Origin of the sequence: Nonomuraea sp. NPDC049504, from assembly GCF_040676845.1 — a bacterium.
In the GTDB taxonomy this organism is placed as follows: domain Bacteria; phylum Actinomycetota; class Actinomycetes; order Streptosporangiales; family Streptosporangiaceae; genus Nonomuraea; species Nonomuraea salmonea.
Genome location: NZ_JBFAPT010000013.1, coordinates 218,973 through 265,616, shown reverse-complemented (window position 1 = coordinate 265,616; position 46,644 = coordinate 218,973). Strand labels below are relative to the sequence as shown.

Sequence of the window (46,644 nt, the reverse complement as noted above, 5' to 3'; positions counted from 1 at the left end):
GGACGCCACGGTGCCCAACCTGGTGCCCAAGGCGCAGCTCGAGTCGGCCAACCGGCTCAACCTGCTGGTCACCTACGGCACCGCGCCGGTCGCCGATGCTCGACGGGGCCGCCGACATCTCGCCCTGGCAGGTCGTGCTCCAGGTCGCGGACTGGCTGCCGTTCACCCACGTCGACTCGGGGCTGGCCCCGGTCGAGCAGGGGCTGCTGTTCGAGCTGCGGCTGCCGAGGGTGCTGGTCGCCGCCGTCGTCGGCGGGCTGCTCGCCATGGCGGGAGCCGGGTACCAGGGCGTCTTCCGCAACCCGCTCGCCGACCCTTACCTGCTGGGCGCGGCCGCCGGGGCCGGGCTGGCGGCGACGGCGGCCATCGTGCTGCTGCCGTCCGCCAGCGTGCCCGTGGCCGCGTTCGCGGGGGCGGTGGGCGGGGTGTTCCTGGCGTACACGCTGGGCAACACCGCGGGACGCAACGGCGGCACCGCCACGCTCGTCCTGGCCGGCGTCGCGGTCACCTCGTTCCTCACCGCGATCCAGACGTTCCTGCAGCAGTTCGAGGTCGAGAAGCTGCAGCGCATCTACGCCTGGATCCTCGGCGACGTCGGCGGCGGATGGGACCAGCTCCTGCTCGTCCTGCCGTACGCCGCCGTCTCCGCCGTCCTGCTCCTGCTGCACGGGCGCATGCTCGACGTGCTGTCCGTGGGCGACGAGGAGGCGGCGGGGCTCGGCGTACGGGCCGGGCGGGTGCGCTTCGTCGTGCTGCTCGCCGCCTCCCTGGCCACCGCCGCGGCCGTCGCGGTCAGCGGGCTCATCGGGTTCGTCGGCATCGTCGTCCCGCACGTCGTGCGGCGGCTGGCCGGCGGCTCGTACCGGATCGTGCTGCCGCTGTCGCTCATCGGCGGCGCGGCCTTCCTGGTGATGGCCGACCTCGTCGCCCGCACCGTGCTCGCGCCCGCCGAGCTGCCGATCGGGGTGGTCACGATGTTCGTGGGGGCGCCGTTCTTCGTCGCCGTCCTGCGCATGACCAGGCGGGTGGTCACGTGATCGGGGCACGCGGGCTCACCGTACGGCTGGGCGAGCGCGAGGTGCTCTCCCAGGTGGACCTGCACGTGCGGCGCGGCGAGTGGACCGCCGTCATCGGGCCCAACGGGGCCGGCAAGTCCACGCTGCTCAAGGCCGTCATGGGGCTCGTCGCGCACCGGGGCGAGGTCACGCTCGGCGGGCGGCCCGCCGCCGCGCTCAAGCCGCGCGAGCGGGCCAGGCTCGTCGCGTACGCGCCCCAGACGCCCGCCCTGCCGCCCGACATGACGGTCTTCGACTACGCGCTGCTCGGGCGCACGCCGTACATCCCCTACCTGGGGCGCGAGAGCGGGCACGACCGGGCCGTCGCCGAGTCCGTCCTGGAGCGGCTCGACCTGACCGGGCTCGCGATGCGGCCGGTCGGCGAGCTGTCCGGCGGCGAGCGGCAGCGCGCCGTGCTGGCCAGGGCGCTCGCGCAGGAGGCGCCCGTGCTGTTGCTCGACGAGCCCACCACCGCGCTCGACCTCGGCCACCAGCAGCAGGTGCTGGAGCTGGTCGATCGGCTGCGCCGTGCCGACGGCCTGACCGTCGTCACCACCCTGCACGACCTCACCGTCGCCGGCCTGTACGCCGACTCGCTCCTGCTGCTCGCCGAGGGCCGCGCCGCCGCCACCGGCGAGCCCGCCGCCGTGCTCACCGAGGAACTCGTCGGACGGCACTTCGACGCGCAGGTCAAAATCGAGCCGGGCCCCGACGGGCGGCCTGTCGTGCATCTCGTCAGGGGAGGGACATGAAGCTCACCTACCGCGTCGAGGACGGCGCCAGGCTCGGGGCGCTGCTGTGGGAGTTCGGCCCCGGGTGGCGGATGATCTCCTCCGCGCCGCTCGGCGGGGGCATCGGCGAGCGCGAGTGGGTGCTGAACGCCCAGGTCGTGGCCGGGTACGCGCGCATGGACCCGGCCGACCACCTCATCTCGCTCGGGCCCTCCCGCGGAGCCGGGGTCGGCATGATGACGGCCGCCTCCGTCGACCGGTACGTCCGCGCCACCGACGGCGGCGTACGGGCCTGGGCCACGGTCGGGCTCCGCGTCCCCACCTGGGCCGCCGCCCCTGAGGGCCACCAGGACCCGGAGCTGGCCCCCATCCGCGTCGGCACCATCAACATCGTGGTCGCCCTGCCCGTCGCCATGACGGACGCGGCCCTGGTCAACACCGTGATGACGGTCACCGAGGCGAAGACCCAGGCCATGCTCGAAGCCGGCTTCGCAGGCACCGGCACCGCCTCGGACGCCGTCTGCGTCGCGGCCCGCGCGGACGGCCCGCAGGAGCTGTTCGGCGGCCCCCGCTCGGACTGGGGCGCCCGCGCGGCCCGCGCCGTCCACACCGCCGTCCTACGCGGCGCCGAAGCGTGGCGAGACCATCACTCAAGGTCAACCTTCTTGGGTAAGTAGCATGTGCACGAGGGTCTGACTCCCGATACTGAGTGGGTGACCGCAATGGCGACGATCGAACCGGCCAAGCACGTCGCGCGGACCGAGGCGCTCAGCGCGCCGTTCACCGTCGACGACCTGCTCGAGATCCCGGATGACGGGTTCCGATACGAGCTCTTCAACGGGAGCCTGCTAGTGAGTCCTGCCCCCACCCCCGTCCATCAGGACATCATCTTCGCGCTGCAGATGATTCTGCATGCAGCCAAGCCCGCCCACCTGAAGGTGCTGTCGACAGTCAACGTGCGGGCGAGCGACAGCGACTTCTACATTCCCGATCTCGTCGTCGTGCCGAAAGTTGCGGCCAAGTCCGTGAGACTGATGTTTCGGCCGGAGGATGTGCTGCTGGCGGTGGAGGTCGTCAGTCCGGGGACTGCGGCGGTGGATCGGAACCTGAAGAATGCGGCTTTCGCAGCGGCGGGTATCCCTGCTCACTGGCGGCTTGAGCCTGGGCAGGGGCCCGCGTTGCATGTCTATGAGCTTGATGGCGACTCCTATGCCGAGCCGGTCGTGTTCCGGGCAGGTGCGCGAGCCGATCTGTCCGAGCCCTTCCCCGTCAGTTTCGATCCCGGTGATCTGACTGATCTGGCGTGAAGCCGTAGTCCTTTTCGGCGCCTCGTCGGGTGAGGTGGCCGGTGGCGAGGTCTGTTTCGATGGCCGACCTCTCGCGGGCCGTGGGTGGGCCGAGGCCGGCGCCGCCGGTTGTCTCCACGATGAAGGCTTCGCCGGCCGTGAACCGCACGTTGTTCGCCTTTGAGGGGAGGCGTTCCACGGTGCCGTCCCGGTGGCGGCGGTAGAAGCCGCCCACCCGGCCTGGCTGCCCGCCGTCGCGGCCCGGTGGCGGGAGGCGGAGGCGGTCGCCGCGCGTGGTGACGTGGCAGTCGGCCAGGAAGCGGTAGACCGTGCGGGAGCCCAGGCCGCCCCTGTAGCGGCCGGGGCCGCCCGAGTCGGGGACGGTCTCGATGGACTCCACGATGATCGGGCAGCGGCTCTCCACCGGCTCGGCCTGGGGCACCGAGTTGCGGCCGATGCCGAAGTGCACGCCGGTCGCGTCGGGCCCGTCCAGGCCGCGCCGGGCGCCGGCGCCGCCGAAGTCGTACGACAGATGGATCCAGTACGGCGCCCCGACGGCCGCGATCGAGAACGGCTGCAGGATCCCGCCGGCCGCGATGGCACGCTCGGGCACCGCGTCGGACAGCGCCTGGAAGACGGCCTCCATGGCGGCGTAGACGGGCACGTACCGGCCGCCGCAGGGGTAGGGGGAGCGGGCGTTGAGCAGGCTGCCCTCGGGCAGGTGCACGTCGATGGCGCGCAGGCAGCCGTCGTTCATGGGGATCGCGGGGTCGAGGAAGCAGCGGACGGCGAACACGGCGGCGGCCAGCGACTGCGACGCGGAGGCGTTGATCGCGGCCGGGACCTGCGGGCCGGTACCGGTGAAGTCGAGCCGCGCGGCCCCGTCGCCGAGGACGACGGCCACCCGGACGTGATGCGATTTCTCGGGATCGATGCCGTCGTCGTCGATCGGGTACGCCGCCTCCCACCGACCCGAGGGCAGCTCCGCGAGCGCCGCCCTGGTCCGCGCCTCGGTGTGGTCGAGGTAGTGGTCCACGCCTTCGGCCAGGCCGCGCACGCCGTACTCGGTGATCAGCGCCTCCAGGCGGGTCGCGGCGACGGCGGTGCCCGCCACGAGGGCCCGTACGTCGCCCACGACCTTGCCGGGGGTGCGGCTGTTGGCCCGCAGGATGGCCTCGATGGCCGGGTCGAGGCCGTCGCGGGTGGCCAGGCGCACCGGCGGGAGCTGGAGGCCCTCCAGGAAGATGTCCGTGGCCAGCGGGGCCATGCCGCCCGCCGAGAGGCCGCCGAGGTCGGAGACGTGGATCATGGTGGCGGTGAGGTACGCGGGGACGCCGTCCACGAAGACCGGGCGGTAGACGAGCAGGTCGTTGGTGTGCACGCCGCCCCGGTAGGCGTCGTTGAGCGCGTACACGTCGCCCGGTGTCATGGTCTCGGGCGGGAAGTCGCGCAGCAGCTCGGGGAGCGCGACCTTGAGCGCCATGCTGTTCATCAGCGTGGTGGCCATGGAGTGGGCGATCAGCCGCCCCCGTACGTCGAGGATCGCGGCCGAGGCGTCGGAGCCCTCCACGATGAACGTCGAGTACGCCGACCGCACGACCACGATGCCCGCCTCCTCGGCGGCGACGACGAGCGCGTTGCGCAGCACCTCGGCGGTCAGGGGGTCCATCACGGCTCGCTCCTCCTGGTGAGGTGGACGGCGCGGGTGCCGGTGAGTGCCGCGGTCCAGCCGGGCGGCACGACGATGGCCGACTCGGGGTCCTCGACGATGGCGGGACCACAGAGCGCGCCCGCGCCCCCGAGCGTCTCCCTGGTGTGCACGGGCACTTCGGCACGGCCCCCGCACTCGGGAAAGTACGCCCGCCGCGAGCCCGGCGTCCCACCCGTCGTCGCCACGGGCTCTTCCGCACTCTCCATGGGAGGGGGTGGCAGGGTGACGCGTACGCGGTAGCTGACCAGTTCGATCTCGCCCCGTTGCGCGATCCCGTACACCTCCTCGCAGCGCCGCGCGAACCGCGACTCCAGCGTGGCGCGGTCGGGGGTCCACGGGATGGTGAGCTCGTGCGCCTGGCCGCGGAAGCGGGCGTCGACCGAGCGGGTCACGGTGGCGGCGGCGAGCGGGACGTCCAGGTCGTCGGCGGCGTCGGCGGCGAGCGCGGTGAAGAGGGCCTCGGGGTCCGGCGCGTCGAGCCGGGTCAGCACCCGGTCGGCCGACAGCGCGCCCGCGAGCAGCCCGGCCGCCGAGGCCACCCCGCAGTACGGCGGCACCACCACGGTCGCGATCCCGAACCGCTCCGCCACCCGCGCCGCGTGCATGGGCCCGGCCCCGCCGAAGGCGACCAGCGCGAACCCGCGCGGGTCGATGCCCCGCTGCACGGTGACCACGTGCACCGCCGACGCCATGGAGGCGCTGACGATCGTGTGCACGGCGTACGCCGCCTCCTCCCGCGCAACCCCGAGCGGCCCGGCGAGCCGGTCCAGGGCGGCCCCGGCGAGGCCGGGGGAGAGCGGGATGGAGGCCGACGACAGGTAGCCGAGGACGAGGTTCGCGTCCGTGACGGTCGGCTCGTCCCCGCCCAGGCCGTAGCAGGCGGGGCCGGGGGAGGAGCCGGCCGAGCGGGGCCCGACGCGCAGCGCGCCCGCCGGGTCGAGCCAGGCCACGCTGCCGCCGCCGGCTCCCACCTCGGCCAGGTCGATGGCGGGCGTCTTGATCGGCACGCCGGTGCCCGCCCGCCGCCCGCCGAAGCTGCCCTTGCCGCCGACGTGGAACTCGTGCGTGATCTCCGGCCGCCCGCCCCTGATGACGCAGGTCTTGGCGGTGGTGCCGCCCATGTCGAACGAGATCGCGTCCGCGAACCCGGCTCCCGCCGCCGCCAGCACCCCGGCGGCGGGCCCCGACTCGATGGTGGCGACCGCCCGCCGCGCGGCCAGCTCGGCGGAGAGCACCCCGCCGCTGGACTCCATCACATGGACGGGCGCGTGGATCCCGATGCCGGCCAGCCGCTCGCGCAGCCGCGACAGGTACGCCGCCATCAGCGGCCCGACGTAGGCCGAGACGATCGTGGTGGTGGCCCGCTCGTACTCGCGGATCTCCGGCCAGACCTCGGAGGAGACGACCACGTTCTTGACCGACTCGCGCAGGATCGCCGCGGCCTGCCGCTCGTGGGCCGGGTTGGCGTAGGAGTGCAGGAAGCACACGGCGACCGACTCGATGCCGCGGCCGGCGATCTCGGCGGCGACCCGGCGTACCGAGTCGGGGTCGAGCGGCGTGAGCACCTCGCCGCGGGCCGAGACGCGCTCGGTCACTTCGAAGCAGTCGCCGGGGGAGACGGGCGGGGGCGGCGGGGTGAAGCGGAGGTCGTAGCGGTCCTCCTCGACGCGGGCGTACCGGCCGAGCGGGATCGTGGCACGAAAGCCGCAGGTCGTGACGAACGCGACGCGCACCCCGGTGCGTTCCAGTACCGCGTTGGTGGCCAGGGTCGTGGCGTGCACCACCCTCGTGACCTGGGCTGGGTCGCTCCCCGCGAGCGCGCGCGTAACGCCGGTGACGATCCCCGCGATGGGGTCGTAGTGGGTGCTCAGACATTTGGCCACGGAGATCGAGCCGGACGTGCTGCGAACGACCACGTCGGTGAAGGTGCCGCCGACATCGACGCCGATCGTGATGCCCATTCAGGTACGTTATGTCCCCGAGCAAGCGCTTGTCTACGTAGCGGTCTATTGACTTACGGCACCTGATTGGGACGCTGGTCCTAGTCGTGCGTTTGGAGCGGAGAGATGGCGCGCTTCAGAGCCCTTGCCGGTGGCATCGCGGTGGCGGTGGTCCTCATCGCACTGCCGGCGTCGGCGCACGAACATCCGAGCGGGATCACCGACCTGGTGAGCCCCGCCGTCGTACGTCTAGAGGCCGTCTCCCATGTGGAGATCACCCTGCTCGACCACGTCGGCGAGCTCAAACACGTGGAGCGGTCCTACGACATCCCGTTCGCCGCCGGGACGGGCACGGTCATCAGCCCCGACGGCACGATCGTCGCCCTGCGCCGGCTGGCCGTGAACCCCGACGACGTCGAGGTCTACGCGGCCAACAAGATCTTCGCGGAACACCACAAGGTCAAGATCCCCGCCGACTACAAGAAGCACCGCCTCGACGACGACATACTCGACCGCCACCTCCAGCAGTGCTACACGCCCGAGAGCGACACCGCCACCTGCATCATCGACGTCACCACCGAGATCACCGCCTTCCCCAACGTCTCACCGGCCAGCCCCGACGGCTTCAAGGTCACGTGCATCAAGGCAGGGCCGAAGCCCGACTCCCCAGCCGTCCTGGTGCCGGAGACCCCGTCCGCCGGCGGCGTCGGCATGCCGACCGCGCCGCTCGCCGACAAGGTGCCCGATCAGCCGGGCTCGCCCACCAACGTGGCGGGCTTCCTCGGACGTCCTGGGCCCAAGGTCACGCACACCGTCGAGATCGCCCACCTCGGCAAGGGCGGCGCGGCGGGCGACGGCGGCCGGCCGTTCGCCGATCCCGACAACAAGGTGGACGAGCCGGTCAAGCTCGGCGGCCTGGCCGACAAGGGCATGGTCGGCGCCCCCGTGATCGGCGACAAGGACGGCCACGTCATCGGCCTGCTGGTCGGCGGCGGCAAGGAGGGCCGGATGATCGGCATCAGGGAGGTCACCGGCATCCTGGCCGAGGCCAAGGTCGTGCCGCGCAGAGGCGCGATCGACACGGCCTTCGAGGCCGCGCTCACCCGCTACCACACGCAGTACTACACCGAGGCCGCGCCCGGCTTCCAGCGCGTGCTCGAGCTCTACCCGGGCAACGTGGTGGCCGCCGAGCTGCTGAAGACCTCGCTGGCCAAGCGGGGCGGCCCCGAGGACCAGGGCACCAGGCGGACGGCGCGGCAGATGGAGCCCTCGTCCCCGCTGTGGCCGCTGATCCTGGCCGCCGCGATACTTTTCGCCGCCGCCGGCGGCGGGGCGTATCTGCTGTGGCGCCGCCGCACTCCTGAAATACCGACAGAACCGCCACAGCCCCTGGCGGCCGGCCCACCACTCGACCAAGGCTCCGACCAGACCGTGGTCGTGCGGCGGTCCCAGCCGTTCCACGTGGTCCCGCAGCAGCAGCAGGTGATGACCGCGCCCGACCCGGCGATCAAGTACTGCACCTCGTGCGGCATGAGACTCGGCCCGGCGCACCGCTTCTGCGGCTACTGCGGCCACCCCATCGAGACGTGATGCCATTGAACGAAAGATCGCTCATCGGCCAGGAGGTGGCCGGGTACTACATCGAGGACATCGTCGGCAAGGGCGGCATGGCCGTCGTCTACCTGGCGCTCGACCCCAGGCTGAGCCGCCGCGTGGCCCTCAAGATCCTCAACCCGGTGCTCAGCGTCGACGACAGGTTCAGGCAGCGCTTCATCCTGGAGTCCAGGACGGTCGCCAGCATCGAGCACCCCAACATCATCCCGATCTACGAGGCCAACGCCGACGCCGACGGCGTGCTCTACATCGCCATGCGCTACGTCGACGGCCTCGACCTGCGCCGCCTCATCCACGACCGCGGCCCGCTGCCGCTCGGCCCGGCCAACCAGATCTTCGCCCAGACGGCCGCCGCGCTCGACGCCGCGCACGCCCACGACCTCATCCACCGCGACATCAAACCGGCCAACATCCTGCTGGCCGGCGACCACGTCTACCTGACCGACTTCGGCATCACCAAGCACCGCTCGTCCATCTCGGGGCTGACGCAGACCGACCAGTTCATCGGCACGCCCCGCTACATGTCGCCCGAGCAGATCAACAAGGAGCACATCGACGGCCGCTGCGACCAGTACGCGCTGGCCTGCGTGGTCTACGAGGCGCTGTCGGGGCGGCTGCCGTTCCAGCGCGAGAACGACATCGCGCTGCTCTGGGCCCACCTGGCCGAGCAGCCGGTGCCGCTGTCGCAGATCAGGCCAGAGCTGCCGCCCCAGGTGGACGCCGTCATGAGCAGGGCCCTGGCCAAGTCGCCCGAGCAGCGCTACGCCACGTGCTCGGAGTTCGTGGCCGCGCTGCGCGACGCGATCAGCGGGCCGGCGTACGACCCGTACGGCGGGCCGGGCTCGGGGCCGCACCTCATCCCGAGGCCCAGCCCCAGCCCGCACTCGGGCCCCCACTCCGTGCCGTCGTTCGCGGCCCCCGCCCCTCGCGCCACCGCGACGGCGGGACCGGCCACGGGGCCCGGCGCCGCTCCTCCCACGAAGCCCGCCGCCGCCAGGAAGCGGCCCGGCCGGCTGCCCGTCGTGGTGGCCACGCTGGTCGCCGCCGTGGCCGCGCTCGCGCTGGTCGCCGTCGTCATCATGAACAACCGCGGCGAGACCTGGACCCGCTACAAGACCAGCGCCGCCGCCCCGCTCACCTTCGACTACCCGGGCGACTGGACCGTCCGCACCCACCAGGACCTCTTCGCCGTCGCCTCGCCGCACGCGCAGGAGCTGGAGCAGCTGTTCGTGGCCGGTCCTGGGGCCGACTGGTCGCGCATCGCGGAGATCTTCGTCGACGACCCGGAGAGCCTGTCCGGCGTGTACGTCCAGGTCTCCGACACCCTCGACGCCAGCGGCACGTCCGAGCTGATGAAACCCAAGATGGAGGCCCTGCTGCCGGGCCAGGTCGACCTCGGCAAGCCGGTGCTCGACCAGGCCGGCAACAGCCCGGCCACCCGCTTCGACGGCTCGCTGCACGACCCCGGCACCGGCACCAGGCTGGGCTTCGTCAGCTACGTGATCGACCGCGAGCCCAAGACCATGCTCGTCATGTACTTCTGTCCCCGCACCACCTGCGACGACGCCGTGCAGGCCCGCATCAGGCAGAGCGTCCACGTGCCCTGATCTTGGAACCCGCTTGCGACCGGCTTGGCACGCCCGTCCGGCGGGTGTTCAGGGGGACGCCCGGCGTCTACCCTCCGCCTGTGGGCATTCGCATCGTGATCGCCGACGACCAGGCGATGGTCAGGGCCGGGCTGCGCATGGTCGTCGAGAGCGACCCCGGAATGGAGGTCGTCGGTGAGGCCGCCGACGGGCGGGAGGCCGTCGCCGTCGCGCGGCGCACCCGGCCGGACATCGTCCTCATGGACATCTCCATGCCGCGCCAGGACGGGCTGTCGGCGGCCAGGGAGCTCCTCGGCGCGCCGTCGCCGCCGAAGATCATCACGCTCACCACGTTCGACACCGACGAGAACCTCTACGCCGCGCTGCGCGCCGGCACCAGCGGGTTCCTGCTCAAGGTGTCGCCGCCCGAGCAGCTCATCGAGGCCATCAAGGTCGTGCACGCCGGTGACGCGCTGCTCGACCCGGCCGTGACCAGCCGGGTGATCGCCACGTTCGCCGGGCGGGCCGAGCCGGTGCACTCGCCCGCGCTGGACGAGCTGACGCCGCGCGAGCTGGAGGTGCTGCGGCTGATGGCGCGCGGGCTGACCAACGCGGAGATCGCCGGGAAGCTGTACGTCGGCGAGGCCACGGTCAAGACGCACGTGGCGCGGGTGCTGATGAAGCTGTCGCTGCGGGACCGGGCGCAGGCGGTCGTGTTCGCGTACGAGACGGGCGTCGTACGGCCGGGAGCCGCGTAAGTGTCTCGCCATTCGGGAGGGATTGGCGGAGCATACGAGAGGTGTGTGTATATTTTTCGGCATAAGGCGGTAGATACAGGAGATATTTCATGGAGTCGTTCCCCAGGGTGCTGTTCGACGAGGCGCACAGTGAGTCGTGGACCATCCGCCGTGAGCTCGCGGAGGCCGTCAATCCCGCCCATCCCGACGACACGAGCTACGCCCGCGCGGCCGGGCTGCTGCGGCACCTGGGGCACACCGTCGCCGCCCACACCGGTGGCCCGCTCGACGCGGAGACGCTGGCCGCCCAGGACGTCCTGGTGATCGCGCACCCGTCGGATCCGCGCTGGGAGCGCACGACCGGCCACGGGAGCCCGGTCTTCGCCTCCGCCGAGCTGGACGCGATCGAGGCGTACGTCGGCGACGGCGGCGGCCTGGTGGTGCTGGCCGAGGAGGAGCAGGACAAGTACGGCAACAACCTCGCCGGCCTGCTGGCCCGCTTCGGCGTGCGCGTGGAGCACACCACCGTGCGCGACCCCGGTCACGCCTACCGCGGCGTGGCGACCTGGGTGCTGGCGGAACGTTCCACGGATTCGGGGCTGCTGGCCGGCGTGCGTACGGCCTGCTTCTACCGTTCGGGTGTGCTGAGCGCGGAGGACGCCGAGGTCCTGTTCAGCAGCTCGCCGTCGGCCGCGCCGGCGAACGCGCCGCTGGCCGTCGCGCTGCGGCACGGCAAAGGCCGGGTCGTCGTGTTCGCCGACTCCGACCTGTTCGGCGACGACTCGATCGAGGACCACGACCACCGCAGGCTCTGGGGCAACGTGATCACCTGGGCCGCCCGCGTCCCCGGCGACGAGGCCGGCCGCGCCGAGCGCGACGAGGTCAAGGCCGCGAAGTTCGCCCGGCTCAAGGAGGCCGTGGAGGAGCTGCGCCCGCTGCAGGTCAAGGACGGCTCGGTGCCCGATGAGCACAAGGAGCGGGCCGGCGAGCTGGTCGCGGCCGTCGCCGAGCGGGTGGCCGGCCTCGCCCCGCACTTCCCGCACGACGCCGCCTACCTCCAGGCCGTACGCGACGACCTCGCCAAGTGGGCCGCCCAGGGCCTCGGCGTGCCCGACTTCCTCGACTCGCTCGACCTGTTCCACCCCGACACCCAGCGCGAGGACGGGCTGGAACACCTCGTCGTCTTCCCCATGTACACCCAGAACGGCAACCCCAACAGGAACCTGGAGGCCGTCTGGATCCGGACCATCTGGCCGGGCTGGCTCGCCGAGCTGGAGGCGGGCGGCTACGACAACCCGATGTTCGTGCCGATCGCGTTCGAGGACTTCACCTCCGGCTACGACACCCACTCGGCCGTGCTGTTCCCCGAGACGGTCGCCGTGCGCACCACCCCGGCCCGCTTCACCTGGGGCGGCATCTTCGCCGACCGCGAGGCCGCGCGCTTCCGCCGGGTCGCCAAGGCCGCGACCGAGACGCTCAGGCTCGACCTGCCGCCGGACGCCGAGCGGCTGCTCGACTCGCAGCGGCTGGCCCAGGACACGTACGTGCTGTGGGACCTCGTCCACGACCGCACCCACAGCCACGGTGACCTGCCGTTCGACCCGTTCATGATCAAGCAGCGGATGCCGTACTGGCTGTACTCGCTGGAGGAGCTGCGCTGCGACCTGACCGCGTTCGGCGAGGCCGTGCAGCTGGAGCGGCGCGGGGTGCCGTACGCCCGGTACGTCCAGCTCGCGATCCTGTTCGACCGGCTGTTCCGCTTCCCGATCACGGGGGAGCGGGTGCGCAACTACGACGGGCTGGGCGGCCAGCTGCTCTTCGCCTACCTGCACCGCAACGACATCGTGCGCTGGACCGACAACCGGCTCTCGATCGACTGGGAGCGGGTCGCCATCGGCGTCGCCGACCTGCGCGGCGAGGTGGAGAAGCTCTACCGCGACAGCATCGACCGGTCCAAGCTGGCGCACTGGCTGGCGGCGTACGAGCTGGTCACCGCGTACGTGGCCCCGCACCCCGCCTCCACCTGGGCCAAGGGGATCGCGGCGCTGCCCGAGGAGCAGAAGGCCAAGGTGGACGCGGTGCTGCCGGACGAGTTCCCCCTGAGCATGTTCTACGAGGCCCTGCGCCGTAAGCTGACGGACGTGGTCGAATCGACTAGGGGGCTCCGCGCATGATCATCTTGGTGACCGGGGCCGGTGGCCCCACCGGCGCGGCGGTGTCGGCTCATTTCCGCAACGGCGGGCACACCGTCATCGAGGTCGGCAGGAAGGACTGCGACCTGCTCGACCGCGCCGCCGTCAACGAGCTGGCCGCTCGCGTCGAGCGTGAGCACGGCCACGTCGACGGCGTCGTCCACCTGGTGGGCGGCTGGCGCGGCGCGCCCTCGTTCACCGAGACCAGTCTCGACGACTGGAACGATCTGCACGATCTGCTCGTCCGCACGCTCCAGCACGTCTCGCTGGCGTTCGAGCCGCTGCTGCGGCGCAGCGCCAACGGCCGGTTCGTGATCGTCTCCGCCCGGGCCGCGCAGGCGCCCGAGGCCGGCGGCGCCGCGTACGCCGCCGCCAAGGCCGCGGCCGAGGCGTGGACGCTCTCCCTGGCCGACGCGCTGCGCGGCACCGGCAGCGCGGCGGTCATCCTCGTGGTGAAGGCCCTGGCCAACGCCGCCATGCGAGCGGCGAAGCCGGAGGCGAGGTTCGCGGGGTTCACCGACGTCGACGACCTGGCAGCGGCCATCGGCGGCCTTTACGACCGCCCGGCAGAAGAGATCAACGGCACGCGATTGGACCTCACCTCTTGATTCCCCGGCACGACCCCCGGCTCAAGGCGTTCGGCAGCGACAACTACGCCGGGGTGCACCCCGACATCCTCCAGGCCATCGCCGCGGCCAACGGCGGCCACCAGGTCGCCTACGGCGACGACGTCTACACCGAGGCGATGCGGCAGGTCTTCCAGCGGCACTTCGGCGAGACGGCGCAGGCGTGGCCGGTGTTCAACGGCACCGCCGCCAACGTCGTCTCCCTGCGGGCCATGACCGCGCCCTGGGAGGCGGTCATCTGCGCCGAGTCCGCCCACATCAACACCGACGAGGGCGGCGCCCCCGAGGTGGCGGGCGGCATCAAGCTGCTGACGGTGCCCACGCCCGACGGCAAGCTCACGCCCGAGCTGATCGACCGGCAGGCGTGGGGGTTCGGCGACGTGCACCGCGCCCAGCCGAAGGTGGTCTCGGTGTCCAACGTCACCGAGCTGGGCACCGTCTACACGCCCGACGAGCTGGCCGAGGTCTGCGCGCACGCCCACGGGCTCGGGCTGACCGTGCACCTCGACGGCTCGCGCCTCACCAACGCCGCGGCGGCGCTGGACGTGCCGCTGCGGGCGCTGAGCACCGACGCGGGCGTCGACGTGCTCTCCTTCGGCGGCACCAAGATCGGCCTGCTGTACGGCGAGGCGGTCGTCGTGCTCGACCCTGACGCGGCCACCGGCGTCGACTACCTGCGCAAGACGTACATGCAGCTGTCGTCGAAGATGCGGTTCGTGTCCGTGCAGTTCGAGGCGCTGCTCTCCGGCGACCTCTGGCTGCGCAACGCCCGCCACGCCAACGCCATGGCCAGGCGGCTCGCCGCGGCCGTCGAAGGCGTCCCCGGGGTGCGGCTGAGCAGGGCCGTCGAGGCGAACGCGGTCTTCGCCGTGCTGCCCGCCGACGTCGCCGACCGGCTGAGGAAGCGCTTCCGCTTCTACACCTGGGACGAGTCCACGGGCGAGGTGCGCTGGATGTGCGCGTTCGACACCACGGAGGAGGACGTGGACGCCTTCGCCGCGGCCCTCGCCGAGGAAGCCGCCGCCTCGCCCTCCTGAGGCGTCACCGCCCGGTGCGCCGCCCGCCCCGCCGCTGTCGTCCTGGCCGGGACGGGACGGTCAGGGCCGCAGGGCCAGGCGGGCGGCTTGCCAGCCGCCCATGCCGTGCACCCCAGGCCCCGGCGGCGTGGCCGACGAGCACAGGAACACCCCCGGCAGCGGGGTGCGCCACGGCGCCGGGGACCAGACCGGGCGGCGGACGAACTGGCCGAGGCTCGCGAGCCCGCCCGAGATGTCGCCGCCCACGAGATTGGCGTCGGCCGCCTCCAGCGCGGCCGGGCCCATCGCGTGGCGGGCCAGCACCCGGTCGCGGAAGCCCGGCGCGTAGCGCTCGATCTGCGTCTCGATGGCGTCGGTCATGTCCCTGGCAGAGCCGTTGGGGACGTGGCAGTAGGCCCACAACGTGTGGCCGCCGCGCGCCGGGTCGGCCGTGTGCGGCTGGACGAGCAGCACGTACGGGCGGGGCGAGTGCCGCCCGGCGGCCGTCTCCGCCTCGCTCAGCGCGATCTCCTCCAGCGTGCCGCCCAGGTGCACGGTGCCCGCGCCCGCGACGGCCGGATCGCGCCACGGCACCGGGCCGTCGAGTGCCCAGTCCATCTTGAACACGCCCGGCCCGTGGCGATAGCGGGCCAGCCGCCGCCGGTAGCCGCCGGGCAGGTCATCGGTCATGGCGAGGAACTGCCGGGGCGTCACGTCGAGGACGACGACGGGCGCGTCGAGCTCGGCCAGCCGGCGTACGCGATGACCGCTCACCGCCTCGCCTCCGAGCGCCCGCAGCTCGGCCACCAGCGCGTCGGCCAGCACCTGGGACCCGCCGCGCACCACCGGCCACCCCACGAGGTGCGCCAGCGAGGCCAGCATGAGCCCGTAGCCCGTGGTGAGCGGCGCACGCAGGTCGAGCAGCGAGTGCGCCGCCATGCCGGCCAGCAGCGCCCGCCCCTCGACCGTACGGAACGCCGTCCGCGCGAACGTGGTCGCCGGCAGCGCCGCGACGGCCCCGAAGGCGGCCGCCCGTACGAACGCGGACACCGGCAAGGACCCCCACGGACCCAGGGGTTTGAGAAGCAGCTCGGCGAGGGGGAGACCGCCGCGGGCCACCGCGCCCGCACTCGCCAGCCAGGCGGGCCCGTCGCGGCCGAGCCCCCGCGCCGTACACCGCACGTCGCGGTGCACCAGCACGGCGGGCCGGTCGTCGAGCGGGTGTGCGGCGGGCAGCGGCGGGTGCGCGAACTCCACCCCCTTGAGCCCCAGCTCACGGAAGGCCGGCGAGGCCAGCGCCATCGCCATCACGGTCGCCCCGACGTCGTGGACGCGCCCCGGCAGCGTCAGCTCGGCGGACCGCAGCCCGCCGCCGAACCGATCGGCCGCCTCCAGCAGCGTCACCCGCAGCCCGGCGCGGGCCAGCAGGACGGCGGCCACCAGCCCGTTGGGCCCCGACCCCACGACGACCGCGTCGGGACGCATCGCGCCTACTGCGGCTTCAGTATCGAAGGCAGAGGCTGGGCGCCCCGCTTGCCGAGCAGGTCGGTCATCAGCTTGATCTCCCCGGTCTGCCCGTCGATGATCTTTTGCGCCATGCCGACGACCTCGCTGCGCGTGGACAGCTGCCGCAGCCCCTCGGCCATCTGCACCCCGCCCTCATGGTGGCGGATCATGAGCTGCAGGAACAGCACCTCGGCCTGCTGCCCCTGAGCCTGCTTGAGCTGCGTCAGCTCCTGCGTGGAGGCCATGCCGGGCATCAGGCCGCCCTGCAGGCCGGGCACGGCGGCGGCGTTGTGGCCGTGGCCGCTCATCCAGGCCATCGGCCGCTGGTCGGTGGCCTGGCCCAGCCCCCACTGCTGCAACCAGCCGAGGAACATGCCCCGCTGGTTGGCCTGGGTGTTGATGATGTCGAAGGCCAGACTGGAGATCTCTTTGGCGGGCCCCTTGTCCCTGATGGTGAACGCCATGTCGACGGCCTGCGCGTGATGCGCGGCCATGTCGCGGGCGAACCCGGCCTCGGGCGAGGTGTCGCCCGGCGTGCCGGAACGGCCGAACAGCAGGAACGCGGCCGCGGCGAGCACCAGCACACCGCAGATGATCAGGACGGGTTTCCTCACGGGCTTTTCCATGGCCCGTCCAGCGTACCCACCTGCGCGCGGAGCTGTGATCGCATGCTTATGCGGGCCTTATTCTCCACATACGCCCGGAGGGCATAGGGTGACCCGGAGTTGGTACGCCGATGGAGGAACGATGACGAAGGAGAAGGCGCAGGCGCGGCGCGAGCATCTGCAGAAGATGCGGGCCGAGCAGCGGCGCAAGCAGCGCCGCGCGGCGCTGCTCATGTGGGGCACAGGCGGGCTCATCATCGTGGTGCTTGTCGGCGTGGTCGGCTTCTACCTCGTCAAACGCGCCCAGGAGACCTCGCTCGACGCGGTGAGCAGCGTCAAGTACGACGCCGGCCAGCACGTCTGGAACGCGGTCTCCTACAAGGAGACGCCGCCGGTGGGCGGCGAGCACAACAACTACTGGCAGCAGTGCGCCATCTACGACAAGCCCATCCACAGCGAGCACGCGGTGCACTCGCTGGAGCACGGCGCGGTCTGGATCACCTACCGCCCCGACCTCGCCAAGGCCCAGGTCGACAAGCTCAAGGAGGTCGCGGGCTCGACGGGCCAGCAGGACTACATGCTGATGAGCCCGTTCCCCAACCTGCCGGCGCCGATCGTGGTGTCCTCCTGGGGCCACCAGCTCAAGCTGACCGACCCGGCGGACCCGAAGCTCGAGGCGTTCATCAAGCGCTACCAGAACGGCCCCGACACGCCTGAGCCCGGCGCCACCTGCGGCGGCCCCGACGCGATCACCACGACCGCCGACCAGGCCCCGCTGCCGCCCGAGCCCACCGGCCAGCAGCAGACGCCGATGGAGACCCTGGCGCCGTCGCCCAGCGAGTCCCAGCAGTAAGAGGCGTCACCCGAGCACCTCGCCGAGGGCCGTCCACTCCAGCCCGTGCGCCTGCGCGACCGGGCGGCTGGTGAGACGGCCCTCGTGCGTGTTCAGGCCCAGCGCGAGCGCGGGGTCGGCGCGCATCGCCCGCTGCCAGCCCTGGTCGGCGATGGCCAGCGCGTACGGCAGCGTCACGTTCGTCAGCGCGAACGTCGAGGTGTGCGGCACCGCCCCCGGCATGTTGGCCACGCAGTAGAAGATCGAGTCGTGCACCCGGTACGTCGGCTCCTCGTGCGTGGTGGGCCGCGAGTCCTCGAAGCAGCCGCCCTGGTCGATGGAGACGTCGACCAGCACCGAGCCCGGCTTCATCCGGCTCACCAGGTCGTTGCTCACCAGCTTCGGCGCCTTCGCGCCCGGCACCAGCACCGCGCCGATGACCAGGTCGGCCTCCAGCACGGCCCGCTCGATCTCGAACGTGTTGGACGCCACGGTCTGGCAGTGGCCCTGGTAGATGAGGTCGGCCTGGCGCAGCTTGTCGATGTTCTTGTCGAGCAGCAGCACCTCGGCCTGCATGCCGAGGGCGACGGCGGCGGCGTTCATGCCGGACACCCCGGCGCCGATCACCACGACGTGCGCCGCGTGCACGCCCGGCACGCCGCCCATCAGCACGCCCCTGCCGCCTGACGAGCGCATCAGGTGGTAGGCGCCGACCTGCGCGGCCAGCCGTCCCGCCACCTCCGACATGGGCGCGAGCAGCGGCAGCGCGCCGCCCGGCGCCTGCACGGTCTCGTACGCGACGGCGGTGCACCCCGAATCGAGCAGCGCCCGCGTGCAGCCGCGCGAGGCCGCCAGATGCAGGTACGTGAACAGCACCTGCCCCTTGCGCAGCCGGTGGTACTCCTCGGGCTCCGGCTCCTTGACCTTCATCACCAGGTCGGCCTCGCCCCACAGCTCGTCGGGCTCGGGCACCAGGACGGCGCCCGCCGCGGCGTACTGCTCGTCGGGAACGGCGGACCCGGCACCCGCGTCGCGCTCCACGAACACCTGGTGCCCGTGGCGGACGAGCTCGTGCACCCCGGCCGGGGTCAGCGCCACTCGATACTCGCTGTTCTTGACCTCTCGCGGCACTCCGACCTTCATCGCGCAACTCTTTCGCCGAACGTGCGATCCTGCCCCCATTCTTGCTCCCTTCCCCCGGTTCGGCGTGGAACATCCGCTTGATTACCCCGGTGTGGCTTCCTCTCGATAGGCTCACCCGCAGCCCGACCCGTCAGAATGGGCCGTCAGGATGGGAACGTCATCGATGGACAAGCCGGAAGAGCCGCCGATCGCGGATCCGGGGGAGCCGAAGGCCAGCAGACTCACCACCATCGTGCTGATCGTGTCGCTCGTCCTCGTCGTGCTCGTCGCGGGCGTGCTCGGCACGGTCGCCGTCCTGATGACGCAAAACCCTGACACACCGCTGTTAGGCGGCAAGCCGCCGCAGCATCTCGCGGTGCCGATCCACTTCGCGCCCGTCACCGAGACCAAGCCCGCGCCCTGCCCGGGCGACCCGGCCGTGCTCGACAGCGCCAAGACCACGTGCTATCTCCTCGAAGACGGCATCACCGTGCAGTCGGTGCAGCGCATCGAGCCGCTGCGCGAGCGCGACGGCCAATACTCCGTCCGCATCGCGGTCGCGCCGGCGTTCAAGGAGCGGCTGATGGAGCTGATCGACGAGCTGGCGCTCGACCAGCGGTCGGTCGCGATCGTGCTGGCGCCCGAGCAGGCCGACCAGCCCAAGACGGTGCTGGCCGCGCCCATCGTCACCCAGCCGATGGAGGGCGACAGCGTCAGCATCGCGGGCTTCACCAAGGAGGACGCCGAGTCGCTGGTGGCCCGCATGCTCGGCGGCTCTCCGACCGGCGCCCCCACGGACCCGGCGTCCCCCGGCGCGACGGACCCCGGCACCCAGCAGCAGACGCCGCCTGGGACGCAGCAGACGCCTCCCGGCACCGGTCAGACCCAGCCAGGCACGAACCAGACGCAGCCAGGCACGAACCAGACGCAGCCAGGCACGAACCAGACGCAGCCAGGCACGAACCAGACGCAACCGGGTCAGACCCAGACCGGTACGGGCCAGACCCAGCCCGGCGCCCAGCAGACGGGCGTCTCGGGCCGGGTTCCCGACAAGCGCTTCCCGAGCTGCAAGGAGGCCGGGGCGGCCGGCTACGGCCCCTACCACAAGGGCCGCCACGAGGAGTACGCCTGGTACACCGACCTCGACGGCAACGGCGTGGCCTGCAACAGCGGCGACATCCGCTAGGCGAACAGCTCCTGCAGCCAGTCGATGGCGAAGTAGGCGAAGAAGACCAGCGAGACGATCCAGAGCAGCACCGGGATCTCGGAGAAGCGCCCCCTGACGGCCTTGATGAGCGTGTAGACGATCACCCCTGCCCCCACGCCGTTGGTGATCGAGTAGGTGAACGGCATCAGCGCGATGGTCAGGAACGCCGGCACGGCCAGCTCCAGGTCGTCCCAGGGCACGTTCCTGCTCTGCGTCATCATGAGCGCGCCGACCAGCACCAGCGCGGGCGCGGCGGCAGCGGCGGGCACCACGCCGGCGAGCGGCGTGAACAACAGCGTCAGCCCCATCAGCGCGCCGGTCACCACGCTGGCGAGCCCGGTACGCGCCCCCTCGCCGACACCGGCCGCCGACTCGACGAAGACGGTGTTGGCCGAGGAGCTGACCGTGCCGCCCACCACGCCGGCCACGCCGTCCACCGTGAGGATGCGGCCCAGCCTGGGCACCCGGCCCTTGTCGTCCACCATCCCGGCCTCGTCGCTGACGCCGATGATCGTGCCCATCGCGTCGAAGAACCCCGACAGCACCAGCGTGAACAGCACGACCGTGGCCGTCAGCGCCCCGGCGGTGGCGAACCCGCCGAACAGGTCGAACCGCCCGACCAGCCCGAAGTCGGGCGCGGCGATCAGGGACTCGGGCAGGTGCGGGGTGACCACGCCCCACGCGCCCGGCTCGACCGTGGCCGTCTCGTTGACGATGATGGCGAGCAGTGCGGTGATCGCGATGCTGATGAGGATGGCGGCGGGGACCCTGCGCACGTACAGCAGGATCATCAGCAGCAGGCCGAAGCTGAACACCGCGACGGGCCAGCCCGTGAGGTGGCCCGTCGCGCCGAGCTGCACGGGCGTGCCGGAGCCCGGCGCGACGAAACCGGCGTCCACGAGCCCGATGAGCGCGATGAACAGCCCGATCCCCACGCTGATCGCGTGCTTGAGCGCCAGCGGGATCGCGTTCATGATCAGCGTACGCAGTCCCGACACGGCCAGCACGATGATGACGACGCCTTCGAGCACCACCAGGCCCATGGCCTCGGGCCAGGTCATGCGCGGGGCGGCCTGGTAGGCGACCACGGCGTTGAGCCCCAGCCCGGCCGCCAGCCCGAACGGCGCGTTGCCGACGAACGCCATCAGCAGCGTCGAGATCGCGGCGGCCAGGGCCGTGGAGGTGGTCAGCTCCACGATCGACAGGCGGGCACCGGTGACGTCCCTCGCGCCGGCCAGGATGATCGGGTTGAGCAGGATGATGTAGGCCATCGCCATGAACGTGGTCAGACCACCACGCACCTCGCGGCCGACGGTGCTCCCCCGCCCGGTCAGCTCGAAGAACCTGTCGAGCACCGGCACCACTCCCTCGTGATCGACGGGGGAGTGCCCGGTTGCTACCCAAGGGCGGGTGAGATCACGCCTTCTCGTGGCGGCCGTGACCGACCAGCGCGATGAACTCCTCCAGCTTGATGGAGCCGTCGCCGTCGCTGTCGGCGGAGGAGATGAACGCCTCGATCTCGCTCTCGGAGGCGCCCTGCCCGCCCAGCGCCTCGTTGGCCTTCCTGATCTCCTCGGCGGTCAGCAGGCCGTCGCCGTCGGTGTCGAAGCGCCGGAACTCCGCCTCGGCCGCCTCGCGCGCGCTTGCCATGAAATGCCCCCTCGTCGTGCCGTCATTCGGACAAGGCGATATCTTCCGGCCTGATGGGAACGCGAGTCAACCGAAGCCCCGTGGCCGCTCTGACGGCGGCGGCGACGGCCGGGGTGGAGGAGAGCGTGGGCGGCTCGCCGGCGCCGCGCAACCCGTACGGGGCCGCCGGGTCGGCATTTTCCAGGATCTCCAGCTTCATGGGCGGCATGTCGAGGATCGTGGGGATGAGGTAGTCGGTGAACGACGGGTTCAGCACCCGCCCGTCGCGCACCTGGATCTCCTCCATCAGCGCCAGCCCCAGCCCCTGAGCCGTGCCGCCATGGATCTGGCCCTCCAGCGCCTGCGGGTTCAGGATGCGCCCCACGTCCTGCACCGCCGCCAGCTCGACCACCTTGGCCAGGCCCAGCTCGACGTCCACGTCCACGACCGCCCGGTGCACGCACAGCGCGAGCTGCGTGTGCGAGTCGCCCTGCCCGGTGACCGGGTCCAGCGGGTACGTCGGCCGGTGCCGGTACTCCCGCGTCTCCTCGATCGGCCCGAACCGCTCAAGCGCCTCCTTCGCCGGCAGCCCCTGGAACCGCTCGCGCACGGCCTGGCAGGCGGCCCTGACCGCGCCGCCCGTCACGTACGACTGCCGCGACGCCGACGACGAGCCCGCCGAGCCGACCGAGGTGTCGGCCGTGGCCACGGTGACGTTCGCGACCCCCAGCTCGGTCCGCGCGATCTGCGCCTGCACGGTCACCAGACCCTGCCCCACCTCGGCCGCCGCCGTGTGCACGGTGACGTGCGGCTCGCCGCCGACCAGCTCGGCCCGCACCCGCGCGGTCGAGTAGTCGTCGAAGCCCTCGGAGAAGCAGATGTTCTTGATCCCCACGCCGTAGCCGACGCCGCGCCGCACGGACTCGCCGTGCGTGGTCTGCGAGACGCCGCCGGGCAGTGACCGCAGGTCGGCGTCCGTGCGCTCCGGCGGCAGCGGCATCGACTCCAGCCGCTTCAGCATGTCCGCCAGCGGGGCCGGCGCGTCGATCACCTGCCCGGTCGCCAGCCGCGAGCCCTGGGAGACCGCGTTGCGCATCCTGATCTCGACCGGCGACAGCCCGCACGCCTGCGCGAGCAGGTCCATCTGCGACTCGTAGGCGTAGCACGCCTGCACCGCGCCGAAGCCGCGCATCGCGCCGCACGGCGGGTTGTTGGTGTAGACGCCGGTGGCGTCGACGTGCACGTTCGGCACCTCGTACGGCCCCACCCCCAGCGACGCCGCGTTGCCCACCACCGCGAGCGAGGACGAGCAGTACGCGCCGCCGTCCAGCAGGATGTCCGCCTTGACGTAGACCAGCCGGCCGTCGCGGGTGGCGCCGTGCTCGTAGCGCATCCGCGCCGGATGGCGGTGCACGTGGCCGAAGAACGACTCCTCGCGGCCGTAGGAGATCTTGACCGGGCGGTTCAGCCGCAGGGCCAGCATGCAGGCGTGGATCTGCATCGACAGGTCCTCGCGGGCCCCGAACGCGCCGCCGACCCCGGACAGCGTCAGCCGTACCTTCTCCGGCGGCAGGCCCAGGCAGGGCGCGAGCTGGTCGCGGTCCACGTGCAGCCACTGGGTGGCGATGAACAGGTCCACGCCGCCGTCCTCGGCCGGCACCGCGAGGCCCGCCTCGGGGCCCAGGAACGCCTGGTCCTGCATGCCGACCTCGTACTCGCCGCGGACCACGACCTCCGCCTCGAACGTGTCGCCGCGGCGTACCGGCTGGTGGCGGACGAACCGCTGCGACTCGCGCGGGTCGGTCACCGCCGGGCGGACCTCGTAGCCGACCTCGATCGCCGCCGCCGCCCTGCGCGCCGTCTCCGGATGGTCGGCCGCCACCAGCGCCACCGGCTCGCCCTGGTAGCGGACCTCGTCGACGGCCAGCACCGGCTGGTCCTTGTGGTCCAGCCCGAAGTACTTCTCACCCGGCACGTCCTCGTGCGTCAGCACCGCGCGCACGCCCGGCATCCGCAGCGCGGGGCCCACGTCGATCGAGCGGATCCACGCCGACGGGTGCGGGCTGCGCAGCGTCGCGCCCCACACCATGCCCTCCAGCCACAGGTCGGAGGCGTAGGCGAACTCGCCGGTCACCTTCAGCGTGGCGTCGGGCCGCCGCGCGCTCGCGCCGATCCCGTGCAGGATCTCGCCGGCCCTCTCGTCAGCCGTCTGCGTCATCCTCCGAGTAGAGCACCGGCCGCCCGGCCGCTCCTATGCGCACGACGTGAAATGTCGGTCAGCGGTTGTCCTGCCCGCCTTGTACATTCCTACAGGTGCGCCTCTCCGACCTGCTGGCCATCGAGGACCTGCGCCTGACCCTGCTCACCGGCGACCCCGCCCGTGAGTTCGCCGGCGTGTACGTCACCGACCTGCCCGAGCCGGGCCGCTACCTGGCCGGCGGCGAGCTGGTGCTGACCGGGCTGACCTGGTGGCGCGAGCCGGGCGACTCCGACCGGTTCGTGGCGGCGCTGGCCGAGTCGGGCGTCGCCGCGCTGGGCGCCGGGCAGGCGCTGCTCGGCCACGTGCCGGACGACCTGGTCGCCGCCTGCGAGCGGGCTGGGCTGCCGCTGCTGGAGGTGCCCGTCGAGGTGTCGTTCCGCACCCTGGCCGAGCTGGCGGCGGGCCGGCAGGCCGGCGACGCGCGCGACGCGCTCGGCCGCCACCGCAGGCTCGTCGCCGCGCTCGCCGAGGGCGCCGGGCTGGCCGAGCTGTTCGAGCTGACCGCCGCCGAGCTGGGCGTCACCGGCGCCGTCCTGTCCGCGTCGGGCGAGGTCGTGGTGGGCGCCGCCGACGATCCCGTGGGCCTGGCCAGGACGTACCTGACCGCGCCACGGCTGCCCGTCCTGGCCGGGAAGCACACGATCTTCGCCGTCGGACGCGGACACCGCGCCGCCGGCTGGGCGCTGGCCTGCGACGGCGACCTGATGGACCGGGCCGACGTCGGCTACGAGCTGGCCGCCTGCGTCGGGCTCGAACGCAGCCGCGTCGAGGAGGGCCGTCGCGTCGAGCGCCGCCTGGCCGAGCAGCTCATCGTCGCCGCGCTGGCCGGCGCCGACCCGGCCGAGCTCAACGCCAGGCTGCGGACCTGCGGGATCGGGGCGTCGGAGCCGTACGCGGTGGTCAACGCCGTCGCCGTCAGACCCGGCGCCACCCGCGGCCCCGACCCCGCCACCCTCGGCGGCCGGATCGTGGAGGAGCTGCTCGGCCGCGAGATCGTCGCCGCGGCCGGCGCCGACGGCGCGGTGGCCGTCGTGCCCCTGCGCGAGGGTAGCAACGGGAGCGGAGACGGGAGCGGAGACGGGAGCGGCACCGGGGGCGGCACAGGGGGCGGAACCGCCGAGCTGGCCGCCCGCCTGCGCGCCGGGGCCGAGGTGGTGGCCGCGCTGCCGGACACCCGCCTGTGCGTCGGCCTCAGCGGCGCCCTGACCGGCGCCGCCGCCGTCAAGGGCGGCGTCGAGGAGGCCGGGCACGCCCGCCGCCTGGCCGAGGACCGCGCCGGCGGCGTCGTCACCAGCGACGAGATCTACACGCACGCGCTGCTGCTCGCCACCGTGCCCTCCGACGTGCGCCGCTCCTTCTCCCGCCGGCTGCTGTCGCCGCTGCTCGACTACGACCGCAGGCACCAGTCCGACCTGGTACGCACGCTCGGCGTCTTCCTCGACCGGGCCGGCTCATGGAACTCCTGCGCCGAGCAGCTCCACGTGCACGTCAACACCGTGCGCTACCGCGTACGCAGGATCGAGGAGCTGACCGGCCGCGACCTGTCCACGATGGCCGACCGCGTGGACTTCTTCCTGGCGCTCAGAGACACCGCGCCGCCGCTGTGAGTCAGCCGCGGCGACGCGTCCGGGCCGGGCGCTGCCCTGACGCGGCCTCGTCGCGCTCGGCGATCGCCCGTTCGAGCCAGTACGAGCTGCCGGCCCGCTCGGCCACCGCCACCGCCTCCGCGCTGCGCCGCACGGCCTCGCCGAGCTGCCCCAGCAGGCGGTGCACCCGCGTCAGGTGCACCAGGCACGCCATCTCCGTCGTCCTCGACGTGCTCCTCGCCGGCTCCAGCGTCTCGCTGAGCACCGAGAACGCCGTGTCGAGCCGCCCCATGTCGATCAGCGCCCTGCCCTGCCACACCGCGAACTCCACCCGGCTGTGCGGGTCGCCCGCCCGCTCGGCCATCGCCGCGCCCTCCTCCAGCACGCCCGCGGCCTCGTCGAACCGCCCGAGCTCCAGGTAGGCCCGCCCGGCCACCAGCAGCGCGTAGCGCTCGCCGACGTCCGAGCCGATCTCGCAGGCGATCACGCGCTGCGCCAGCGCGTGGTCCAGCGCCTCCTCGAAGCGCTCCCACTTCAGCAGCGTGGAGGACAGGTTGCCGTGCGCCCGCTGCTCGTTGAAGCGGTCGCCGAGCCGCTTCGCGAGTGCCAGGTGCCGCTCGTTGTGCGTGACGGAGGCCGGGTCGCCCTTGAAGTAGAGGCCCGTCGCCAGGTGCGCGTGGCCGTGCATCGCGATGACCTGGTCCTGGAGACGCTCGCCGGTGGCGACCAGCCGCTCGCCCGTCGCGACGAGGTGACGTACCCGGTAGGACTTCTGCTGGTACCACCACAGCGCCGCGCCGATCGCCGCGCCCGCCCTGGCCACGCCGTCGTCGGGGTCCGCCATGGCCTGGACCGCGGCGGCCAGCAGCGTGGCCTCCTCCGTACGCAGCCAGTCGTCCGCCTCCGCCGCGTCCCGGAACGAACGCCCGGCCGCCTGGACCGGCGGATGCAGGCAGTGGACGCGGTGCGGGTCGCTGGTCCGCGCCGCGGTCCTGACCGACTCGGCGTAGAAGCCGAACGCCCGCAGCAGCGGCGCCGTCCGCTCGCCCGCGGGCAGCAGGTCGCTCGCGAACAGCCGGACCAGGTCGTGCGGGTGGTAGCGGCCCGGCTCCCCGGCCTCCAGCAGGTGGGCGTCGCACAGGCGCTCAAGCGCCCGCTCCACGTCGGTCTCCGAGCCCCCCGACAGCGCCGCGGCCGCCTCCAAGGTGATGTCGGGCACGTGCAGGAGGCCCAGCAGGGCCAGCAGCCGGGCCGCCGCCGCGTCGATCTCGCGGGCGCTGCCGCTGAGCGCCGTCCAGCTGGCCGCCAGGCTCGACCGTACGGCCAGCTCGCCCGCCTCCAGCTCCCGCAGCCTGCGCCGCTCGTCGGTGAGCCGCTCCGTCAGCGCCCCCACGCTCCAGTCGGGACGGTCGGCCAGCCGGGCCCCCGCGATGCGCAGCGCCAGCGGGAACCCGTCGCACAGCCGGACCAGCCTGCCGGTCTGTCCGAGGTCCGCGGCCACCCGGTCGGCGCCCGCCAGGTTGGCCAGCATGGCCGTGGCCTCCGCGTCCGACAGCGGGCTCAGGCGCACCTGCGCACGGTCGGCGCCGGTCACCAGGGACTCCCGGCTCGTGACCAGGACCGTGGTGCCGGGCGGCGCCGCCGTGAACGGCCTGACCTGGGCGAGCCCGGCGGCGTCGTCGAGGAGCACGAGCAGCCGGCGGCCGTGCAGCGCGCTGCGCAACAGGGCGGCGGCCTCGTCCTCGTCGGCGGGGACCGCGTTGTCGGGCGTGCCCAGGCCGCGCAGCAGCCGGCTCAGCACCTCGTACGCGGAGGGGCGGGGCACGTTCGGCGTGCCGCCGCGCAGGTTGACGTAGAGCTGGCCGTCGGGGAAGCGGTGGCGTACGGCGTGGGCGACCCGTACCGCCAGCGTCGACTTGCCGACCCCCGGCGCCCCGCAGATCACCACGAACGGATGCGGCGCCTCATCACCCCCCGGATCCAGCAACGACGTGAGCCGCACGATCTCCCGCGTCCGCCCCACGAACCCCGCCAGCGCCCGGGGAAGCTGCCGCGGCACGAACTCCTCGCGCGAAGGAGAGGACGCCCGCGCATCGGCCTCATGCGGGGGAGCGGCTCCGTGCTCGCCGGTCTCGCGTGGGGGAGAGGCCCCCTCCGCACCGCTCTGCCGGGCGGGCTCGTTCCGGGGAGAGGCGGGCTGCGCGCCGGGTGGCGCTTGCCGGGGGCGGGTGGGGTGCGGCTGGCGGCGGTCCTGGGGCGGGAAACCCTGCGCGGGCATTCGGCCGCCGTCCGGCGCGGAGGGCTCCTCGGGGGGCGTCAGGGCGAGCCGGTGGGCGCGGCGCAGGCCCTCGCCGGGGTCGGCGCCCAGTTCGTCGGCCAGGACGCGCCTGGCCTCCTCGAAGACCTGCAGCGCCTGCGCCTGGCGGCCGGACGCGTGCAGGGCCAGCATGAGCAGTTCGCGGGGGCGTTCGCGGAGAGGGTGGCGGCGGGTCAGGTCGTGCAACGCGGCCAGCGCGTCCTCGGGGCGGCCGAGCCCGGTCAGGACCTCGGCCCTGGCCTCGACGGCGAGCACGTGGAGCTCGTCGAGCCTGGCCCGCTCACCGTCCGCGAACAGCCCCGGAACGCCGCTGAGCGCCGGCCCGCGCCATAACACGAGCGCCTCGTCGAGGGTGCGTAACGCGGAGGGCAGGTCGCCGGACCTGCGGGCCTGGTCCGCCGCCTCCAGGCGGGCGGCGAAGAGGTGCACGTCGGTCCGCAGGGGATCGAGCCGTAAGAGGTAGCCGCCCGGCGCCTTGACGACCGTACGGGGCGGCTCACGCCGGCCGCGGCCCGGCTCGAAGGCGCGCCGCAGCCCGGCGACGTAGGTGTAGACGCTCTGCTGGGCGCTGGAGGGAGGATCGTCACCCCAAAGGCCCTCGATCAGCTGCGGCAGGGTCACCACCCGGCCGGATCGGGTGGCGAGCATCGCCGCGATCGCCTGCTGGAGCGGCGGGCCCAGATCGAGCGGCACGCCGTCGCGCACCCCCACCACCGGCCCCAGCAGACCTAAGACCAGGCCGGATGCCAGAAGAGCACGGTGATCGTCGGAGGGATGCACGGGGGGACGCACGGGGGAAGCCTCATCGCGATGCCGGGAGGGGGGAGGGCCCACGTGGCGTGTAGCTGGAATGTAGATGCGGCCGGTAGCTTGTCAACCGGCCGTCTCTGGTGTGTATTGATTCACGTGGGCCCCTGATCAGTGACTCAGGCGGTGACGCGCGGCCTGCGGGTGACGGGACCACACGAGTCCGACACCAGCGTTACGAGCGTGCCCGCACGACGACCGGGCCAGGCGTGTGCGGTGCCTGCCCGAAAATCGTGCGCTGCCCGAGCGTTCTACTTCGACGGCCCGCTTCGGCGCCGTCGTGACGTCAGCAGCAGCCGACGTCGGCGGTCGCGCTCGTGATGGAGCTCGTGAGGGAAGACGTAGAGGCACTCGCGGTCGTAACATTACCTGCAAGGGCTACCGCGGCGCCGATCGCGACGGCCAGGACTGACAGGGCAATGCGCTTACGCATGGGGGTTCTCCCTCGCCTATGTGGGTTGCTCGGACTTCATCTTCTCAGGGAGTGGCAGCTGTGACCACATCGGACCTAGTCGGACTCCGTATCAAGACGGTTAGGCGGCAACGCGGCCTTTCTCAGGCTCAGCTGGCACATCCCGAGTTGTCGGACAGTTACGTCTCGTTGATCGAGAGCGGCAAGCGTACTCCCACCCCTGCGGTCTTGGAGCTGCTGGCCACGAAACTGGACTGCTCGCTGTCCTACCTGATCAACGGGGTCACCGCCGAGCAGATGGAGGACATCGAGCTGGCCCTCGGCTACGCGCGGCTGGCACTCGAGAACGGCGAGGTCGCCGAGGCCCGCACGCGTTTCGCGGAACTCCTGGGAAACAGTAACTTGGCAGGTTTGACATCGCTTCGTCAAGAAGCCGAGTTCGGCCTGGCGCTGGCCACGGAGGCCGCGGGAGACCTCGACGAGGCGATCGCGATCATGCTGCGGCTGCGCGAGGAGGAGCTGCCCTCCGAGCGCGCCCTGGAGGTGGCCGTCGCGCTGTGCCGGGCCTACCGCGAGAGCGAGCAGCTGCACCTCGCCGTCGAGGTGGGCGAGCAGCTGCTGATCGGCAACGCCCGCGAGCCCTGGACCGACCAGCGGGTCGAGCTGGCCGCCACCCTGCTCATGGCCTACTACGAGCGCGGCGACATGCTGCGCGCCAGGCAGTTCGCCGCCGAGCTGCTCAACGCCGCCGACGCGCTCGGCACCCCACGCTCCATCGTGGCGGCCAACTGGAACGCCGCCATCGTCGCCCGCGCCACCGGGCACCACGACGAGGCGGTCGCGTTCATCGAGCGGGCCCTGGCCGTCCAGCTTGAGCACGGGCAGCCGCGCAACACCGCGCGCATGCGCCTGCAGGCCGCCCGCACCCGGCTGCGCACCGGCGCCCAGGACCCGGCGAGCGTCCGCAACCTGCTGCGCTCGGCGATCGAGGAGTTCGAGCAGACCTCGACCAGCACCATCGACCAGGCCACCCTCTACCTCGAGCTGGCCTGCGCCGAATACATGAGCAACGACCTCGACGACGCCGCCCGCCACGCCGTGGCCTGCCGCAACCTGCTGCCCCAATACGGTCACGTGGCAGGCGCCGAGGCCAACCTGCTGCTCGGCCGCATCTACGGCGCCGCCGGCAAGACGGAGGAGGGCCGCGACCACGCCGCCACCGTCGAGCGGTGGCTGCAGCCGCTGCCCGACACCCGCCGCTCGGCCTCCCACTGGTACGCCACGGCCGAGACGATGGAGCAGCTCGGCGACACCGACGGCGCGATCGACGCCTACCAGCGGGCGCTGGCCTGCGCCGGCCTCTGAGGCCGTTGCCGTCGCCTCCCGTCCCCATCCCCGGCCTGTCCCTAAGGCCGGGGATGAGCCGGAAAGGGGCAGGGTGGGCGAATTGTAGACCCGGGTTCGAGGAGCGGGGTCCGGACCGGGCGGGGGCGTCGGTAGCCTGGGGGTTGCCATGAACAGATCCCCGCTCGCGGCCCTCACCGCGATTCTCGCCGCCGCCCTGTTCGTGTTCGGCACCGCCGCCCCCGCGCTGGCGCACGACACGCTCAAGAGCAGCAGCCCGGCCAAGAACGCCGAGGTGGAGTCCCTCGACGAGATCAGGCTCGAATTCAGCGCCAAGGTGCGGCTGCCGTTCGTCATCGTCCGCGGCGACGGCGACGCCCAGCATCAGAGCGGCAAGCCCGAGGCCGACGGCGCCGTGGTGACGCAGGCGGTCAAGGGGCCGCTGCCCGACGGGAAATACACGATCGCCTATCGCGTCGTGTCGTCGGACGGGCACCCGATCGAGGGGGAGATCCCGTTCCGGGTGAAGGGCGCGGAAAAGGCCGCTCCCAGCGCCGAGCCGTCCGATACCGCGTCCGATACCGCGTCCGACGCCGCGACGGCGGGCGCCGGTGAGACGCCCGCGCCCGCCGAGACCGCGGCCTCGCCACCGCCTGAGCAGTCATCCGAGCAGCCGGCGGCGGCGCCCAGCGGCGACGCCACGATCGAGGCCGACACGGCCGCGGCCGAGCAGGACGTCACGTTCCCCGTCTGGCTGATCATCGTCGTCGGCGCGCTCGTCGGCATCGGCATCGGCTTCCTGCTCAGCGCGCGGAGAAAGCAGCCATGACCCGATCGGTGCGCCTCGCGCTCGTGACCACGGTGGCCGCCGTCGCCGCCCTGGTCATCGGCATGATCGCGGGCGGCAGGGCGTTCCCCAGGATCATCCCAGGGTTGCCCGACTCCGGCGCGGTCGTCCGGTGGGGGCTGCCGATCTCGAAGCTGCTCATGGACGCCGCCGGCGTCGTCACCGTCGGCCTGCTGCTCATGGCCGCCTTGCTGCTGCCCAACGACAAGGGCGTGCTCGGCAAGAGCGCGGTCGACTACGTCAAGGCCAGCTCGTGGGCGGCGCTGACGTGGGCCGGGGCGGCGTTCCTCGCGATCCTGTTCGGCGCGGCCGAGACCATCGGCCGCACCCTGCCCCAGATCCTCGACCGCGTGATCCTCACCAGCTACGCCACCCAGACCACGCAGGGCGTCGCGCTGACGCTCGTGGTGCTGTTCGGGGTGGCCATCGCGCTGTTCTCGCGCGGCGCGATCACGGCGGGCGCGGCGGCGGGGCTGCTGGTGTTCGCGCTGGTGACGATGCTGCCCGCGCCGCTGACCGGCCACACCTCCTCCTCGCCCAACCACGACCTCGCCACCTCGTCGGTCGCGCTGCACCTGCTCTCGCTCGCCCTGTGGGTGGGCGGGCTCGGCGTGCTCGCGCTGCACGCGCTGCGCAAGCAGCCGCAGCTGGAGCTCGCGGCCGAGCGCTTCTCCCGGCTGGCGCTGTTCTGCTACGCGGGCGTGGGGCTGTCCGGCGTGTTCGCGCTGGTCGCCCGCCTCGGCGCGGTCTCCGACCTGTGGACCACCGAGTACGGCCTGCTCGCCCTGGCCAAAATCGTGGCCTTCGTGCTGCTCGGCTACGTCGGCTACTGGCACCGCCAGCGCACGCTGGCCGACCTCAAGGCGGGCAAGCCCCGGGCGTTCACCCGGCTGGCCGGTGGTGAGACCGTGCTCATGTTCGCCACCATCGGCGTGGCCGTGGCGCTGTCGCGGACGCCGCCGCCCGACTTCAGCATCCCGGTCGACCGGGCGTACGAGCTGCTCGGCTTCCCCATGCCGCCCGCCCTCACGCTGGGCAACGTGTTCACCCTGTGGTGGTTCGACCTGTTCTTCGCCGTGGTGGCCGCCGTGCTGGCCGGCCTCTACGCGCTCGGCGTGATCCGCCTGCGGCGGCGCGGCGACACCTGGTCGTGGGGGCGCACCGCCTCCTGGTACGTCGGCGTCGCCCTGCTGGTGTTCGCCACCCAGAGCGGGCTGGCCCGCTACGCCAAGGTCATGTTCGACATCCACATGATCGAGCACATGACGCTGTCGATGGTGGTGCCGATCTTCCTGGTCCTCGGCGGGCCCGTCACGCTGGCCCTGCGCGCGCTCAAGCCGGCCGCCAGGCGGGGCGACAGGGGGCCGCGCGAGTGGATCACCACGATCCTGCACAGCCGGTTCACCAAGGTCATCACGCATCCCGTGGTCGCCACGGCGATCTTCGTCGCGTCCACGTACGCCCTCTACTTCACGCCGCTGTTCGAGTCGGCCATGAACGAGCACCTCGGCCACATCTGGATGACCCTGCACTTCCTGCTCAGCGGCGCGCTGTTCTTCTGGGTGATCATCGGCGTCGACCCGGGCCCCAACCGGCTGCCGCACGTCGGGCGGCTGCTGATGCTGTTCGTCACCATGCCGTTCCACGCCTTCTTCGGCATCGCGCTGATGATGATGGGCACCGTGATCGCGTCCGGCTGGTACGAGCAGCTCGGCCGCACCTGGGGCGACACCCTGCTGCAGACCCAGCGCGACGGCGGCGCCATCGCGTGGGGCTTCGGCGAGATCCCGACGCTCATCGTGCTGCTGGCCATCGCCATGCAGTGGTACCAGGACGACGACCGGCAGGCCCGCCGCGCCGACCGCAGGGCCGACCGCACCGGCGCGGGCGATCCCGAGCTCGACTCCTACAACGCCTACCTCGCCCGCCTCAACCGCGCCGACAGGGCCGACAGGGCCGACAGGGTCGACAGTGCCGACAGGGCGGACAAGGGCGAATAGGGGCTCTGGCCTCGGGTGCGTAGCCGATCGGACATGGCCTTCTACCTTCCCACTACAAGCCCATCGACCGGCAGGTAGCCTTTCTCCCAGGGGAGACGGGTATAACCCCGTCAGGCAGCGTGCGTGGCCTTGAGGGGGGATGCGCACCGCGTCGACGGGAGCGCCGGAGTGGGGACCGGCGTGTGGCCCGGGGTGCCGAGAAAGGCGATGACCATTGTCGGAAGAGACACGGATGCGCGGGGGGCAGAGCCTGGCCGAGGCGCTGGAGAGCTGCCTCGCCGAGTGGTCGGAGCGCACCGGGATCGCGGTGGAGACCTGGGCGCTGCCGGCGACCGACGTGCCGTCAGGCGTCTCCAGCTGCGTCATGGCCGCCTTGCGTGAGGCGCTGTCCAACGTCGAGCGGCACAGCAGGGCCCGCACGGTGTCCATCGCCGTGACGGTGGGCAAGAGCGGGCTGCGCATGACCGTCAGCGACGACGGGCAGGGCTTCATCGCGTCGGGGCCCGGGGGCGGCATCGCCCGCATGCGCGCGGCGTTCGCCGAGGCCGGGGGGAGCCTGTCGGTCAACAGCGTGCTCGGCGAGGGCACCACGGTGTCCGGCGTGGTGCCGGCGTCGCGCCCCTGACCGCCTCGCCCGCACAGGGCGGCGTCCTCGCTGAGGCCGCCGGCCCGGACGAGGCGGCCGGTCCTGCGCGCCCCCGCCTGCGGGCCGGGACGAGGCGGCCGATCCTGTGGCGGCCCGCCCCCGTGACCGGGGCGGGTCAGGGCAGGGTGAGGATCTCGCTGCCGGTGTCGGTGACCACGATCGTGTGCTCGAACTGGGCGGTGCGCTTGCGGTCCTTCGTCACCGCCGTCCACTTGTCGGGCCAGATCTCGTATTCGATCGTGCCCAGCGTCAGCATCGGCTCGATGGTGAACGTCATGCCCGGCACCAGCTCCACCCGCAGCGACGGGTCGTCGTAGTGGGGCACCATGAGGCCGGAGTGGAAGGTGGCGCCGATGCCGTGTCCGGTGAAGTCGCGCACGACGCCGTAGCCGAAGCGCTTGGCGTACGCCTCGATGACGCGGCCCACGACGTTGAGCTGGCGGCCCGGCGCGACGGCCTTGATGGCCCGCATCATCGACTCGCGGGTGCGCTCGACCAGCAGCCGCGACTCCTCGTCGACCTCTCCGGCCAGGAACGTCGCGTCGGTGTCGCCGTGGACGCCGCCGATGTAGGCGGTGATGTCGACGTTGACGATGTCGCCGTCCCGCAGCACGGTGTCGTCGGGGATGCCGTGGCAGATGACCTCGTTGATCGAGGTGCACAGCGACTTCGGATAGCCCTTGTAGCCCAGCGTGCTGGGGTAGGCGCCGTGGTCGAGGAGGAACTCGTGGCCGATCCTGTCGAGCTCGTCGGTGGTGACGCCCGGCCGGACGTGTCTGCCGACCTCCTCGAGAGCCTGGGCGGCGATCCTGCCCGCCACGCGCATCCGCTCGATGATCTCGGGGGTCTTCACGTCGGACTCGCCGGTCTTGGGGCGCTTCTTGCCGACGTACTCCGGCCGCTCGATGTGGGCGGGAACCTTTCGCATGGGCGAAACTCGCCCTGGCTGGAGCAGTGTCGTCATGAAACACGAGTCTACGGGGCAGAATTGACCTCGTGAGCGAAGGCCAGTGGTGGTTCTGTCTCAAGCACATGCGGGTCGAGCCCGATCAGGGCTGCCCCAACAAGGATCGGATGGGCCCTTACGCGTCGGAGCAGGAGGCGGCAGGAGCGTTGCAGCGTGCCGCCGACCGCAACAAGGCGTGGGACGAGGCCGATCAGGACGACGACTGACGTCCTGCCGCCCTCGGCACCGCCCTGGCCAGCTTGACCAGGGCGGTGACCCCGATGGCCGCCCAGATCAGGTTGAGCGCCGCCGACGGCCAGGCGGCGCTGTACGCGCTGTTGATCATCAGCCCGACGGAGCCGCCGAGGTTGATCAGCTGGTACGCGACCCCGTCGCCCGACAGACGGGCGGACGAGACGAGGGCGTAGCCGGCCAGCAGCAGGGCCGCGCCGGCCCAGCCGACGGCGTCGAGCAGGAGATCCATGAGCGACATTCTGCGCACTACGGGCACTGAAGCACAATTAAAGAAACCTTCACTCCGGGCCTAAGCTGCCCTACATGGAGATCGACCCCCGGCGATTACGCGTCCTGCGTGAGGTGGCCAGGCGCGGCGGTGTCGCGCGGGCCGCCGAGGCGCTGCACCTCACCCCGTCCGCCGTCTCGCAGCAGCTGGCCCAGCTCGAACGCGAGGTCGGCCTGCCGCTCATCGACCGCTCCCAGCGCAGCGTCTCGCTGACCCCCGCGGGGCGGGTGCTGGCCGGGTACGCCGACCGGGTGGAGGAGGAGCTGACCGAGGCCAAGCGCGAGCTGACCCGCTTCACCGAACGCCTGGCCGGTCCCGTGCGCATCGCCGCGTTCCCCACGGTGATCACCCATGTGCTGGTGCCCGCGATGCGGGAGCTGGCCCGGCGCCATCCGCGCATCACGCCGGTCATCCGCGAAATCTACGGGCAACCGGCGCTGCAGGAGCTTCGGCTGGGGTCGGTGGACGTGCTCATCACCGAGCAGGACATGGGCCTGCCGCCGCTGTCGCTGCCGTCGCTCACCACCCGCCTGCTCTACGTCGACGAATACCGCGTCGTCGTGCCGCCCTCCTGGCCCGATCCGCCGTCCACGGTCGAGGACCTGATGCGCCGGCCGTGGGTGGCGGGCGACCCCGCGCAGGCGTGCGGGCAGGCGCTGGAGCGGCTGGCGGGGCTGCACGGGTCCGAGCCGCGCAAGGTGCACGTCATCACCGAGTTCGGGCCGACGCTCGCGCTGGTCGCGGCCGGGCACGGAGTGGCGATCGTGCCGGAGCTGGCGTTGCTCGACGTCCCCGAGGGCGAGGTACGCGTGAGCGACATCCGCGACATCGGCGCCCGCCGCCTGGACACCGTCACCCGCGTGAGCCGCACCCGCTCAGGCGAGCCCGACCCGGTCCAGGCCGTGGTCATCAAGGCCATCGAGGAGGCCACGGCCGCCCTCGCCCCGGCCCTGCGCGCCCGCCTCTCCGGCCACCCCGCCGCCGACCCCTCCACCCCGCCCCACGACCGCTGTGTCGGCGGTGGGGGGTCGTGAGGTGAGGGGAGCACGACCGCCGTGCCGGCGGTTGGGCGAGGTGAGGTGGGGGGAGCGCGACCGCCTCACGACGGTGAGGTGTTGTGAGGCGGCGGTCAGTCGGTGAGGCGGGGGCCGCTGACTTTGTCGAGGAGGCGGGCGAGGCGTTCGCGCAGCCCAGGGCGCTGGTCGGCCTCGCCGGCCGCCGCGCTCACCAGGTGCTGAGCCCCGTCGAACGTCACCAGCCCGTCGCGCGGCACCGCGATCGCGTCGTGGGCCAGCCCGGCCAGCTCGCGGTCGCCGCCCCCGATCGCCAGGATCGTCGCCCCCGTACGGCGCGCGTCGTCCACGCGTTCGAGCAGCGGCACCGGAGCCTGCTGCTCGGCCAGCACGAACAGCGTCTCCCCGCGCCCCGCCTGCTCCAGCCGGTCGAGCCCGACCCGCAGGTGCGGCGGCGCGTCGGGCGGCGGGGCCCAGCGCAGCAGCGTGGGCGTGAGCTGGGACAGCCCGGAGAACCTGGCCTCGTCGGCGAGGTGGGCGGTCAGGTGCCAGGGCTCGTCGTCGGGGGTGCCGACCAGCAGCAGCCCGCCGGGCGAGCGGGTGGCCCGCAGGGCCAGGCCCAGCTCGCGGGCGCGTTCGAGCCAGCCGGTCTCGGCCAGGAGTTCGCGCAGGAGGGCCACCGATCCTGAGTCCATGCCTCCATGGTGCCTGACGGACCGAACGCGGGGTGTCTGGTTCCCCTGTGACGTATTGACATGGAACGTGTTTCTCCGTCATTTCGGGCCTTGACATGGAGTTACCCTCGGGTAACGATCGGGCTCGCGGCGCCGCCCTCCCCCAAGCGCAGACCTCACGGAGAGGGGCGGCACATGACCTTACGTGTGCGCGTCAGCATGTTCCTGACCCTGTTATCGATCATGTCGTTCGTCGCGGCGCCCGCCCGCGCCGCGGCACCGGGAGACGTCGTCTCCGCCCAGCCCACCACGGTCTACCTGCTGCCGGGCAAGCTGCTCGAAGTCCCGGTCAACGCCTGGCACCTGCGCTACACCTCCACCTCCGCCATCGGCACGCCCAACACGGTCTCCGGCACCCTGCTCGTGCCGAAGGCGTCGTATCCGCTCGGCCGCCGCCCGATCATCGGGTACGCCGTCGGCACCCACGGACTCGGCGACCAGTGCGCGCCGTCCGTCAGCATGAGCCAGGGCCGCGAGGCCGAGCTGGCGCTGGTCAGCCTGTTCCTGCTGAAGGGGTACGCGGTCGCGATCACCGACTACGAGGGGCTCGGCACGCCGGGGCAGCACACGTACATGGCGGGCGTTTCGCAGGGGCACGCCGTGCTCGACTCGATCAGGGCCGCCACCCGGGTGCCCGCCGCGGGGCTGTCCGCCCAGGCGCCGGTCGGCATCATGGGCTACTCCCAGGGGGGCGCGTCCGCCGGGTGGGCGGCGCAGCTCCAGCCGTCGTACGCGCCCGAGCTGCGGCTGCGCGGCGTCGCCGCGGGCGGGGTGCCCGCCGACCTCGGCGCGGTGGCCCGCAACCTCGACGGCGGCCCGAACTTCGGGCTGGCCGCCGCGGCAGGGGTGGGGCTCGACGCCGCCTACCCCGAGCTGGACCTGGAGGCCGACCTCAACGACCGGGGCAGGGCGCTGCTCGCCGACGCGGCCGACGACTGCGTGAGCGACCTCAGCAAGCTCGCCGGGCTGCGCTTCGCCGACATCAGCCCGATCGACCTGATGAACCAGCCCAAGTGGCTCGCCCGCCTGGCCGAGAACCGGCTCGGCGGCACGCCGCCGCGGGTGCCGGTGTTCCTCTATCACGGGCGCGGCGACGAGATCATCCCGCTCGCGGTCGGGTCGGCGCTGCGCTCGGAGTACTGCCGGGCCGGCGTGAACGTGCGCTGGGCCTCGCTGCCCGCGCCGAACCACGTGACGGGCGCCATCGAAGGCGGCCCGCTGGCCATCGAGTGGCTGGCCCTGCGCATGCTGGGGCTGCCCGCGTTCGGCAACTGCTGATCCGATTCGTCCCGGCCCCCGCGCGGGGGCCGGGACACGGAGTGCCCGGCACGCCGACGGGAAGCGATCCTGACATGATCTGGTTATGGCAGACGTGAACAAGCTTTCCATTGGAATCCTCGGCGGCACCGGCGACCAGGGCAAGGGGCTCGCCCGCAGGTTCGCGCTGGCCGGGCACCCCGTGCTCATCGGCTCCCGCAACGCCCAGCGCGCCCAGGAGGCGGCCGAGTCCATCGGGGCCGGCGCGAGCGGGGGCGAGAACGCCGACGTGGCCACGAGGGCCGACATCGTGATCATCGCGGTGCCGTACGAGGGGCACAAGGCGCTGCTGGAGTCGTTGCGGAGCGAGCTGGCCGGGAAGATCGTCGTCGATTGCGTCAACCCGCTCGGCTTCGACAAGAAGGGCGCCTACGCGCTGCCGGTCGAGGAGGGCAGCGCCGCCGAGCAGGCCGCCGCCGTGCTGCCGGACAGCCGGGTGGTGGCCGCGTTCCACCACGTGTCCGCCGTGCTGCTGCTCGACCCGGCCGTCGAGAAGGTCGATCTCGACGTGCTGGTGCTGGGCGACGACCGCGAGGCCACGGACGCCGTACAGGCGCTGGCCGAGGCCATCCCCGGGGTGCGCGGCGTGTACGGCGGGCGGCTGCGCAACGCCTTCCAGATCGAGGCGTTCACCGCCAACCTCATCTCCATCAACCGCCGCTACAAGGCCCACGCCGGCATCCGCATCACCGACATCTGAGCCGACATCCGGGCCGACATCCGGGCCGACATCCGGGCCGACATCCGGGCCGGCGCCTCGCACGGAGCCTGGCACGGAGCCTGGCACGGAGCTTGGCGCGGCGGTCTACAGCCAGCCGGCGTCCTGGGCGATGCGGATGGCGTCGATCTTGTTGCGGGCGCCGGTCTTGGTGATGGCGCCCGTGAGGTAGTTGCGCACGGTGCCGGGCGACAGGTGCAGGCGGGCGGCGATGTCCTCGGCGGAGGCGCCCCTCGCGGCCTCCTTCAGCACGGTCGTCTCCCTGGGCGTCAGGGGGCTCTCGCCGTACTCCATGGCGGCCGAGACCAGCTCGGCGTCCAGGACGCGCAGCCCGGCGGCGGTACGCCGGATCGCGTCGGCGAGCCGGTCGCCGGGGGCGTCCTTGACCAGGAACGCCTCGATGCCGGCGGCCAGCGCCCTGCGCACGTTGCCCGGCTGCCCCATGGCGGTCAGCACCAGGATCCGGCAGGACGGCAGCCGCTCCCTGAGCGTCGCGGCGGCGGTGATGCCGTCGACCACCGGCAGGTCGATGTCCACGACCGCGACGTCGGGCCGCACCCGCAGCGCCTCGGGGACGATCTCGTCGCCCTTGGTGACCTCCGCGACCACCTCGATGTCGCTCTCCAGCCGCAGCAGCGCGGTGAGCGCGGCGCGGATCATGTGCATGTCCTCGGCGAGCAGCACCCTGATCACGCGCTCACCTCCATCGCGAGGACGAAGCCGCCGTCGGTGGGCGCGGCGGTGCAGGTGCCGCCGGCCTGCGCGGCCCGCTCGGCGAGCCCCGTCAGCCCACCCCCCGCACCCGTCAGCCCACCCCCCGCACCCGTAGCCCCACCGGCAGTCCCAGTTCCGGCACTAGCCCCAGCCCCAGGCTCGGTCGCCGGAACAAGCCCGCCACCGGCCGCGCCGGGTCCTGGGGGCTCGGCGCCGTCGTTGGCGATCTCCAGCCGGGCCGTCCCCTCGTGGACGGACGTGGTGATCGTGCAGGTCGTGGCCCGGCTGTGCCGCAGGACGTTCGTGACCCCTTCGCGCACCCCCCACGCCAGCGCCTGCTCCGACCTGCCCGGCAGCGCCGCGTGCGCCAGGTGGGCCTGCACGCTCACCCCCGACGACTCCAGCAGCGCCACCGCCCGGTCCACCTCGCCGGACAGCGACATCGCCCGGTAGCCCCGCGCCACCTGCCGCACGTCCTGGGCCGCCTCCCTGGCCACCTGCACCAGCTCGCCGACCTCGGTGCGGGCGGAGGCGGGGTCGCGCTCGATGAGGCGGCCGGCCAGGTCACCCTTGAGCGCGATGGCGGTGAGGCTGCGGCCGAGCCCGTCGTGCAGGTCGCGGGAGATCCGCAGCCGCTCCTTGAGCACGGCGGCGTCCGCCAGCTCGGCCCTGGCCTCCTGCAGCTCGGCGGTGACCCGGGTGAGCCGGACCAGCGCGTACGTCATGGCCCCCGTGGTCGGCACGGTCATGACGTAGAACGCGGTGAGGAAGGCGAACCCGGGGCCCGCCCAGAGCGCCCAGCCCTCGTACAGCATCATGAGGACGATCAGCGCGCTGCCCCACGGCAGCGGCAGGAACACCAGCAGCGCCCCGGCCAGCAGCGGCGCGGCCAGCGCCGACCCGCCGCCGGGCAGGATCAGGTCGGGCAGGTAGGTGAGGACGGCCTGGAACACCAGGGGCAGCGGATGGAGGGACGGGCGTTCGTCGCGCAGGCCCGCCCGCATGTTGACGAAGTGGGCGGCGAGCACGGCGACCATCGTGGCGGCGGCCGGGAGTCCGTACGCCACGCCGTTCTGGAAGTGGGTCAGCGTGATCACCGTGTAGGCGCAGGCGACGGCGGTGATGAGCCACCTCGCCAGCCGCTGGGCAGCGGAGGGGAGCACGCCACAGACCTTAGGACCTCCGCGGTTCCCAGCGAAACCAGAGGCGCAGCACGACGAGCCCGAGCACCGTCCACGCGGTGAGGTCGAGCAGCGGCACGAGCAGGTCGCCCGTCCTGACGGCCTGCACGACGGCGGTGGTGGGCAGCAGGTCGAGGGCCGCGTACAGCCACCCGGGCAGCGGGATCGGCCCCATCGCGCCGGCCGCGACCCCGCAGAGCAGGAAGACCGGCATGGTGAAGACGGCGGCCAGCTCGGCGCGCGGCACGAGCACCGTGTACGCCGCTCCGAGCAGCGCCAGCACGACGGACCCCGCGAGCGTCGCGACGGCGAAGGCCACCGGATGGGCGGGCAGCGGGACGCCGGCGGTGAACCGCACGGCCACCGTGCACAGCACGATCATCGCCATGGTCTGCGTGGCCGTGCTGGCGATCTGGCCCGCCAGGATCTGGCCGTCGGTGAGCGAGGTCGCCCGCAGCCGCTTGAGCACGAGCTGGTCGCGGCGGGCGGTCAGCGCCACGGTGACGCTCATGAACGCGGTGATCGCCAGCAGCAGCGCGATCGTGCCCTGGAAGGTCGTGGTGGCGTGTTCCGCCGAGGCGACGCGCGTCATCAGGGTGGGCAGGCCGACGGCCAGGCCGACCGGCGTGACCACCGAGGCGAACAGGGTGGCGCGGTCGCGCCAGAACAGGCGGGTGCCGAGGCGGTAGGTGGCGGCCAGGCTCATCGCGGGTCCTCCACGCTGTTCTGCACGGCGTTCTCCACGGCGTTCTGCACGGCGTTCTGCACGGCGTTCTCCACGGCGGTCGTCACGGCGGTCGTCACGGTGCTCTTCACGCCGGTCTTCATGGTGCTCTTCACGGCGCTCTCCATGAACAGGTCTTCGAGCGTGGCCTGGCGCACCTCCAGGCCCTCCAGGCGCAGGCCGCGCCCCGCGGCCCAGGTCAGCAGCGTCTGCGCGGCCAGGTCGGGGTCATCGGCGCGGCAGACCGCCCGCCCGTCCTCGACGGTCACGGGCAGCGGCAGGTCATCGGGCGCCACGTGGGCGGGCAGCAGGAACGTCACCCGCCCGCCGGCCGCCGCCAGCGTATCGGCCATGCCGCCGGCGGCGACGATGCGCCCGGCGTCCATGATGGCCAGCGCGGACGCCAGCCGCTGCGCCTCCTCCAGGTAGTGGGTGGTCAGCAGGATCGTGGTGCCCTGCCGGGCGAGGTCGCGGATGACGGCCCAGGTGGCGGCGCGCGCCTCCGGATCCATGCCGGTGGTGGGCTCGTCGAGGAACAGCAGGTCGGGGCGGCCCAGCAGGGCCAGCGCCAGGTCGAGCCTGCGTTTCTCGCCGCCGGAGAGCTGGCGGACGCGGGTGGCGGACCTGGCGGTCAGGCCCGCCAGCTCCAGCGCCTCGTCGCCGGGGCGGGGCGCGGCGGTGAAGTCGCGCCAGGTGTCGACGGTCTGGGCGACCGTCAGGTCAGGGAAGAACCCGGCCTCCTGGAGCATCACGCCGACCCGCCCGCGTACGGCCGCGCGGTCGGTGACGGGGTCGAGGCCGAGCACGCGTACGGTGCCCGCGTCGGGCCGCTGGAAGCCGGCCAGCACCTCGATCGTGGTGGTCTTGCCCGCGCCGTTCCTGCCCAGCAGCGCGAAGATCTCCCCCTCCGCCACCTCGAACGAGATGTCCTTCACCGCCTCGAAACCCTGGTGGCTCTTGCGGAGCCCGCGCACGTCGATCGCATTCATGCCGTCCACCTTCGCGGACGGCCTGCGCGGGCGGCAGTGAGGAATTCACGACTTCCTGGAGAGCTTCAGCAGCGCGTCGGTGACCCCGTCGGGATCGATGAGCTGATGGAGGTGGAGGCCGGGCAGCCGGGTCACCGGCCAGCCGCGCGCGGCCGCGCCCTCGGCGGCGGCGGAGTAGCCGGAGCTGTACCACAGGCACGAGCACCTGACCTCGTCCCACCCGGCGGGGACGGGGATGGGCTGGGTGTAGTAGTCGAGCGGCAGGCGGGGCTGCTCGCCGGCCACCCGGATGCGGACGGCCGGGTCGGGCAGCATGGCCACGACGTCCTCCTCGTCCCACCAGTCGGTCCAGCGGGGGAGCACGCCGTCGGGGCCGGCGAGGTCGCGCAGGAACGGCAGGAACTCCTCCTCGGCCGTCGTGATCAGCCCCTCGCCCGGCGGGACGTGCGCGTCGGCGAACACGCAGGCCACCACCCGGTCGCCGAGCCCCTCCTTGATGACGGGGAGGAAGAACCCGGCGTTGCTGTGGGCGACGAGCACGACGGGCCCGTCGGACGGGGTCGCGGCGCGCACGGCCTCGACCACGCGCGGCCAGTAGGGGGCGCCGCCCGCGCCGATGCCGGTCAGGTCGGGCACCACGGCCGCGTGCCCGCGCCGCTCCAGTGACTCGGCCACGGGCGCCCACGTCGAGGGGCCGACGGAGGGGCTGTGCACGAGTACGAACGTCGTCTGCATGCCCTCCACCCTTGCAGAGGCCCGGGACAGGGCGGGACGCCAGGACGGTGGAGTCGCAGCGTGGGCGGGGTGTTCACCGCTCGCGAAAAGCAGCGGGACCACATCTCCCACCCCGGGTCTGCCCATGGCAGGTCCGACAGGGGATCCTGCTGGTATGAACGATTTCCGCCCCGAGGCGCAGTCCCAGGCCGCATCTGCTGATAAGTCCGAAATGTCATCCGAAATGCGGCCAGAGACGAGGACCGTGCACGTGCCGCACGTCCCCGTCGAGGGCAGCCGTCCCATCGCCGTGCCCATCTACCAGACCTCTGGGTTCGTCTTCGACGACCCGGCCCTGATGGCCGAGTCGATGGGCCGCCCGGACAAGTCCTTCTTCTACGGGCGCTACAGCAACCCGACCGTGCGCTCGCTGGAGGAGGCGGTGTCCGGGCTGGAGGGCGGCGCGGGCGCCATCGCGACCGGCTCCGGCATGGGCGCGATCAACACCGTGCTGCTCGGCCTGCTCAAGCCCGGTGACCACATGGTGGCCCAGAACTCGCTGTACGGCGGTACCGCCGCCATGCTCAACGAGCTGGTCGCCAGGTTCGGGATGGAGGTCTCGTACGTGCCGGAGAACGACCCGGCCGCGCTGCGGGCCGCCGTACGGCCGCAGACCAAGCTCCTCTACATGGAGACCATCAGCAACCCGATGACGCTGGTCGCCGACCTGCCCGCGATGTGCGCGACGGCCCGCGAGCTGGGCATCCTGTCGGTGGTGGACAACACGTTCGCCTCGCCGCTGCTGTGCCGGCCGATCGAGCACGGGGCCGACATCGTGGTGCACTCCTCGACCAAATACCTGTCCGGGCACACCGACGTGGTGGGCGGCATCGCGGTCTTCGCCGACGAGGAACTGTACCAGCGGGTCTGGCGGTTCAACATCGAGCTGGGCGCCTCGCCCGACCCGTTCGCGGCCTGGCTCACCCTGCGCGGCATGCAGACGCTGGCGCTGCGCATGGAACGCCACTGCGCCAACGCCCGCATCCTGGCGACCCGGCTGGAGGAGCACCCGGCGGTCGCCGCCGTGCACTGGCCCGGCCTCGCCTCGCATCCGTCGTACGAGCTGGCCGGCAAGCTGCTGTCCGGCTGCGGCGGCGTGTTCTCGTTCGACCTGACCGGCGGGCGGGAGGCGGGGGAGCGGTTCATGAGCTCCGTACGCCTGGCGCTGCTCGCCCCCTCGCTGGGCGGCGTCGAGACGCTGGTCCTGCACCCGGCGACCACCTCCCACCGCTCGCTCAACGCCGAGGAGCTGCGGCGCAGCGGCATCGGCGAGGGCACGGTCCGCATCGCCGTCGGCATCGAGCACCCCGAGGACCTGTGGGCGGACCTCCAGCGGGCCCTGGCATAGCCTGGAACGCGACGATCAAAGGGGGAATCGTGACCACAGTCACCCACGCGGACGTCGCGGCGGCCGCCGCCCGGATCTCCGGGCACGTCCTGCGCACACCCGTGATCGAGGTCGCTCCGCGGCTCTGGCTCAAGCTGGAGCTGCTGCAGCACTCCGGTTCCTTCAAGGTGCGCGGGGCCTTCAACCGCATCATGTCCGCCGGTGACCTGCCCGCCGCCGGGGTCATCGCGGCCAGCGGCGGCAACCACGGGCTCGCGGTGGCGTTCGCGGCGCGGGCGCTGGGCGTGCGGGCGGAGATCTTCGTCCCGACCGTGACCAGCCCGGTGAAGGTGGCCGGGCTCGAGCGGCTGGGCGCGCACATCACCCAGACCGGCGCCATCTACGCCGAGGCGGCCGAGGCCGCCGCCAAGCGGGCCGCCGAGACCGGCGCGCTGTCCGTGCACGCCTACGACCAGCCCGAGGTGGTGGCCGGTCAGGGCACGACCGGGCTGGAGCTGATCGAGCAGACCGGCGCCGTCGACACCGTGCTGGTGGCGGTCGGCGGCGGCGGTTTCGCGGCCGGCATCACGGTGGGCACGTCGGTGTCGGGGCCGCGCATCGTGGCCGTCGAGCCCGAGCGCATCCCCACGCTCAACGCGGCCCTGCGGGCCGGCGAGCCGGTGCCGGTCGAGGTCAGCGGCGTGGGGGCCGACGCATTGGGGGCCAGCAGGATCGGCGGGCTGGCGTTCCAGATCCTGAACGACCCCCGGGTGGAGAGCGTGCTGGTGAGCGACGAGGCCATCATCGCGGCGCGGCGCACCCTCTGGGAGCGCCACCGGGTGGCGGCCGAGCACGCCGGCGCGGCCGCCTACGCGGCGCTGCTGTCGGGCGCCTACCGGCCCGAGCCGGGGGAGCGCGTGGCGGTGGTGGTGTGCGGCTCCAACACCGACCCCGCCACGCTCACCGCCGAATAGAAGATCAGCTGTACGTGTGCTCGGGTGCCGGGAAGGCACCCGACACCACGTCGCCGGCGAACTCCCGCACCGCCCGGTCCAGCTCGGCGCCGAGGTCGGCGTAGCGCTTGACGAACTTGGCCGGGCGCGGCGTCAGCCCCATGAGGTCCTGCCAGACCAGCACCTGGGCGTCGGTGGCCGCACCCGCGCCGATGCCGATCGTCGGGATCGCGAGCGAGGTCGTCACCCGCTGCGCGAGGTCGGCCGGCACGCATTCGAGCACGATCGAGAACGCCCCGGCCCGCTCCAGGTCCTTGGCGTCCGCCATCAGCTCGTCACCCGCCTGGCCGCGCCCCTGGACGCGGTAGCCGCCCATCACGTTGACCGACTGCGGGGTCAGTCCGAGGTGCGCCATCACCGGGACGCCGGCCGAGACCAGCGCCTCGACCTGCGGCAGCACCCGGCGCCCGCCCTCCAGCTTGACCGCGTGCGCCCCCGCCTCCTTCATGAACCTGGCCGCCGACTCCAGCGCCTGCTGCGGCGAGCCCTGGTACGACCCGAACGGCAGGTCGGCCACCACGAGCGCGCGCGACGAGCCGCGGACCACGGCCGCCGTCAGCGGCAGCAGGTCGTCCATCGTCACCGGCAGCGTGGAGTCGTAGCCGTAGACGACCATCGCCGCCGAGTCGCCGACCAGCAGCACGGGGATGCCGGCCGCGTCGAACACCTTCGCCGTCATGGCGTCGTAGGCGGTGACCATGGGCCACCGCTCTCCGCGCTGCTTGGCGGCCGTGAGGTCGCGGACGGTGACGCGGCGGCCGGACGCGCCGCCGTACAGCGAGGTTGAAGAGGACATGTGACAACCCTCCAGAAACGTCTCGAGGCGCCCTGCTGCGTCCCCGGACTCCCTCGATGATGGCACGCGGAAAACCGGTGGCGGAAACGTCGGTGGCCTTTGCCAGAATCTGTGCGGAGGTAACGAACGTTCATGGCTCTCGACCCTTACCGAAATCTGCTCAAGATCCCTGGCGTGCCCACGCTGCTCCTGGTGGGGCTGCTGGCGCGGGTGCCGTCCACGGCCACCGCGATGGCACTGACCCTGCACGTCGCCACCACA

The 46,644-nt window shown here is 72.6% G+C and carries 42 protein-coding genes (1 of these 42 cut by a window edge); 24 read left to right on the top strand and 18 right to left on the bottom strand.

The window, feature by feature from the left end; genetic code table 11:
- Positions 1 to 95: 95 nt before the first annotated feature.
- The 4 genes from AB0K28_RS25680 to AB0K28_RS25665 are packed head-to-tail and all read left to right on the top strand — an operon-like array spanning position 96 to position 3,093.
- A complete protein-coding gene (locus AB0K28_RS25680; RefSeq protein WP_364374634.1) occupies positions 96 to 1,037 on the top strand; it encodes an iron ABC transporter permease in 942 nt (313 codons plus the stop codon).
- Positions 1,034 to 1,807, top strand: coding sequence for an ABC transporter ATP-binding protein (locus AB0K28_RS25675; protein ID WP_345400661.1), 774 nt, complete (start codon positions 1,034 to 1,036; stop codon positions 1,805 to 1,807). Before AB0K28_RS25680 ends, AB0K28_RS25675 begins: the two co-directional genes overlap by 4 nt.
- Positions 1,804 to 2,463, top strand: a complete 660-nt coding sequence (locus AB0K28_RS25670) for an adenosylcobinamide amidohydrolase (RefSeq protein WP_364374630.1) — start codon at positions 1,804 to 1,806, stop codon at positions 2,461 to 2,463. Before AB0K28_RS25675 ends, AB0K28_RS25670 begins: the two co-directional genes overlap by 4 nt.
- Before the next feature lie 45 nt (positions 2,464 to 2,508).
- Positions 2,509 to 3,093, top strand: coding sequence for a Uma2 family endonuclease (locus AB0K28_RS25665; protein ID WP_364374627.1), 585 nt, complete (start codon positions 2,509 to 2,511; stop codon positions 3,091 to 3,093).
- Here the strand turns inward: AB0K28_RS25665 and AB0K28_RS25660 are convergent.
- Both AB0K28_RS25660 and AB0K28_RS25655 read right to left on the bottom strand, forming a co-directional pair.
- Complete coding sequence (locus AB0K28_RS25660) at positions 3,056 to 4,741, bottom strand: hydantoinase B/oxoprolinase family protein (RefSeq protein WP_364374645.1); 1,686 nt, start codon at positions 4,739 to 4,741, stop codon at positions 3,056 to 3,058. The two genes, AB0K28_RS25665 and AB0K28_RS25660, sit on opposite strands and share 38 nt — an antisense overlap.
- A complete protein-coding gene (locus AB0K28_RS25655; RefSeq protein ID WP_364374624.1) occupies positions 4,741 to 6,744 on the bottom strand; it encodes a hydantoinase/oxoprolinase family protein in 2,004 nt (667 codons plus the stop codon). Before AB0K28_RS25655 ends, AB0K28_RS25660 begins: the two co-directional genes overlap by 1 nt.
- A gap of 105 nt (positions 6,745 to 6,849) precedes the next feature.
- Between AB0K28_RS25655 and AB0K28_RS25650 the strand changes: the two genes are divergently transcribed.
- The 6 genes from AB0K28_RS25650 (at position 6,850) to AB0K28_RS25625 (ending at position 14,515) form a co-directional block, all read left to right on the top strand.
- A complete protein-coding gene (locus AB0K28_RS25650; RefSeq protein ID WP_345400674.1) occupies positions 6,850 to 8,313 on the top strand; it encodes a zinc ribbon domain-containing protein in 1,464 nt (487 codons plus the stop codon).
- Positions 8,313 to 9,944 carry a serine/threonine-protein kinase gene (locus AB0K28_RS25645; RefSeq protein WP_364374621.1) on the top strand — a complete coding sequence of 544 codons (1,632 nt, stop codon included), beginning with the start codon at positions 8,313 to 8,315 and terminating at the stop codon, positions 9,942 to 9,944. Before AB0K28_RS25650 ends, AB0K28_RS25645 begins: the two co-directional genes overlap by 1 nt.
- 80 nt (positions 9,945 to 10,024) lie before the next feature.
- Positions 10,025 to 10,681 carry a response regulator transcription factor gene (locus tag AB0K28_RS25640; protein ID WP_345400680.1) on the top strand — a complete coding sequence of 219 codons (657 nt, stop codon included), beginning with the start codon at positions 10,025 to 10,027 and terminating at the stop codon, positions 10,679 to 10,681.
- A gap of 89 nt (positions 10,682 to 10,770) precedes the next feature.
- Positions 10,771 to 12,834 (top strand): DUF6421 family protein, encoded by a 2,064-nt coding sequence (locus AB0K28_RS25635; protein ID WP_364374618.1) that lies wholly within the window; start codon positions 10,771 to 10,773, stop codon positions 12,832 to 12,834.
- A complete protein-coding gene (locus AB0K28_RS25630) occupies positions 12,831 to 13,460 on the top strand; it encodes an SDR family oxidoreductase (RefSeq protein WP_364374615.1) in 630 nt (209 codons plus the stop codon). The genes AB0K28_RS25635 and AB0K28_RS25630 overlap by 4 nt, the downstream gene beginning before the upstream one ends.
- A complete protein-coding gene (locus AB0K28_RS25625) occupies positions 13,457 to 14,515 on the top strand; it encodes a low specificity L-threonine aldolase (protein ID WP_364374612.1) in 1,059 nt (352 codons plus the stop codon). The genes AB0K28_RS25630 and AB0K28_RS25625 overlap by 4 nt, the downstream gene beginning before the upstream one ends.
- 60 nt (positions 14,516 to 14,575) lie before the next feature.
- Here the strand turns inward: AB0K28_RS25625 and AB0K28_RS25620 are convergent, their stop codons facing one another.
- Both AB0K28_RS25620 and AB0K28_RS25615 read right to left on the bottom strand, forming a co-directional pair.
- Positions 14,576 to 15,979 (bottom strand): NAD(P)/FAD-dependent oxidoreductase, encoded by a 1,404-nt coding sequence (locus AB0K28_RS25620; protein WP_364374609.1) that lies wholly within the window; start codon positions 15,977 to 15,979, stop codon positions 14,576 to 14,578.
- Between the two features lie 5 nt (positions 15,980 to 15,984).
- The gene (locus AB0K28_RS25615) at positions 15,985 to 16,614 is read right to left on the bottom strand and encodes a DUF305 domain-containing protein (protein ID WP_364374606.1); all 630 of its coding nucleotides are present in this window, start codon (positions 16,612 to 16,614) and stop codon (positions 15,985 to 15,987) included.
- A gap of 133 nt (positions 16,615 to 16,747) precedes the next feature.
- Between AB0K28_RS25615 and AB0K28_RS25610 the strand changes: the two genes are divergently transcribed.
- Positions 16,748 to 17,458 carry a DUF3105 domain-containing protein gene (locus AB0K28_RS25610; RefSeq protein WP_345400701.1) on the top strand — a complete coding sequence of 237 codons (711 nt, stop codon included), beginning with the start codon at positions 16,748 to 16,750 and terminating at the stop codon, positions 17,456 to 17,458.
- A gap of 6 nt (positions 17,459 to 17,464) precedes the next feature.
- On the opposite strand, the gene ald is transcribed toward AB0K28_RS25610, so the two are convergent.
- On the bottom strand, positions 17,465 to 18,580 hold the full coding sequence (gene ald, locus AB0K28_RS25605; protein WP_364374603.1) for an alanine dehydrogenase: 1,116 nt from the start codon (positions 18,578 to 18,580) through the stop codon (positions 17,465 to 17,467).
- Positions 18,581 to 18,743: 163 nt separating this feature from the next.
- Here ald and AB0K28_RS25600 point away from each other — a divergent pair, with 163 nt between their 5' ends.
- Positions 18,744 to 19,745, top strand: coding sequence for an excalibur calcium-binding domain-containing protein (locus tag AB0K28_RS25600; protein WP_364374601.1), 1,002 nt, complete (start codon positions 18,744 to 18,746; stop codon positions 19,743 to 19,745).
- On the opposite strand, the gene AB0K28_RS25595 is transcribed toward AB0K28_RS25600, so the two are convergent.
- From AB0K28_RS25595 to AB0K28_RS25585, 3 genes are all read right to left on the bottom strand, one after another.
- The gene (locus tag AB0K28_RS25595) at positions 19,742 to 21,121 is read right to left on the bottom strand and encodes an NCS2 family permease (RefSeq protein WP_364374598.1); all 1,380 of its coding nucleotides are present in this window, start codon (positions 21,119 to 21,121) and stop codon (positions 19,742 to 19,744) included. The two genes, AB0K28_RS25600 and AB0K28_RS25595, sit on opposite strands and share 4 nt — an antisense overlap.
- A 61-nt stretch (positions 21,122 to 21,182) precedes the next feature.
- Positions 21,183 to 21,416: an EF-hand domain-containing protein gene (locus AB0K28_RS25590; protein ID WP_345400716.1), complete on the bottom strand. Its 234-nt coding sequence runs from the start codon at positions 21,414 to 21,416 to the stop codon at positions 21,183 to 21,185.
- Positions 21,417 to 21,438: 22 nt separating this feature from the next.
- Positions 21,439 to 23,613 (bottom strand): molybdopterin cofactor-binding domain-containing protein, encoded by a 2,175-nt coding sequence (locus AB0K28_RS25585; protein WP_364374590.1) that lies wholly within the window; start codon positions 23,611 to 23,613, stop codon positions 21,439 to 21,441.
- A 95-nt stretch (positions 23,614 to 23,708) separates the two neighbouring features.
- On the opposite strand from AB0K28_RS25585, the gene AB0K28_RS25580 reads away from it, so the two are divergent.
- Positions 23,709 to 25,262 carry a helix-turn-helix domain-containing protein gene (locus tag AB0K28_RS25580; protein WP_364374587.1) on the top strand — a complete coding sequence of 518 codons (1,554 nt, stop codon included), beginning with the start codon at positions 23,709 to 23,711 and terminating at the stop codon, positions 25,260 to 25,262.
- A gap of 1 nt (position 25,263) precedes the next feature.
- Here the strand turns inward: AB0K28_RS25580 and AB0K28_RS25575 are convergent, their stop codons facing one another.
- Positions 25,264 to 28,350, bottom strand: a complete 3,087-nt coding sequence (locus tag AB0K28_RS25575; protein WP_364374584.1) for a BTAD domain-containing putative transcriptional regulator — start codon at positions 28,348 to 28,350, stop codon at positions 25,264 to 25,266.
- 466 nt (positions 28,351 to 28,816) lie between these two features.
- Here AB0K28_RS25575 and AB0K28_RS25570 point away from each other — a divergent pair, with 466 nt between their 5' ends.
- From AB0K28_RS25570 to AB0K28_RS25555, 4 genes are all read left to right on the top strand, one after another.
- On the top strand, positions 28,817 to 30,142 hold the full coding sequence (locus tag AB0K28_RS25570; protein WP_364374581.1) for a helix-turn-helix transcriptional regulator: 1,326 nt from the start codon (positions 28,817 to 28,819) through the stop codon (positions 30,140 to 30,142).
- Positions 30,143 to 30,290: 148 nt separating this feature from the next.
- Positions 30,291 to 30,950, top strand: coding sequence for a copper resistance protein CopC (locus AB0K28_RS25565; protein WP_364374578.1), 660 nt, complete (start codon positions 30,291 to 30,293; stop codon positions 30,948 to 30,950).
- Positions 30,947 to 32,968: a cytochrome c oxidase assembly protein gene (locus tag AB0K28_RS25560; RefSeq protein WP_364374575.1), complete on the top strand. Its 2,022-nt coding sequence runs from the start codon at positions 30,947 to 30,949 to the stop codon at positions 32,966 to 32,968. Before AB0K28_RS25565 ends, AB0K28_RS25560 begins: the two co-directional genes overlap by 4 nt.
- A gap of 232 nt (positions 32,969 to 33,200) precedes the next feature.
- Entirely contained in the window at positions 33,201 to 33,593 is a 393-nt protein-coding gene (locus tag AB0K28_RS25555) for an ATP-binding protein (protein WP_364374572.1), read from the top strand.
- A 136-nt stretch (positions 33,594 to 33,729) separates the two neighbouring features.
- On the opposite strand, the gene map is transcribed toward AB0K28_RS25555, so the two are convergent.
- Positions 33,730 to 34,578 (bottom strand): type I methionyl aminopeptidase, encoded by an 849-nt coding sequence (gene map, locus AB0K28_RS25550; protein ID WP_345400731.1) that lies wholly within the window; start codon positions 34,576 to 34,578, stop codon positions 33,730 to 33,732.
- A gap of 32 nt (positions 34,579 to 34,610) precedes the next feature.
- Here map and AB0K28_RS25545 point away from each other — a divergent pair, with 32 nt between their 5' ends.
- Complete coding sequence (locus AB0K28_RS25545; RefSeq protein WP_185112781.1) at positions 34,611 to 34,787, top strand: hypothetical protein; 177 nt, start codon at positions 34,611 to 34,613, stop codon at positions 34,785 to 34,787.
- On the opposite strand, the gene AB0K28_RS25540 is transcribed toward AB0K28_RS25545, so the two are convergent.
- Positions 34,772 to 35,044 (bottom strand): hypothetical protein, encoded by a 273-nt coding sequence (locus AB0K28_RS25540; protein WP_345400734.1) that lies wholly within the window; start codon positions 35,042 to 35,044, stop codon positions 34,772 to 34,774. The genes AB0K28_RS25545 and AB0K28_RS25540 overlap by 16 nt on opposite strands.
- Before the next feature lie 74 nt (positions 35,045 to 35,118).
- Between AB0K28_RS25540 and AB0K28_RS25535 the strand changes: the two genes are divergently transcribed.
- A complete protein-coding gene (locus tag AB0K28_RS25535) occupies positions 35,119 to 36,117 on the top strand; it encodes a LysR family transcriptional regulator (RefSeq protein WP_364374567.1) in 999 nt (332 codons plus the stop codon).
- Positions 36,118 to 36,212: 95 nt separating this feature from the next.
- Here the strand turns inward: AB0K28_RS25535 and AB0K28_RS25530 are convergent, their stop codons facing one another.
- Complete coding sequence (locus AB0K28_RS25530; protein ID WP_364374564.1) at positions 36,213 to 36,791, bottom strand: hypothetical protein; 579 nt, start codon at positions 36,789 to 36,791, stop codon at positions 36,213 to 36,215.
- 174 nt (positions 36,792 to 36,965) lie between these two features.
- On the opposite strand from AB0K28_RS25530, the gene AB0K28_RS25525 reads away from it, so the two are divergent.
- Both AB0K28_RS25525 and npdG read left to right on the top strand, forming a co-directional pair.
- Positions 36,966 to 38,108 (top strand): lipase family protein, encoded by a 1,143-nt coding sequence (locus AB0K28_RS25525; protein ID WP_364374561.1) that lies wholly within the window; start codon positions 36,966 to 36,968, stop codon positions 38,106 to 38,108.
- Positions 38,109 to 38,193: 85 nt separating this feature from the next.
- Entirely contained in the window at positions 38,194 to 38,847 is a 654-nt protein-coding gene (npdG, locus tag AB0K28_RS25520; RefSeq protein ID WP_345400743.1) for an NADPH-dependent F420 reductase, read from the top strand.
- 105 nt (positions 38,848 to 38,952) lie between these two features.
- Here the strand turns inward: npdG and AB0K28_RS25515 are convergent, their stop codons facing one another.
- Genes AB0K28_RS25515 through AB0K28_RS25495 form a run of 5 tightly spaced genes read right to left on the bottom strand, consistent with a single transcriptional unit; the run spans position 38,953 to position 43,208 of the window.
- On the bottom strand, positions 38,953 to 39,558 hold the full coding sequence (locus tag AB0K28_RS25515; protein WP_364374556.1) for a response regulator transcription factor: 606 nt from the start codon (positions 39,556 to 39,558) through the stop codon (positions 38,953 to 38,955).
- Positions 39,555 to 40,742 (bottom strand): histidine kinase, encoded by a 1,188-nt coding sequence (locus tag AB0K28_RS25510; protein WP_364374553.1) that lies wholly within the window; start codon positions 40,740 to 40,742, stop codon positions 39,555 to 39,557. Before AB0K28_RS25510 ends, AB0K28_RS25515 begins: the two co-directional genes overlap by 4 nt.
- A gap of 10 nt (positions 40,743 to 40,752) precedes the next feature.
- On the bottom strand, positions 40,753 to 41,466 hold the full coding sequence (locus AB0K28_RS25505; RefSeq protein WP_345400749.1) for an ABC transporter permease: 714 nt from the start codon (positions 41,464 to 41,466) through the stop codon (positions 40,753 to 40,755).
- Complete coding sequence (locus AB0K28_RS25500) at positions 41,463 to 42,473, bottom strand: ABC transporter ATP-binding protein (RefSeq protein WP_364374550.1); 1,011 nt, start codon at positions 42,471 to 42,473, stop codon at positions 41,463 to 41,465. The genes AB0K28_RS25505 and AB0K28_RS25500 overlap by 4 nt, the downstream gene beginning before the upstream one ends.
- Positions 42,474 to 42,518: 45 nt before the next feature.
- Complete coding sequence (locus AB0K28_RS25495; RefSeq protein ID WP_364374547.1) at positions 42,519 to 43,208, bottom strand: alpha/beta hydrolase; 690 nt, start codon at positions 43,206 to 43,208, stop codon at positions 42,519 to 42,521.
- A 223-nt stretch (positions 43,209 to 43,431) separates the two neighbouring features.
- Here AB0K28_RS25495 and AB0K28_RS25490 point away from each other — a divergent pair, with 223 nt between their 5' ends.
- Positions 43,432 to 44,595 (top strand): aminotransferase class I/II-fold pyridoxal phosphate-dependent enzyme, encoded by a 1,164-nt coding sequence (locus AB0K28_RS25490; RefSeq protein WP_345400757.1) that lies wholly within the window; start codon positions 43,432 to 43,434, stop codon positions 44,593 to 44,595.
- Positions 44,596 to 44,624: 29 nt separating this feature from the next.
- Positions 44,625 to 45,548: a serine/threonine dehydratase gene (locus tag AB0K28_RS25485; protein WP_364374544.1), complete on the top strand. Its 924-nt coding sequence runs from the start codon at positions 44,625 to 44,627 to the stop codon at positions 45,546 to 45,548.
- 4 nt (positions 45,549 to 45,552) lie between these two features.
- On the opposite strand, the gene panB is transcribed toward AB0K28_RS25485, so the two are convergent.
- On the bottom strand, positions 45,553 to 46,383 hold the full coding sequence (gene panB, locus AB0K28_RS25480; RefSeq protein WP_364374541.1) for a 3-methyl-2-oxobutanoate hydroxymethyltransferase: 831 nt from the start codon (positions 46,381 to 46,383) through the stop codon (positions 45,553 to 45,555).
- Positions 46,384 to 46,515: 132 nt separating this feature from the next.
- On the opposite strand from panB, the gene AB0K28_RS25475 reads away from it, so the two are divergent.
- A protein-coding gene (locus AB0K28_RS25475; RefSeq protein WP_364374538.1) for an MFS transporter crosses the window boundary here: on the top strand, positions 46,516 to 46,644 show its 5' portion. It continues 1,116 nt past the right edge of the window; the window shows 129 of its 1,245 coding nt (coding positions 1-129); the start codon lies at positions 46,516 to 46,518; the stop codon falls past the right edge of the window.

Coding starts and splice junctions, on each gene's coding strand:
- AB0K28_RS25505 (WP_345400749.1), bottom strand. CDS start 41,466: ATGAGCCTGGCCGCCACCTACCGCCTCGGCACCCGCCTGTTCTGGCGC.
- ald (WP_364374603.1), bottom strand. CDS start 18,580: ATGAAGGTCGGAGTGCCGCGAGAGGTCAAGAACAGCGAGTATCGAGTG.
- AB0K28_RS25590 (WP_345400716.1), bottom strand. CDS start 21,416: ATGGCAAGCGCGCGCGAGGCGGCCGAGGCGGAGTTCCGGCGCTTCGAC.
- AB0K28_RS25530 (WP_364374564.1), bottom strand. CDS start 36,791: ATGGACTCAGGATCGGTGGCCCTCCTGCGCGAACTCCTGGCCGAGACC.
- panB (WP_364374541.1), bottom strand. CDS start 46,383: ATGTCCTCTTCAACCTCGCTGTACGGCGGCGCGTCCGGCCGCCGCGTC.
- AB0K28_RS25535 (WP_364374567.1), top strand. CDS start 35,119: ATGGAGATCGACCCCCGGCGATTACGCGTCCTGCGTGAGGTGGCCAGG.
- AB0K28_RS25630 (WP_364374615.1), top strand. CDS start 12,831: ATGATCATCTTGGTGACCGGGGCCGGTGGCCCCACCGGCGCGGCGGTG.
- AB0K28_RS25620 (WP_364374609.1), bottom strand. CDS start 15,979: ATGCGTCCCGACGCGGTCGTCGTGGGGTCGGGGCCCAACGGGCTGGTG.
- AB0K28_RS25660 (WP_364374645.1), bottom strand. CDS start 4,741: ATGGACCCCCTGACCGCCGAGGTGCTGCGCAACGCGCTCGTCGTCGCC.
- AB0K28_RS25500 (WP_364374550.1), bottom strand. CDS start 42,473: ATGAATGCGATCGACGTGCGCGGGCTCCGCAAGAGCCACCAGGGTTTC.
- AB0K28_RS25555 (WP_364374572.1), top strand. CDS start 33,201: ATGCGCGGGGGGCAGAGCCTGGCCGAGGCGCTGGAGAGCTGCCTCGCC.
- AB0K28_RS25565 (WP_364374578.1), top strand. CDS start 30,291: ATGAACAGATCCCCGCTCGCGGCCCTCACCGCGATTCTCGCCGCCGCC.
- AB0K28_RS25665 (WP_364374627.1), top strand. CDS start 2,509: ATGGCGACGATCGAACCGGCCAAGCACGTCGCGCGGACCGAGGCGCTC.
- AB0K28_RS25680 (WP_364374634.1), top strand. CDS start 96: ATGCTCGACGGGGCCGCCGACATCTCGCCCTGGCAGGTCGTGCTCCAG.
- AB0K28_RS25560 (WP_364374575.1), top strand. CDS start 30,947: ATGACCCGATCGGTGCGCCTCGCGCTCGTGACCACGGTGGCCGCCGTC.
- AB0K28_RS25655 (WP_364374624.1), bottom strand. CDS start 6,744: ATGGGCATCACGATCGGCGTCGATGTCGGCGGCACCTTCACCGACGTG.
- AB0K28_RS25670 (WP_364374630.1), top strand. CDS start 1,804: ATGAAGCTCACCTACCGCGTCGAGGACGGCGCCAGGCTCGGGGCGCTG.
- AB0K28_RS25570 (WP_364374581.1), top strand. CDS start 28,817: ATGTGGGTTGCTCGGACTTCATCTTCTCAGGGAGTGGCAGCTGTGACC.
- AB0K28_RS25585 (WP_364374590.1), bottom strand. CDS start 23,613: ATGACGCAGACGGCTGACGAGAGGGCCGGCGAGATCCTGCACGGGATC.
- AB0K28_RS25635 (WP_364374618.1), top strand. CDS start 10,771: ATGGAGTCGTTCCCCAGGGTGCTGTTCGACGAGGCGCACAGTGAGTCG.
- npdG (WP_345400743.1), top strand. CDS start 38,194: ATGGCAGACGTGAACAAGCTTTCCATTGGAATCCTCGGCGGCACCGGC.
- map (WP_345400731.1), bottom strand. CDS start 34,578: ATGACGACACTGCTCCAGCCAGGGCGAGTTTCGCCCATGCGAAAGGTT.
- AB0K28_RS25490 (WP_345400757.1), top strand. CDS start 43,432: ATGCGGCCAGAGACGAGGACCGTGCACGTGCCGCACGTCCCCGTCGAG.
- AB0K28_RS25540 (WP_345400734.1), bottom strand. CDS start 35,044: ATGGATCTCCTGCTCGACGCCGTCGGCTGGGCCGGCGCGGCCCTGCTG.
- AB0K28_RS25610 (WP_345400701.1), top strand. CDS start 16,748: ATGACGAAGGAGAAGGCGCAGGCGCGGCGCGAGCATCTGCAGAAGATG.
- AB0K28_RS25495 (WP_364374547.1), bottom strand. CDS start 43,208: ATGCAGACGACGTTCGTACTCGTGCACAGCCCCTCCGTCGGCCCCTCG.
- AB0K28_RS25650 (WP_345400674.1), top strand. CDS start 6,850: ATGGCGCGCTTCAGAGCCCTTGCCGGTGGCATCGCGGTGGCGGTGGTC.
- AB0K28_RS25525 (WP_364374561.1), top strand. CDS start 36,966: ATGACCTTACGTGTGCGCGTCAGCATGTTCCTGACCCTGTTATCGATC.
- AB0K28_RS25645 (WP_364374621.1), top strand. CDS start 8,313: ATGCCATTGAACGAAAGATCGCTCATCGGCCAGGAGGTGGCCGGGTAC.
- AB0K28_RS25600 (WP_364374601.1), top strand. CDS start 18,744: ATGGACAAGCCGGAAGAGCCGCCGATCGCGGATCCGGGGGAGCCGAAG.